A 56346-nucleotide genomic window follows, 5' to 3' on the forward strand; every position below is an offset into this window, starting at 1 on the left:
GCAGAACCTGACCCCGGAACAGCAAGCGCAGCTTGCCACCGGCGGCGACATCGGCGACGGTCGCACCGACACGATCCTGCTGGTGCACATTCCCGGCATCGGATCGGGCACGCGCACAACGATGGTGTCGATTCCACGCGACTCCTACGTGTCGATCCCCGGCTACGGCAGCGACAAGATCAACGCCGCGTTCACCGTCGGTGGCGCCCCACTGCTCGCCCAGACCGTCGAGCAGGCCACCGGGCTGCGGATGGACCACTACGCCGAGATCGGGTTCGACGGATTCGCCACGATGGTCGACGCCGTCGGTGGTGTCACCATGTGTCCGACCGAGCCCATCAGCGACCCGCTGGCCGGCATCGACCTGCCCGCCGGATGCCAGAAACTCGACGGCCGCAGCGCGCTGGGATTCGTTCGCACCAGGGCCACGCCGCGCGCCGACCTGGACCGCATGCTCCACCAGCGCGAGTTCATGTCCGCGCTGCTGCACCGCGCCGCGAGCCCCGCAGTGTTGCTCAACCCGCTGCGCTGGTACCCGATGGCCCGCGCCGCCACCGGGGCCGTCGCGGTCAACGAGGACGACCACATCTGGGACCTCGCGCGGCTCGCATGGTCACTGCGCGGCGATGTGCTGACGACCACGGTGCCGATCGGGGAGTTCTCCGGCGGCGACTCGGGCTCGGTGGTGCTGTGGGACGAGGAGGTCGCGAGCCGGTTGTTCGAGGCGCTGCGAACCGACGCACCGGTACCGCAGGACGTCCTCGACGCCGAGCCGTGACCGCGGTCTAGTCCCGGCCGGCCCCGGCCAGCCCGTTCTGCAGCCAGTCCTTGGTACGGCCCGGGTGGTTGGTCGCGACCCACGCCACGCCGAGCTCGCGGCAGTACTGCACGTCCTCGAAATGGTCGACCGTCCAGCAGTACAGCGCACGGCCCTGCGCGGCCGCCCGGTCCACCAACACGGGATGTTCGCGAAGGGTCGCGATCGAGGGCCCCACCGCGGTGGCGCCCACGGTGGTGGCGGCGCTGCCGCCCAGATAACGCGACGTCTCGCCGAGCAACACCGTCGGAAGCATCGGCGCCGCCCGCCGGATCCGCCAGACCGCGGCCGCCGAGAACGACATCACGACCGCGCGCGAGAGATCCGCCGACGCGGGCGAGGCGATCCCGAACCGGTGCAGCAGCGCCAGCACCTTGCTCTCCACCAACGCGCCGAATCGGACCGGGTGCTTGGTCTCGATGAACAGCTTGACCGGCCGGTTCCAGTCCAACACCAGCGAAACCAGCTCGTCGAGGGTCAGCAAGCCCGTGTCGCCCTCCGTCCCGTCGCCGTGACGGCTGGGATGCCATGCGCCGTAATCGAATTCGCGCAACTGCGCGAGCGTCATGTCGCTGACCAGGCCGGTCCCGTTCGACGTCCGGTCGACTTTGCGGTCGTGCACGCACACCAGATGGCCGTCGCGGGTCAGCCGCACGTCACATTCGACGCCGTCGGCACCCTCCTGCAACGCCAACTCGTACGCCGCGAGCGTGTGCTCTGGACGGTCGGCCGAAGCGCCGCGGTGCGCCACGACGAACGGATGCCCGCCGAGCGTCGGCCCGGGCGTCGCTTCGTCGGCGGCCTTGGCGTCGCCAGTCATGCGATCTATGCTGCCGGGTTCTGCCCGTGGGACTCAACCGGAACGTCACTTTCCGCCTGCGGCTGATCCTCCGGCACGACCACCCAGCGCTTGGTCGGCCGCTCCACCGGTTGCCGCTCGAAACCGAGGACGACCTTCGCGGCGAGCAGCAGGGCCGCCAGCGCCAGCAGGTAAGCCACCGTCGTGGTCATGGTGTTGTCGGCGATGCCCTGCGCATCCTGGGTGAAGCTCGTCGCGATCGACCAGATCGACACCACGTAGCTGGCCAGCCACACCAGCCACCAGGCCACGATCGGTCGACGCAGCCAGCGCAGGCGCTCCTCGACCCCGGCCAACTCGAGGACGAACACGGGCGCCCAGAACAGGTTGACGAAGGGAAGCAGGCACCCGGCCTGCAGGTGCCAGCCCGGCCGGGGGTCTGTCGTGCCCCGGTGGGCGTACGCGGCGGCCCGCCGCGTGACGAGCCAGTTGGTCAGCACGATGAGGCTGGCGACCACCATGAACATGGCGATGACGCTCGCCGCGACGCCGAGCCACGTGGCGCCCGCGGCGATCCAAGGATGCAACAGCACTGACCGGTTGACGATCAGCAGCACGTAGCGCAGCAGGTGCAGCAGGGCCGCGGCGCCCAGGGCCGCCATCGTCGCCAGCAGGGTGCCACGGAGCATCGCGGCCGACGGTCCTGTGCGGGGCGCCTCCTGCTGAGGGTCGACGAGCTGGGCCTGGTCCACCAGACCCCACCGCGGGATCGTCGGGTAGCGCGGCGTCGGGCCGAGGACCCGCCTCGGCCGCCGAGGCGCGGGCGGTGCACCAGGGCGTACCGCGATCCAGCGATAGCCGGGTGGCCGCGGCGGCGGGGTGGCGGACGTCGTGGTGCCGAAGGAGGCGCCCGGCCCGGGACCGGACGGCGGGAGCAGGGGTCCGTTGCAGCGCGGGCACCAGACCCTGCGCCGGTCGCGCACGTTCCACCGGGTTCCACACTGGGAACACACCTGAATCATGTCGCTCCTTGCCTGGCACTCACCACTCGACAGCGTAGCGACGACGTGGCCGGCCGCCGCGCCGATCCCGATATGGCGCGGGCCGTCGGGGAGCCACAGCAATTCCGACCTATCCACAGATTCCACAGGTTCATCCACAGGTCGGCGAGGCCACGAACCGGTCGTGAGCCGCTGAATCCGGGTTTCCTGCACCGATTGCTGTGGACAGACGTCCCCGGATCGGATGCCCTCATCAACAGGCCGCCCGACGGCGAGCGAAATGCCTAGTCAACCTAATGGCGCGCCCCGACGCAGTCGCCGCATGTCCGCCCTGGCCATGTCGGCGGGCCTGCCGATTTTTCCGTTGCGTGGACAGGAGTTATGATCGGCGTCACAGTTCCATGTTGTGACGGATCTCACTTGGGGGAGAGGCGGCAAACGTGCAGGTCAGGAGGGGTTGATGACGTCTTCGATGGGTTCGGGTTCGGCGATGCCGCCGTCGGAGTGGCCGTCGTCGGCACATGACTACACCCGCACTCAGTGGATGGCGTTTCTGCGGGCCAGCGTGATCGCGCTGGTGCTGTTGGGCGTGCTGGCCGTCATCGTGTTGTTCTGACGGGACGCCGCTCGACAAACATGAAAAGAGCCGCCGGTCACTGACTCGGCGGCTCTTTTGACGTACGGACTCGGGTTGCTCAGGCAGGCGGGTAGACACCCATCTGCTTGCCCTTGTCGGTCTGCCAGAAGATGTCGGCGATCTCATCGATCGTCTTGAGCAGCTTCTCGGCGACGGCGACGTCGAGTGACTTCTTTACCTCGCCCGCGCCGTGCACACCGTCCCAGAACAACTGGTGCAGGTTGGGGAATTGCTCGAAGTGGTCCTTCGCGAAGAAGTCGGCCCACAGCACCATCAGGTGATGCTTGACCTCTTCGGCACGCTCTTCCTTGATGATGATGCACCGCTGGCGGAAGTGCTCGTCGTCGGAGTCGTGATACTTCTGGATCGTCTTCAAGCAGGACAGCGCGTCGATCTTGGCCTGCGCGGGGTCGTAGACGCCGCAGTACAGATCGCAATGGGCATGGGCGGGGGTGGCGTTGGTGAACATTCGATGCAGCATGTGTCCTAACTTACCCTTTGCGTGTGCGCCGCAACCAGACACCGCGACGCTGGCCGCTGCGGCTGTTCCGCGTCGTCGACGACTCGATGCGCCCGACGCTCGGCCCCGGTGACGGACTTCTGGCCCTGCGCTGCCGGAGCATTCGTCGCGGGCAGTTACGGGTCTTCCAGGATCCGCGACGTTCGACGCGGTGGCTCGTCAAGCGGGTCGGCGACGTATACGGCACCGGACGCGACGCGATCTTCGAAGCGCGCTCGGACAATCCCTGGGCCCCCGGCGCCGCCGACTCCCATGAGTTCGGCTGGATTTCGGCGGCCGCGTCCTACCGGGTGGTGTGGACCGCACGCGCCGATTCCACGCGTTAGCAGTCGTGTCCCCTTGCGTGCCAGCCGACTCTGCCGCATCCTGAGCGCATCGGCGTGCGAACACCGATGGCGCGGAGGCGATATGGAGAGAGGATCCGGCCGGGCGATCGAGGTCGCCCCGTTCCATTCACGCGGTTCACTCAAGGGGTTCGTGATCTCGGGCCGCTGGCCGGACTCCACCAAGGAGTGGGCCCAGCTGTTGATGGTCGCGGTGCGGGTGGCGTCGCTTCCCGGGTTGCTCTCCACCACAACGATATTCGGTGCACGTGAGGAGTTGCCCGACGAGCCCGAACCCAACACCGTCGGCCTGGTCGTCGCCGAAGGCACCGTCGTCGGCGAATCAGCGGTGCCGCCAGGGCATTTCGCCGAACACCAACCACCGGCCCTGTTGATGCTGCATCCCCCGTCGGAGACCACTCCCTCCCTGCCGGAGTGCACCGGGGCGGCGTCCGGTTGCGTGCTGCTGCCCGGCCTTCCCCACCTTGGCCTTGAACATCGGGCGGCCTGGGTCGAGGCCGAAGCGGACGGCACCGTGACGTCCATGGTGAGCAGAGTCGGCGTCGACCCGATCAGCCATCCCGACACCGCGATCCTCGCGATGCTCCTTGCGGCATAAGGTGTTTCGAAGCACTTGATTCGGGCTGCTGAACAACGGATTCGGACGCCCGAAACCTCGGCGCACGGTGGCGCGCCGGCTTGACCGCGGCTATGGTCGATGAAGTAAGCGAAGGGGAGTAGCCCCCAATCGTCGTGTCGACACACTGGCGCAAGCCCGGCAGGCGAACCGCACCTCGAGAAGGCGCGGTGGGCGAGACCTTCGACCGAAGTCGACGGGCATGAAAATCGATCCGTCGGCGACGCGTCGAAAGGGTCGTCCGAGTGCTCACCGCAATCCTGGTCAGTCTCGCAGTCATTTTCGTCGCCGAACTCGGCGACAAGTCGCAGCTGATCACCATGACCTATTCACTGCGCCACCGGTGGTGGGTGGTGCTGTCCGGCGTCGGCATCGCCGCGATGCTGGTGCACGGGCTGTCGGTGGCGATCGGACATTTTCTCGGGTTGACCCTTCCCGAGCGCCCAATCGCTTTCGTCGCGTCCATCGCGTTCCTGCTGTTCGCGCTGTGGACGTGGCGAGAACGCAGCGACGACGGCGAGGAGGTGCGGATCGCCGAGCCGCGCTTCGTCGTGCCCGCGATCGTCTCCTCATTCGTGCTCGCCGAACTCGGCGACAAGACAATGCTCGCCACGGTCGCCCTGGCCAGTGATCACCACTGGGCCGGCGTCTGGATCGGCGCGACGGCCGGCATGGTGCTCGCCGACGGAGCGGCGATCGCCGCCGGTCGGCTGCTGCACAAGCGGTTACCGGAACGCTTCCTGCACGGTCTGGCCAGCGTGCTGTTCCTGCTGTTCGGTCTGTGGCTTCTGTTCGACAGCGCCCTCGGGCTGCGGTGGGTCGCCGTTACGGTCGTCAGCGCGGTCACCGTTCTCGCGGTCGTGACGTGGCTGGTGCGCAGCCGCACCGCTCACGCGGATCCGAACGCGTTGGAACCGTCGTCGCGGCCGTCCTGACGGCAACCACTCTCGGTTCCTTCCGCGACGTCGGGTTCGATTATCGGCAAACTCCGAATTCTGCTTCGACACTCAAGATCAGCGTTGCCGAGGCCACACAGCGACTATTCGGTCGCAGCGGCGAGCACTCCGTCGGCAAAGCTAGCTCGACACTGTCGTTAATATTTGCTTCGCTACACCTGGAGGTCGCGGCACCGGCACCCTATGAGCAGGTCCCAGCGGCCACCGCAGGCGGCGCCGACCGAACGGGCGAGTTAACTTTTCCCTGGTTTGCACTTGGTTGACACCACTACACTCGCTACGATGATCAGCAAATACGCCGCTTATACACCGCTCGTTTATTCCATGTGGAGGTCATATCGATGAGCACGACGTTCGCCGCTCGCCTGAACCGGCTGTTCGACACGGTCTACCCGCCGGGACGCGGCCCACACACCTCCGCAGAGGTGATCGCGGCGCTCAAGGCCGAGGGCGTCACCATGTCTGCGCCGTACCTCTCTCAGCTGCGCTCGGGCAACCGCACCAACCCCTCGGCGGCCACGATGGCCGCTCTTGCCAACTTCTTCCGGATCAAGCCGGCCTACTTCACCGATGACGAGTACTACGAGAAGCTGGACAAGGAGCTGACCTGGCTCGCGAGCATGCGCGACGAAGGTGTTCGGCGTATTGCCGCACGCACGGTCGGGCTGTCGCCGGAGGCGCAGCAAGACATCGTCCAGAAGGTCGATGAGCTGCGCCGCCGCGAGCATCTCGACGATTAGCCCGACCCGGCGGTGACGGCGGAACCCGGCGAATCCGTCCAGCGGAAACAGCTACGCCGGCTGAGCCGGTGCGCCACCGCGACGGGTCAGCGCGCGGTACTGCTCGGCGATCTCGAGGATCCACTCGCGGTCTGAATAATCGCTGGGTTGGCGCAGCCAGCCGAGCCCTGGAAAGCTCGCCTGGCCGCCCTCCGATGCGGTCTCGCTCCCGGCGTGGATCCACTCCGCGATCGCCTGCGCCTGCTCCTTCGGTGACACCGACGGCGACTCGAGTTCGACCTCCTGCGAGTCGGCGTCGTCGCCGGAGGGCGCGCCGGCCGAATCGACCCGCAGCTTGCGTGTGTGGTCGGCTGCGGTGGCTTCCAGGAACAGCGCGTCGGAGATCAACGACATCCGCTCGGCCACCCGGAACACGAGTGGTCCACGGGGTCGCACCCCGATGCCGATGTCGGGATGGCGGCGCCCGAGTTCGGTGAGGATCGGCTGGATGACCCGCAGTTCGCGGCGGGCGCCGAACCAGTCCTCGACGCTGGGCAGCAGCGCCCCCGCGGCGACGACCAGCATCGCGCAGCCCAACAGCGTCGCCGCGGCTCCCACGCCCACCGGACCACTCCTGCCCGCCGCGCGCAGGAGGAAGAAGCCCGAGGCCGCCACGATCAGCACGATGCCGATGGTGAACACGAACAACGCCCGACCCCGCCGGGTGCGGTTCGAGTGGCGAAGGCCGGCCCACGCCACCAGCGACAGCGCCAGCAGCACATAGAGCAGCGGCAGCAGCCACGGCAGCGGGTAGCCACCGTTGTCCAGGTTGCGCCGCAGGTACTCCTGCGGCGACATCTCGGGTTGACGGCCTGCGGCGAAGAAGCTCACCAGGCTCACCACCGCGATCACCGCGGCCACGCTGTACTGGGCGATCGCGATCTTCCGGATTGCTGCGGGTCTACGTGCCGAGGAGACGGTCGTGATCATCACGCAGCTGCCCGCCGCGCACGCGACAAGGGCCACCTGGGACAGCCCCATGGAGATGTTGGGCCACCGCAGCAACGTGTCGATCAGCAGCGTCAGCGGCTGCCAGTTGAGGGCGGCGATCACGCCGAGACTGCCCAGCGCGAGGATCATCGCGGTGCTCACCAGGCTCTGCTTGTTGACCAGCGCCCAGCCGATGCGTAGGCCGGTGGCCAGTCCGAGCAGACCGGCGATCACCCAGATGATCAACCAAACGCCTCTCCGAGCCGGACCTGGACGATGGATGAGCGGTCCGACGGCAGCCGGCCCAGCCGGTACAGCAGCAGTGCTGCGAAGTCCTCGGCCTCCTGTTCGGCCTCCTCACCGGCGGGCCCCATACAACCCGTCCGCTGGTTGAGCATGTAGCCGATCAGCTCGGAGCTGGCGATCTCCGTGGTCTCTCGCGCCGCTTGGGCGACTGGGATGCCGTCATGACCGAGCACCAGGTGTCCCAGTTCGTGGGCAAGCGTGCGGTCCCACGCCGGCAGCCCCTTCTGAATCAGGAAAACGTCACGGTCGGCGTACTGCCGCCACTGCCCACAAACGCCGGGCGGCAGATCCGCGGTCTTGAGCTCGATGGGCCGATCGCGGTCCGAGCTCACCGCCTCGACGAGCCGGGTCAGCGACACTTCCCCCTGCCGCGGCGCCAGTTCGAGTACGGCACCGACCGCACGGGTGACACGGCGGCTGGCTGGCATGAGGCCCCCCTTTCGACCGCGGCCGGGCTCGGCCTGGTGACAACCGGTCGACGACCCGTCGATTCTCGCACAAGTGCAACTGACCGTTGGCTGCCCAAACAAAGTCGAACGATAGGGTTGGGCTGCACCGACACCCGCACCGCACGACGTCAACAGCCGAGAACACCACCGGGAGGCAGCCGGGATGAGCCCGTTCAAGCGACGCAAAACCCGCGCCACCCGCAAGGCCGAGGCCCGCGCGATCAAGGCGAAGGCGAAGCTGGAGGCCCGCCTGGCCGCCAAGAACGAGGCGCGCCGCATCAAGGCCGCGCACCGCGCCGAGACCAGAGCGCTCAAGGCGCAGCTGAAGGCCCAGCGGGACAGTGACAGGGCCGCACTCAAGGTCGCCGAGACGCAGTTGAAGGCCGCCCGTGAAGGCAAGTTGTTCTCCCCCACCCGGATTCGCCGGATGCTCACCGTGACGCGACTGCTCGCCCCCATCGTGGTTCCGCTCGCGTACCGCGCCGCCATCACCGCACGCGGCTACGTCGACCAACGCCGCGCCGACCGCCTCGGTGTTCCGCTCAGCCAGGTCGGCCAGTTCAATGGCCACGGCGCCCAGTTGTCGGCTCGCATCGCCGGCGCCGAGCAGTCGTTGCGTCTGGTCGCCGAGAAGAAGCCGAAGGACGCCGAGACCAAGCGGTTCGTCGCCGCGATCACCGAGCGCCTCGGTGAGCTGTCGGCCACGGTCGCCGCCGCCGAACACATGCCGACGCCTCGCCGCCGGTCGGCGCACGCTGCAATCGAACGTCAACTCGACGGTATCGACGCAGACCTGATGGCCCGGCTCGGCGTGAGCTGAGGCCGCGATGTCGTCGATGCCGTCGATCACCCGGGCCACCGTTCGCGATAGGGCGATGCCCGCCGCGGCTTGCGTCGTCCTGATGGTCTGGCTGGCGGCAGCTGCGCTGGCGGGGGCCGGCGCCGCGTCGGCGCACGCCACCCGCATCGCCACGGACCCGGCGGAGAACGCCGAACTGACCCAGGGACCGGCGAGGGTGTCCGCGACGTTCAGCGAAGCGCTGCAGGGTCAGTTCGCAGCGATGACCGTCGTCGGCCCGGACGGCAACCTGTGGTCGACCGGCGAACCGCGGGTCGACGGGGCCGTTCTCAGCGTGGGAGTGCGCCCGCTCGGGCCCTCCGGCAGCTACACGGTGAACTACCGCGTGACGTCCGCCGATGGGCACGTGATCAACGGGTCGTGGTCGTTCCGGTTGACCGTGCCGGGGCCAGGGGCGCCGGGCCCGTCGGCGGCCACTCCGGCCGACTCCCCCGACGATGCGATTCCCGTGTGGCCGTTCTATGTGGGCGCCGTCGTCATCGTCGGTGCCGGCGTCGTGTGGGCGGTGCGGCGGCGCACGTGACGCGTCGAAGCGCGGTGGCGGCGGGGACGCTGGTCGCCGTTGCCGCGGCCGTCCTGGCCTGGGCGCTGGCCTATCCGCAGGCGTCGCTGAGCGTGACCGCGGTGCGCGTTCTCGCGGACTGTGCGGGAGTCGTCACGCTGGGTTTGACCGTGCTGCCGATGCTCGACGGCGATCGCCACCGCGGCGAGCTGCTGGCCCGGGCGACGCGGCCGCTCGTCGCCGCCTCGGCGGTGTGGCTACTGGCCGAGCTGACCCGGATGCTCGGCGCGGCCGCGCAGGCCGCCGGCGTCCCGGTCGGCAGGCTCGGGGTGCAGACCACAGTCGACTTCCTGACCGCGACGGCCGCCGGGCGCACGGGCGTGCTGGCCGCTACGGCCGCGGCGGTCGTGTGTGGCGCGGCCCTGGTCGTGCCGCGGTCCGCGTCGACGAACGTCGTGATGACCGGTGTCGCGGCGGTCGGGATCGCCGCACGCCAACTCACCGGACACTTCGCCGAGAGCCCGCTGGGTGGTCTGGCGGTGACCGTTCACACGCTGGCCGCCGCGCTGTGGTGCGGTGCGCTGGCGGCGCTGGTGCTCACCGTCGAGCACCGCGGGCAGTGGGCCCGGATGCTGCCGCGCTTCTCGCAGTTGTCGTTGGTGTGCGTGCTGGTGCTGCTGATCGGCGGGACAACCGGGGCCGCGGTTCGGATGGCCTCTCCGGTCGAGCTGTACGCCACCGGGTACGGACGGCTGTTGTCGGCCAAGATCGCGACGACCGTCGTGCTCGTCGTCCTCGGCTGGCGCAACCGCACGATGTGGCTACCCGCCGCGCGGGCCCATCGAGCCTCCGCGGTGGTGTCACGGACCCGGGCGCGGGTGGAGACCACGCTGATGATCATGGCCCTGGCGCTCGCCGCCGGACTGGCCGTCGCCGGTTAGTGCCACACCCGACCTGGCATGATGGGATCGACCCACTGCCGGTTCCCATGCTCGGCCGGCCTGGCGGAGACAAGACACTGCAAAGGAGCAGCCCGATGGCAGACCAGCAGGGCCGACCCGACGAACAGCCGCAAGGCTCACCACCGGCGGATGAGTCGACCCCGCAGCCCGCTGCCGCGGAGTCGGCGGGCACGTCCGCGGACCCACTCATCCCTCCGGCACCGGCGCAGAAGACGCCTGCCAAGAAGGCACCGGCGAAGAAAGCCGTGAAGAAAGCACCGGCCAAGAAGGCGCCGGCGAAGAAAGCACCCGCGCCCGAGCCGGCCGGCACCGCAACCAACCTGGAATCGGCCGCGAAAGTGACTGCTGCGCAAGCGAAGTCGACGGTGGCCAGTGCCAGTAACCCCGTGTCCGGACCGGCGCCGGTGCCGTTGATCGGCCCCGAACCGTCGCGGCTGCCGGTTGCCGCGGCGATCGCGGCGGGCGTGCTGGCGATCCTGGTGGTGCTGCTGATCCGCCGCGGTGGCGGCGACGACTGACCGAGGACTTGACCCTCACGCGGCGTCAGGGTCGATAGTGGCGCCATGGACGCCAACACCGTCGGCGCGGTAGCCGCCCTCACCGGAGTCTCGGTGCGCACCCTGCACCACTACGACCACATCGGCCTGGTGGTGCCGAGCGTGCGCACGTCGGCGGGCTACCGCGGCTACACCGATGCCGACATCGAACGGCTGCATGTGGTGCTGGTGTACCGATCGGTCGGACTACCCCTCGAGGAGATCCGCGCCCTGCTCGACGGGGACGCGGATGTGCTCGATCACCTCCAGCGACAGCACCGACTGTTACTGGAGCAGGCCGACCGCCTGCAACACACGATCAAGGCAGTGGAGGAACTGATGAGCGCACACCGCAGCGGAATTCAACTGACCGCCGAGGAACAAGTCGAGATCTTCGGTACGACCGCGCACAGCGAGGAGTACGCGGCCGAAGCCGAAGAGCGGTGGGGCGGCACCGACGCTTGGAGGCAGTCGCAGCGGCGGGCGGCGCAGTTCACCAAGCAGGACTGGATCGACATCAAGGCCGAAGGCGACGCGCTGCTGCAGGCGCTGGCCGAGGCCAAGTGCAGCGGCGTGACGCCGGGTACGGCACAGGCCGATGCGCTCGCCGAGCGGCACCGGTTGTCAATCGAACGGTTCTACGACTGCGACCACGAGATGCAGGTCTGCCTGGCGCAGATGTATGTGGCCGACGAACGCTTCACCCGGTATTACGATGACGTCGAACCCGGCCTGGCGCAGTTCCTGCACGACATCATCGTGGCGAAATCCGGTCGCTAGCATCGAGCGGTGAGCATCGACCCCCGCCCCACCGCTGACCTTGTCGACGACATCGGCCCCGACGTCCGCAGCTGCGATCTGCAGCTACGTCAGTTCGGCGGGCGGTCACAATTCGCCGGACCCGTCACCACGGTGAAGTGCTTTCAGGACAACGCGCTGCTGAAATCGGTGTTGTCCGAGCCCGGCAACGGCGGCGTGCTGGTGATCGACGGCGACGGGTCGCTGCACTCGGCGCTCGTCGGCGACGTCATCGCCGGCCTCGGCGTCGACAACGGCTGGGCCGGCATCGTCATCAACGGCGCGGTCCGCGACTCGGCGACCCTACGCACCCTCGACATCGGCATCAAGGCGCTCGGGACGAACCCGCGCAAGAGCAGCAAAACCGGTGCCGGCGAACGGGATCAGCCCCTCGAGTTCGGCGGTGTGGTGTTCGAGCCCGGCCACATCCTCTACAGCGACGACGACGGCATCGTCGTGGTGGAACGCTAGTCGCACTACCACACGGCGCCGACAATTTTGGAGTTCGATCCCCAATGGCAGCTTGATCCACAGCTCGACGTTGTCACCCCGCTGGCTGCGCTTCCGCTCGATACCGTTGCGGTATGGGCGAATTCATCACCGGAGCGGCGGCGCGGAAACAGTTTTCCGCGCTGCTGGACCAGGTCGATGACGCCCAGGCCCGGATGCGTGAACTGTCCTCCGATGAGGTGGGCACCGAGTTTCGGATCGAGATGGCCGAACGCCTCGAGTCGCAGGAGCGCAGCAACCGGGGGTTGATGTATCGGGTGTTCGGTCAGATCGCCGAGCCGCCCGACGAAACCGCGATGGCGCCCACGGTGGTGGATCGTCTGTGGGCGCGGCTGCGCGTCCCACCTAACGAGATCAAGCGCCGGATGAAGGTGGCCGCGCGGTTACGCCCGCGCCGCCAGATCAGTGGCCCGCCGATGCCGGCCGAACTTGCACAGGTGGCCACAGCAGTGTCTGACGGGGCGATCGGCGAAGATCATCTCAAGGCGATCACCAAGGCGATGGACAAGCTGCCCTCATGCGTGTCGGTTGCGGAGCGCGACGAGGTCGAAGCCAGCCTGGTGCGAGAGGCCATCAAGAGTGACGCCGAGATCGTGACGGCGGCGGCCAAGATGATCGATGCGATCTTCAATCCCGATGGCGACTACGACGAGAAGGATCGCGAGCGCCGCCGCGGCGTCACTCTGGGTCCTCAAGGGCGCGACGGCATGTCGCGGCTTCACGGCTGGATCGACCCGGAGACCCGCGGCTATGTGGAAGCCGCAAGCGCCGCGACGCGGCCGGGCCGCCACCTGCCAGACGGCACGACGGCTGACGTCAAGGACGAGCGCAGCATGGCCCAGCGCTGCCACGACGGCATCAAACTGGGCCTCAAGGCCGGAATCGCCTCAGGTGAGCTGGGTCAGCATCGCGGGCACGCGGTGACGGTGATCGCGCGCACCACACTGGCCGAACTCAACCGGGCCGCCCACGCGGTGAGCGACCCCGCCGTCCCGATGCCCGCGCCGGCGCGCACCGGCGGTAACACCGCCTTGCCGATGCGGGACTTGATCCGGATGGCCAGCGATGCCATCCACTATCTGGCGGTGTTCGACGATCACAGCGACCGCCCGCTCTACCTCGGCCGCCAGAAACGCGTGGCCACCGCGGATCAGCGCATCATCTGCTATGCCCGCGACGGCGGCTGCACCCGGCCCAACTGCACCGCACCGGGCTATCACAGCGAAGTGCACCACAGTCCCGACTGGGCCATGGGTGGGCCAACCGACGCCGATCACCTGTTCTTCGCCTGCGGTCCCGACCACAAACTCGCAACCGATGGCCACTACGCGACGGCGATCACCGACACCGGACGGCTGGCGTGGACCAACGGCACCTCACCGCCACAGGTCAACCGTATTCATGATCCGGAGGAACTCCTCCGCAGCGACCCGGACCCGCCGAACTTCGGGTAGCAGGCGGACTACGCCGAAGCCGTCACCGGAGCGAGGTGCTTGCTGAACTTCAGCGCCTCGTCGTCAACCCGGCCGCGCCGGATCAACCGGAGATCCAGCAGGTAGTTCTGCTTCAAGCGCCACGGCGCGACGTGTCCGGCCTTGGGCAGATAGTCCAGTGCACGCAGCACATAGCCCGGGGTGAAGTCCATCAGCGGGCGCTCGTCGACACTGTTACCCGGATGCTGCGGCTCGACGGTGTCAAAGCCCTTGGCGTCCATGTAGTTCAGCACTCGGCAGAAGAACTCGGACACCAGATCGGCCTTCAACGTCCACGACGCGTTGGTGTAGCCGATGGTGAACGTCAAGTTCGGCATGTGGGTGAGCATCATGCCCTTGTAGGCCATCGTGTCGTGCAGATCGATCGGCTCACCGTTGCGCATGATCGTGGCGCCACCGAACAGCTGCAGGTTCAAACCCGTTGCGGTGATGATGATGTCGGCGCTCAGCTCCTCGCCGGAGGCGAGCTTGATACCCGTCTTGGTGAACCGCTCGATGCTGTCGGTGACGACGTCGGCCTTGCCGGACTTGATCGTCTTGAACAGGTCGCCGTTGGGCGCCAGGCACAGCCGCTCGTCCCACGGGTTGTACTTGGGGCCGAAGTGCTTCTGCACGTCGTAGCCTTCGGGCAGCCGTCGCTGCGCCATCGTCATCAGCGTCTTGCGCATGAAGTTCGGGAACCGCCGCGAGATGTTGTACTGCGCCGACTGGAACAGGATGCTCTTCCATCGGTTCAACACATAGGCGGGCTTCTCGGGCAGCGTCTTGTTGGTCCGGACGGTGAACGGGTCCACGTCGGGCAGCGCGCCGATGTAGGTCGGCGAACGCTGCAACATCGTCACATGGCCGGCACCCGAATTCGCCAGCGCGGGGATCAGCGTGACCGCGGTCGCGCCGCTGCCGATCACGACGATCCTCTTGCCCTCGTAGTCGAGGTCCTCGGGCCAGTGCTGCGGGTGGATGATCGTGCCCTCGAAGTCGTCGCGTCCGACGAACTCCGGTGTGTAGCCCTCGTCGTAGTTGTAGTAGCCGCTCGCGGCGAACAGGAACGAAGCGGTGATCTCGGCTTCCTCGCCGTCACGTTCGACGCGCACCGTCCACCGGTTGTCGGCGTCCGACCAGTCCGCGCTGACCACCTTGTGGCCGTATCGGATGTGCTTGTCGATGCCCGACTCGGCGACCGTCTCCTTGAGGTAGGCCATGATCGACGGCCCGTCGGCGATCGCCTTCTCCGACGTCCACGGCTTGAAGCGGAAGCCGAGCGTGAACATGTCGGAGTCCGACCGAATACCGGGGTACTTGAACAGGTCCCAGGTGCCACCGAGGTTCTCGCGGCGCTCCAGGATCGCGTAACTCTTGCCCGGGCAGCGGTCTTGCAGGTGCCAGGCGGCGCTGATGCCGGAGATGCCGGCTCCGACGATGACGACGTCGAGGTGTTCACTCATGGTACGGCAGCGTATCAACGGTGCGTCGAGTCAGTCAACGGTGTGTTGAAAAACTCGACACCGTGTAAAGTAGGCGAACGTGACCACTGTCAGCCAGCCCCGCGGTTCGCGGGCCCGCCGCACCTCACGGCCGTCGGGCGACGACCGTGAACAGGCGATTCTCTCGACGCTCGAGGAACTGCTCGAGGTCCGGTCGCTGGCTGACATCTCGGTCGACGATCTCGCCAAGGGTGCCGGAATCTCACGTCCGACCTTCTACTTCTACTTCCCGTCCAAGGACGCCGTGCTGCTCGCGCTCGTCGAACAGGTGATCAACGAGGCCGACCGCAACGCCGACGCCGCGATGGGCGGTTTGGACACGGCCGTGGACCCGGCCGGCGTGTGGAAGGCCATCAACGCCTTGTTCAGCACTTTCGGCTCCCATCGCGCGGTGACGCTCGCGGGTGCGACGGCGCGGCCGACGAACGCCGAGGTGCGGACGCTGTGGTCGCGTTTCATGCAGAAATGGATCGATCACACCACCGCGTCGATCACAAGCGAGCGTGCCCGCGGCGCAGCGCCGGAGACCATCCCCGCGCATGACCTCGCCACGTCGCTGAACTTGATGAACGAACGCACGATGCTCGCGGCCTTCGCCGCTGAGCAGCCCGCCGTCGACGCGGCACAACTGGTCGACACGCTGGCCCACATCTGGGTCACCAGCATCTACGGCAAGACGCCGCAGTAGTCACACCGCGATGCGAACATATGTTCGTGTCCAAAGGTCGGTTCATGCGGTCCGAAGCGTCGATCCTGCACGCCGACCTGGATTCGTTCTATGCGTCGGTTGAACAGCGCGACGACCCGGCGTTGCGTGGACGCCCGGTGATCGTCGGCGGCGGTGTCGTGCTGGCGGCCAGCTACGAGGCCAAGGCATACGGTGTGCGCACCGCGATGGGCGGGCGGGAAGCGCGTCGCCTCTGCCCCCACGCGATCGTCGTGCCCCCGCGGATGTCGGCGTATTCGGAGGCCAGCCACGCGGTCTTCGAGGTCTTCCACGACACCACGCCCGTCGTCGAACCGTTGTCGGTCGACGAGGCGTTCCTCGACGTGTCCGGGCTGTGGCGGGTGTCGGGCACGCCGGTCGAGATCGGCGCCCGGTTGCGCGCGCAAGTGCGCGACCAGGTGGGCCTGCCCATCACGGTCGGAATCGCGCGCACCAAGTTCCTGGCCAAGGTCGCCAGCCAGGAGGCAAAGCCCGACGGGCTGCTTCTCGTGCCGCCCGACCGCGAACTGGCCTTCCTGCACCCGCTGCCGGTGCGGCGGCTGTGGGGCGTCGGCGCGAAGACGGCCGAGAAACTCCGCGCCCACGGAATCGAGACCGTGGCCGACGTCGCCGAGTTGAGCGAATCCACGCTCGGATCGCTGGTCGGCGGCGCGATGGGCAGCCGGTTGTTCGCCTTGTCGCGCAACATCGACCGGCGCCGGGTCGTCACCGGCGTGCGCCGACGTTCGGTCGGCGCGCAGCGGGCGCTCGGCCGGCGCGGGAACACGATGTCGACCGCGGAGGTCGACGCCGTGGTCGTCAATCTGATCGACCGGATCACCCGCCGGATGCGCAAGGCCGGCCGGACCGGACGCACGGTGGTGTTGCGGTTGCGGTTCGACGACTTCAGCCGCGCCACCCGCTCGCACACGCTGCCCCGCGCGACCGCGTCGACGGAGGTGATTCTGCAGACGGCGCGCAGCCTCGTCACCGCGGCCACGCCGTTGATCACCGCGCGGGGGCTCACGCTGGTCGGTTTCGCGGTGTCCAACATCGACCGGGACGGCGCACAGCAACTCGAGTTGCCGTTCGAGGAGGTCCAGGACACCACCGCCGTCGACGCAGCGGTCGACCAGGTGCGCCGACGGTACGGCAACGCGGCGGTCACACGGGGTGTCTTGCTGGGCCGCGACCCCGGGCTCGAGATGCCTCTGCTACCAGACTGAGCCGGGTCCGGTGGGCGTCACCGTCCTTGAACGGGCACCCGAACGGAGTTCTGAAGTGTGTCGATGAATGCGTCGGAGTTCTTGCTCCCGACGAAGCCGGCGACCGCGTCGTAGAGCGCTTCCTGGAACTCGGAGCTCATCAGCTCACCGTGGGTGATCGACAACAGAATCTTGTCGTGCCACAACGATTCCGACGCCTGCCGTTGGTAGGCCGGCAGCGATGCCACATCGACGTCGTTGCGTATCGGGATCGAGCCCTTCACTTTGTTGAACTCCAACGAGACTTGCGGGTCAGCCACTGTCTCGAGGAACTTCAGCGCATTCACCCCGTCTTTCGCCTGCGCCGACACCACGAACGTGTCGACGATCGCCAGATACGCCCCCGCTGTTCCCGGATACGGCACATACCCGAAGTCCGTGCCTTCGGCCACCTTGGCTGCCACCAACTCCCCGTACACCGAATCATTCATCGACAAGAACCCGCACTGTCCAGCCGCCAGCTTCCGCGCGGCCTCATCCCAGGTCAGCGCGCCGGCGGCCGGATCGGCTCGGGACACGATCTGCCCGAACCGCGTAAGCGCCTGTCGCAGTTGGGGTCCGCGCCAGTCGAACGAATCATCGCCGATGCGCGACCAGCCGTCGATGCCGATGACCGCAAGCAGGGTGTTCTCGAACAGCTCGGTTGCGGCGAACCGATCCTTGCCGCCCAGACACAACGCCGTTGTCCCGTCGGCCGCCACCTTGGCCAGATCGCTGCTGAACACCTCCGGCGCATAGCCGGGGCCAGGAATCGCGACACCGGCATCGCGAAGCACATTGCGGTTGAACCACAACACATTTCCACGATGCGCTCCACTGGGCACGCCCCACGCCTTGACGCGATGGGTCGCCGCATCGAGCAGGGCCGGCGCCATGGTGGCATCCAGGCCGGTGCGCTCGTACACATCGGACACGTCGGCGATGCGACCGGCGTCGGCCCAGGCGCGCATCGAGCGGCCGATGAATGTCTGCCATACGTCGGGAGGGTCGCCGGCGCGAAGCCGCTCGGCCAGCGCTATCTGGACGTTGCTGCCGCCGCCACCGGCGATGGCGCCTCCAACGACCTCGACGTCCGGATTGTCGGCCTTGAAGGCGTTGACCAACACCTCCAGCGCGGGGCGCTCCGATGGCGACACCCACCACGACATGACTTCGAGCCGATCGGTCGGCTCGGTGAAGTTGCCCCCGCTGCCGCCACCGGCGCACGCCGCGAGAAGCACTGCCAGCGACAGGATCCAGAATCGCTTCATGCTGCTCGCCCTCTCACCGGTGCGGTGCTGCTCTGAGATCGAAGACCGCGAAGCTCGCCACCACGGCGAAGCAGACCGCCGGCACCACGAACGAGATCGCCGGGCTGGTCTGATCCAGCAGGTATCCCTGAACCAGCGGCATGATCGCCCCGCCGACGATGGCCATGACCAGTCCGGCGGCGCCGAACTTCGTTGCCGGACCGAGCCCCTGCAAGGCCACCCCGTAGATCGTCGGAAACATCAGCGACAGGCAGAACGACAACGCGACGACGGCGGCAACGCCGGCCACATTCGGCGAGAACATCGCGAAAACGCACAGCAGGACGGCCAATACCGCCAGCACGGAGAGGACTTTCGTCGCGCGGATCCGTCCGATCACCCACGTCATCACGAACCGGGAGATAAGGAACACGATCAGGCTCGCCTGCAGCAGGTAGCCACCCAACTGCAGCGACCCGCTCAACGCCTGTTGCGAATACTGGATGATGTACGTCCATGTGCATACCTGGGCGGCAACATTGAAAAACTGTGCCACCACGCCGAATACGTAGCGCCGATTGGACAGCAGGATGCGCAAGGGCGATTGGCCCGCGAGATCCCCCGATTCGTATTCTTCGACGATCGGTGGGGACTTCTTGATCGCGATCACCAATCCGATGGCGATCAACACGAATCCCAGCCCCAGGTACGGGCCCATCACCGCGCCGAGCTGACCGGCGCGCACGGCGCGTTCTTCGGCAGGGGAAAGGGTGGCCATGTTCACCGGTTCGTCCAGGTGCGGGAGAATGAACACCGCGGCCAGCAGCACACCGATATTGGTGCCCAGCGGATTGAATGCCTGGGCGAAGTTGAGGCGCCGGGTCGCGGTTTCTTCGGGTCCCAGCGACATGACGTACGGATTGGCCGATGTTTCCAGGATCGAACAGCCCGCGGCGATCGCGAACAACGCGATCAAGAACGCTTCGTAGGTCATGATCTTGCTCGCCGGATAGAACGCAATCGATCCGGCCGCGGCCAGCAGCACACCGGTGAGCAGACCGGTCTTGTAGCCGAACCGCCGATTGATCAACGCCGCCGGGATCGCCAGCAGAAAGTACGCGCCGAAGTAGGCCAACTGCACCAGGGAGGCCTGGAAGGTGCTCATATCGAAGATCCGCTTGAAGCCCGCCACCATCGGTGTGGTCAGGTCGGCGGCCACGCCCCATGCGGTGAAACAACAGATGAGTACGCCGAACAGCAACCACATCTTGGGATAGACCAAGGCGGGCTTCGTCGTGGCCGCTGGCGCGTCGGCCGGTTGGTCGGCTTGCTCAGTGGTCGCCATCTCGACACCTCTCGCCAATGAGGATGTCATCCGAACGCTAGCTGGCTCCTGACCTCGACGGGGAGATTTTCGGAGTCCCGTTGTGGCAGGGTCGAATCGCGCTCAGGATTCGGTCCACGCCAACAGATCGTCGGCCGGCCAAGTGTTGACGATCCGTTCGACGGGTATTTCGGCATCGAGCGCACGCTGCGCCCCGTAAGCGAGGAACTCCAGCTGCCCGGGGGCATGCGAATCGGTGTCGATCGAGAACAGGCAGCCGATGTCCAGCGCGAGGTTGAGCAGCCGCGTCGGCGGATCGCGGCGTTCGGGCCGCGAGTTGATCTCGACGGCGGTGCCGTTGTCCCGACAGGCGGTGAACACCTTCTCGGCGTCGAATTTCGACTCGGGCCGCATGCCGCGGCCGCCGGTGACCAGCCGGCCGGTGCAATGGCCCAGCACGTCCGTGTGCGGATTGGCGACCGCCTTGAGCATGCGCCGCGTCATCGACGGAGCGTCCATGGACAACTTCGAGTGCACGCTGGCCACCACGACGTCGAGGCGCTCGAGCAGTTCGTCCTCCTGATCGAGTGAGCCGTCCTCGAGTATGTCGACCTCGATGCCCGTGAGGATCCGCATGGGCGCGACCGTTTCACGCAACTGTTCGATGACGTCGAGTTGCCGGCGCAGCCGCTCGGGTGACAGACCGTTGGCGATCCGCAGGCGTGGCGAATGATCGGTCAGCGCACAGTACTCGTGTCCCAGATCCCTTGCGGCGAGCATCATCTCCTCGATCGGGGCGGACCCGTCGGACCAGTTGGAGTGCACGTGCAGATCGCCACGCAGCGCGGCACGGACATCGCCGCCGCCCAGATCCGCGGCGCTGGAGCGGAGTTCGGTCAACACGTCCGGCTCGCGGCCGGCCCATGCCTGTGCGATGACTTTCGCTGTCTTGGGGCCGATGCCGGGCAGCGACTGCCAACTGTTCGCGGTGCCGTGGCGGTCGCGTTCGGCGTCGGAGAGCGCTTCGACGACGTCGGCGGCGTTGCGGTAGGCCATCACCCGGCGCGGATCTTCGCGCGCGCGGTCCTTGTAGTAGGCGATCTGCCGGAGGGCGACGACGGGATCCATGACTCCAGTGTGCACAGGCCTAGTTGACGCGTTCGATGATCGCCTGGGAGATCTCGGACGCGATTCGTTCGGCGTCGGGTAAGGCCACCACCGATACGTCGACCACGACCGTCGACTTGACGAGGGAGGTGTCTACCTCGCGTGAGAACTTGTCGAGCCCGCTGATCTCCTTTACCTGTTCCAGACTCAGCGGTAGACGCTCGACAATGGCCTCACCATCGGGTTCTGTGTGACTTTGGCACGCGAGACCGGACAGCATGACAAGGCATCCCAGGACGAGCACTCTTGGAATCAAGCCGGCATAGCCTTCCCGATAGTGGCTTTGGCGGAAATAAGCCCACTCGGAACGGCCGTCCCCTGAGGAACCTGCGCCGGGTCGTCCGCCGTCGGTGGAGGTGTAACCGTGGGCTCGGGAATCCCGAGCTGTACTGCGGTCCTCTGTTACGCCGCGGGGGTGACGTTGTCGTCCGCCGTCGCACCTCAGGACGGTTGCACCCATCGCGGGTCGCGTCCCGTCAGCGCGACGATACGGTCGAGAACCGGCGCATCGTCGGCGACGGGCACCGCCGGAGCGAACAGGCCCTCCACCGGGTCATCGGCGGCGATCTGTGTGACGTGCGGCAGCACGGCGGCGGCGGTCGCCTCATCGACGTCATACGGTTGCCCGCTGGCCCGCGCCACATCCCAGCCGTGGATCACCACTTCGGTCAGTGCGACGATGCCGGCCGCCTCACCGGGAAAGTCGAAGCCGCCCGCGCGCGTCATACCCTCCCAGGCCGCCGGCTCTGAAAATGCCCGCGCGAGTTCGGCGAGCCGATCCGGATAAGACGCACGCCAGTCGCCATCCAACGGCTGCGCGGCTTCGGTCGGGGACGTGTCCGTCAACGGCCCGAACTCCTTGCGGGCCGCCGCGGTGAACGCCAGCGAAAGCCCACCAACGTGGGCGATCAGCGCGGCCAGCCGCATCTTCTGGCAGGGCGTGGGAGCCGTCAGTTGGTCGTCGGCCACGTTTCGAAGGACGTCGGCTGTGCGTCGACACGCTGCGGTCAGGTCAATCATGCCCATACCGACCCGCGCGGCCGCCGCAACTCATCGCTCGGTCATCGGATGGATCGCTCCGTGCACGAGGCCCCGGACTTCGCCGTGTGCGGACCCGCCCGTCAGGAACAGCATTTCGTCACCTGCCTCCAGCACGTCGTCGGGTTGGGGCAACACGATCCCGCTGTCACGGATGATGATCGCCAGCGCGGTGTTCTCCAGCAACGGCAGGTCGCGCATCCGCCGGCCGACCAGCGAATCGCCCTCGGGGAGCGTCAGTTTGGCCAAACTCACCTGGCCGTGTCGCAGCTGCATCAAGCGCACGACGTGGCCGATGTCGATGGCGCCCTCGATCGCAGCGACCAGCGCGCTCGGCGCGGAGACCGCGACGTCGACGCCCCACGCCTCGGTGAACAGCCACTCGTTGCGCAGGTCGTTGACCCTGGCCACCACCCGGGCGACGCCGAACTCCGTCTTGGCCAACAGCGACGCCGCGAGGTTCACCTTGTCGTCGCCGGTGGCGGCGATCACCACGTCACAGATCTGCAGTCCGGACTCCTCGAGCGAGGTCAACTCGCAGGCGTCGGCCAGTAGCCACTCGGCGTCGGGAACCGTCTGCGGTTCGTAATGGCGTACGTCGTGCTCGATGAGCAGAACCTTGTGGCCGTAGTCGAGCAGTTCCTGGGCGACGGAGCGGCCGACGGCGCCGGCGCCGGCGATGCCGACGCGCATCATCGGCCTCTGTTCGGCACGACTCGAAGCGCCGGGCGATCGCCTGCGAAGCCGCAACATGACCCCATATTGACCCATGAGGTGGGCTTTCCGCGCAGCTACCGGGCAGGACCGCCGCACCTCCGACCGTGGTAGGTGTTTTACTGCACCCACCACCCACGACCAGCCACGCCTGTCCCGGACGGGGATGAAATGACGTTGGAGCAGCTGTATCTGATGCTGCTGCTCGCTGGGGTGGTGCTGCTGGCGAGCATCGTCGCCACCCGAGCGGCCACCCGGGTCGGCCTGCCCAGCCTGCTGCTGTTCCTCGGCGTCGGCGTCATCGTCGGCGAGGACGGGTTGGGCCTGGACTTCGACAACTATCTGCTCGCCGACCACCTCGGCACGGTGGCCCTGGCCGTCATCCTCGTCGAGGGCGGTCTGACGACACGCTTCTCCGACGTCCGGCGGGTGCTGGCGCCTGCCGGGATGCTCGCCACCGTCGGCGTCGCGGTCAGCATGCTGGTGACCGCCGCCGGCGCTCACCTGCTACTGGGCATCGACTGGCAGTTGGCGCTGCTGCTCGGAGCCGTCGTCTCCGTCACCGACGCGGCTGCCGTGTTCTCGGTGCTGCGCGTGGTGCCCCTGCCGCGCCGGGTGGCGGGTCTGCTCGAAGCCGAGTCGGGTTTCAACGATGCCCCCGCCGTCATTCTCGTGCTGATGTTCAGCGTGGCGCCGCTGGAGTTGTCGCCCGTGCACGCGCTCGTCGAACTGGTTTACGAGTTGGTCGTCGGCGCGGCCATCGGGTTAGGCGTCGGATATCTGGGTTCGATCGCGCTGCGCCGCATCGCGCTTCCGGCCTCCGGCCTGTATCCGCTTGCCACCTTCGGGCTCGGCATGGTCGCGTTCGCTGCCGGAGGCTCCGCGCACGCCAGCGGATTCCTCGCCGCCTATCTGTCCGCCGTTGTGCTCGCCAATTCCGGTCTGCCGCACCGCTCGGCGACCCGGTCGTTCGCCGAAGGTCTCGGCTGGCTCGCTCAGATCGGCCTGTTCGTGCTGCTCGGACTGCTCGTCGACCCCAGCGACCTGACGGTGGAGGTGATACCCGGCATCGTGACCGGCTTGGTGTTGCTGCTCGTCGCCAGGCCGCTGTCGGTCGTCGTCTCGCTGATCTGGTTCCGCATCCCTTGGCGTGAACAGATTTTCGTCTCCTGGGCCGGATTGCGCGGCGCAGTCCCGATCGTGCTGGCGACATTCCCGATCGTGGGCGGCGTGCCCGACAGCGTGCGCGTGCTCAACATCGTGTTCATCCTCGTGGTCGTGTTCACCTTGGTGCAGGGCCCGAGTCTGCGCCCGCTGGCAAGCAGATTGGGCCTGATCCCGAAGGAGGCGACCCGCGAGATTCAGGTGGAGTCGGCTCCCCTCGACGTCCTGGACGCCGAACTGCTGACCATGACGGTTCAGGCGCCGTCGCGGCTGCACAACGTCACCGTGCTGGAACTGCGACTGCCCGACCCGAGCGTCATCACCCTGATCATCCGCAACGGGCGCACCTTCGTCCCGCAGCCCGACACCCGCATCGCGATCGGTGACGAACTGCTCATCGTCACCACCACCAAGACCCGCGCGGTGGCAGAACGCCGGCTGCGCGCAGTGAGTCGGCGAGGCAAGCTCGCGTTCTGGTTCGACGAGTACGGCGAAGCGGACTGAGCCGCTCGGCATTAGGCTCGGCTCGGTGAGATTCGCTTTCAAGACGTCCCCGCAGAACACCACCTGGGCCGACATGTTGGCCGTCTGGCGGACGGCCGACGACATCGAGGTTTTCGAGTCCGGCTGGACGTTCGACCACTTCTATCCGATTTTCTCCGACTCCACCGGTCCGTGCCTGGAGGGTTGGATCACGCTGACCGCGCTGGCGCAGGCAACCGAGCGGCTCCGAGTGGGCGTGCTGGTCACCGGCATTCACTACCGCCATCCGGCAGTGCTCGCGAACATGGCTTCGGCGTTGGACATTGTGTCCGACGGCCGCCTCGAGCTCGGCATCGGCGCGGGCTGGAACGAGGAGGAGTCGGGCGCATACGGCATCGAGCTGGGGCCGATCAAGGAACGGTTCGACCGCTTCGAGGAGGCCTGCGAAATCCTCACGAACCTGCTCAGTCGGGAGACGACGTCGTTCGACGGCAAGTTCTACCAACTCAAGGACGCCCGCAACGAGCCGAAGGGCCCGCAGCGTCCGCATCCGCCGATCTGCATCGGTGGCAGCGGCGAGAAGCGCACCCTGCGGATCACCGCCAAGTACGCCCAGCACTGGAACTTCGTCGGCGGACCGCCCGAGGAGTTCGCCCGTAAACGCGATGTACTGGCCTCCCACTGCGCCGACATCGGTCGAGATCCCGACGAGATCATGCTGTCGGCGCATGTCCGGCTGGACGCCGACCGCAACTACGGCAAGGTCCTCGAGGAGGCCGCGGCTCTGGGTCAGGAAGGACTGGACCTGGCGATCATCTATCTGCCGCCGCCGTATGACCCCGCCGTGCTGGAACCGCTCGCCGACGCGATCACCGCATCGGGTCTACGCGGATAGCACACGTTCCTTACGGTCACGGAAATATAACGATTTGGCAAACGCGGAGTACGGGCCGTACCCGGCGCGGGGGAGTCGGGCGGATGCGTTCGCTAGACGCCGTAGAGACGAAGTTCGTCAGCGGTGATCAGGCGCTCTGCCTTGGCCGGGAATTCGCGGCTCTTCAGGGGATGACGTAGCAGTGACCAGGCGATTCGGCTCACCCGTGACCGGGATAGCGGGTTGACATACACGGAACTGACTCCTGTGTCGAAACCGATAGCTGACCGGGGGCTCACATTACCGCAGTGCCCTCATGAAGTCATTAGACGCCCAAGTACCGGCAAACTATGCAAGGCGCGCCGACAAATAATCGGATGTTTTTAGAGTGACAGAAGTGAATGTAGAGGTCCGGCCTTCGGAGGACTCGGGCCCGTTTGTGCGGATTCCGACGCGACACGCCGGCAAAGCGTCGCCAGGTTCACAATCGCACCTGCTGGGCGCTCCACGGGTTCACGGCTTGAGGAACACGTCGTCCAGCGTGACCGTGCGTAGCCGTCGGGCGCGGATGATCCCGACCAGGCGGCCGTACACCTCGGTGACGGGCGCGTGGTTGAGGTGGCCGATCACGATCGCCTGCGCGGTGAAATGCCTGTCGGCCATCTTGACGACTTCGTCGGCGGGGATCCACACGTGGTCCTCCAACGAGCCGGACCACAACGTGTCGACGGTGTAGCCGAGTTCGGCCGACACCTTGTCGACATGCGGGTTGTGTGCTCCATAGGGCGGCCGGAAGTACGGCCGCGCGTCGACTCCGTATGTCTTCCAGAGGAACTCGTGGTTGCGTCGGAACTGTTCCGCCACGTCGACCAGCGGCAGCTTGGTGAGGTCCGGGTGTGACCAGGTGTGGTTGGCCAACTGGATCCGGCCATCGTCGACCATCGGCCGCAGCAGATCGACGTGATCGGTCCAGGACCGATAGACGCCGTTGACGAAGTACGTCAGCCGGACGCCGGTGTCCTTGGCGAACTGGGTGTAGGCCCGGACGACGCCGCTGTCGACACCGTCATCGACGGTCAGCGCCAACAGATCCCCGTCTCCGGGCAGGCTGCTCAGCACTCCGCCGCCCGGCAGCGCGATCCGCGACGACTTCGGTGGCGGCGGCAACAGGCCGGTCGACGGTGGCTGCGACGCGGCCGCACCCGCCACGCGCGGTGGTTCGCCGGTGGCACAGCGGCTCAGACCGATGGCGCCGACCGTGGCGATGGACAACGCCGCGATGAAGTTGCGCCGATTGAGCTGCAACCCGGCGCGGGCGGATCCGTAGCGGCCGATCACCGCCCCTACTGTCCCGCGAGCACACCGAAAAGCCGGTCATTGTTCCGCGTGTCGCGGGCAGGAGCTAACGCTGCGGGGCGGCGGTCGGCGTGATCGGCGCGGGAAGCGCGGAGTGCCCCATCAGATAGCGGTCGGCACCGGCAGCGGCGGCGCGGCCCTCGGCGATCGCCCACACGATCAGCGACTGACCCCGACCCATGTCGCCGGCCACGAACACGCCGGGCACCGACGAGCAGAAGTCGGCATCGCGCGCGACGTTGCCCCGCTCGTTGATCTCCACATTCAGGTCGGTGAGCAGACCTTCGCGTTCGGGTCCGGTGAATCCCATCGCGAGCAGCACGAGGTCGGCTTCCATCTCGAACTCGGTGCCCTCGACCTTCTCGAACTTGCCGGCGTTCATCTTGACCTCGTGACCGCGCAGGCCGGTCACCCGGCCGTCCTTGCCCACGAACTCCTCGGTGTTGACCGAGTAGACCCGCTCCCCGCCTTCCTCGTGAGCAGACGACACCCGGAACATCAGCGGGTAGACGGGCCACGGCGTCGAGTCGGCGCGCGTCTCGGGCGGGCGCGGCATGATCTCGAACTGATGCACGCTGGCCGCGCCCTGTCGGTGCGCCGTGCCGAGGCAGTCGGCGCCGGTGTCGCCGCCGCCGATGATGATGACTTTCTTGCCCTTGGCGTGGATGGGCGGCAGACCGTTCTCATCGGTCACCGGGTCGCCGAGCTGCACGCGGTTGGACCACGGCAGGTACTCCATCGCCTGGTGGATGCCGTCGAGTTCACGCCCGGGTATCGGCAGGTCGCGACGCGCCGTCGCGCCACCGGCGAGCACCACCGCGTCGAAGTCCTTGCGCAGCTGCTGCGCTGATATATCGATACCGACGTTGACGCCGGTGCGAAACTCGGTGCCCTCGGCCGCCATCTGCTCGAGACGACGGTCGATGTGGCGCTTCTCCATCTTGAACTCAGGGATGCCGTAGCGCAGCAGGCCGCCGATCCGGTCGTCGCGCTCGAACAGCGTGACGCTGTGTCCGGCGCGGGTGAGCTGCTGGGCGGCAGCCAATCCCGCAGGGCCGGAGCCGACGACGGCGACCTTCTTGCCCGTCTTGACCTCCGGCGGCAGAGGCGTCACCCACCCCTCGTCGAACGCCTTGTCGATGATCTCGACCTCGATCTGCTTGATCGTGACGGGATCCTGGTTGATGCCGAGCACGCACGAGCCCTCACACGGGGCGGGGCAGAGCCGGCCGGTGAACTCGGGGAAGTTGTTCGTCGCGTGCAGCCGCTCGATCGCGTCGCGCCAGCGGTCGTTGCGGACCAGGTCGTTCCACTCGGGGATCAGGTTACCGAGGGGACAGCCGTTGTGGCAGAACGGGATACCGCAGTCCATGCAACGGGTCGCCTGCTCGCGCAGCGTGTCGTGGGAGAAGTCCTCGTAGACCTCTTTCCAGTCGCGCAGGCGAATCGGCACGGGCCGCCGCTGCGGGGTCTCGCGCTGGGTGTACTTGAGGAAGCCGCGTGGGTCAGCCACTGGCGGCCGCCATGATCGCTTCGTCGACATTGCCGCCGTTGCGTTCCGCTTCGGCGATCGCCTCGAGCACCCGCTTGAAGTCGCGGGGCATCACCTTGGTGAAGTGCTTCACGTTGTTGTTCCAGTCGTTCAGAATGCGTGCTCCGACAGCGGAATCGGTGGCGTCCACGTGGGCCTGGATCATCGCCCCCAGCCACTCGAGATCCTCGTCGTCGAGCTCCTCGAGTTCCACCATCTCGGCGTTGAGATTGCCCGGCAGCGTGCCGTCGGGGTCGTAGACGTAGGCGACACCACCCGACATGCCCGCGGCGAAGTTGCGGCCCGTCGGTCCGAGGATCGCGATCTTGCCGCCGGTCATGTACTCGCAACCGTGGTCGCCCACGCCTTCGACGACGGCGTGCGCGCCGGAGTTGCGTACCGCGAACCGCTCACCGACCTGGCCGCGGATGAACGCCTGTCCGCTGGTGGCGCCGAACAGGATCACGTTGCCGGCGATGATGTTGTCCTCGGCGACGTAGTCGATCGGCGCATTGTCCGACGGGCGCACGACGATCCGACCGCCCGACAGACCCTTGCCGACGTAGTCGTTGGCGTCGCCGTAGACCCGCAGGGTGATGCCCTTCGGCACGAAGGCGCCGAAGCTGTTACCCGCCGAGCCGTCGAACGTGATGTCGATGGTGCCGTCCGGCAGTCCCTGGCCGCCATAAGCTTTCGTCACTTCGTGGCCGAGCATGGTGCCGACCGTGCGGTTGACGTTGGCGATGGTGGTCGAGAATCGCACCGGCGAGCCGGAATCCAGCGCTTCGCGACACATCACGATCAGCTGCTGGTCGAGCGCCTTGTCGAGGCCGTGGTCCTGGCGCGAACTGCAGTACAGATCCTGGTTCATGAACGCCGACTCGGGCTCGTGCAACACAGGCGCCAGGTCGAGCTTGTAGGCCTTCCAGTGCTCGGCGGCCTTCGTGGTGTCCAGCGCGCCGACCTGCCCGACCATCTCGTTGACCGTGCGGAAGCCCAACTGCGCCATCATTTCACGCACTTCTTCGGCGATGAACATGAAGAAGTTCTCGACGAACTCCGGCTTGCCGGTGAACCGCTCGCGCAGCACCGGGTTCTGGGTCGCCACGCCGACGGGGCAGGTGTCGAGGTGGCAGACGCGCATCATGATGCAGCCCGACACCACCAGCGGCGCGGTGGCGAAGCCGAACTCCTCGGCGCCCAGCAGCGCGGCGACCACGACATCGCGGCCGGTCTTGAGCTGCCCGTCGACCTGCACGACGATGCGGTCCCGAAGACCGTTGAGCAGCAACGTCTGCTGGGTCTCGGCCAAGCCGAGCTCCCACGGCGCGCCGGCGTGCTTCATCGACGTCAGCGGCGTCGCGCCGGTGCCGCCGTCGTGCCCGGAGATCAGCACGACATCCGCATGTGCTTTCGAGACACCTGCGGCCACCGTTCCCACTCCATTCTCGGAGACCAGCTTGACGTGTACCCGCGCCTGCGGATTGGCGTTCTTGAGGTCGTGGATCAGCTGCGCCAGGTCCTCGATCGAGTAGATGTCGTGGTGCGGTGGGGGTGAGATCAGCCCGACGCCGGGCGTCGAGTGCCGCACCTCGGCCACCCACGGGTACACCTTGCCGCCCGGAAGCTGCCCGCCCTCACCGGGTTTCGCGCCCTGCGCCATCTTGATCTGGATGTCGGTGCAGTTGCTCAGATAATGGCTCGTCACGCCGAACCGGCCGGACGCCACCTGCTTGATGGCGCTGCGGCGCCAGTCGCCGTTCTCGTCCCGGTCGAAGCGTTTGACGTCTTCGCCACCCTCACCCGAGTTCGACCGTCCGCCAAGGCGGTTCATCGCGATCGCCAGTGTCTCGTGTGCTTCGGCGGAGATCGAACCGTAGCTCATCGCCCCGGTGGAGAACCGCTTGACGATCTCGCTGGCGGGTTCCACCTCGTCGAGCGGAACCGGCGAACGGACACCCTCGCGAAACTTGAGAAGCCCACGCAGCGAGGCCATCCGCTCGCTCTGGTCGTCGACCAGCTTGGTGTATTCCTTGAAGATGTCGTACTGGCCGGTGCGCGTCGAGTGCTGCAGCTTGAAGACGGTGTCCGGGTTGAACAGGTGGTACTCGCCCTCGCGGCGCCACTGGTATTCGCCGCCGACCTCGAGCTCGCGGTGCGCCCATTCGTCGGGCCGATCCAGGTAGGCCAGCGCGTGCCGGGACGCGACGTCGTCGGCGATGTCGTCGAGCTCGATGCCGCCGACCGGGCACGTCAGCCCCGTGAAGTACTCGTCGAGCACCTGCTGGCTGATTCCGATGGCCTGGAACAGCTGCGCGCCGGTGTAGGAGGCCAGCGTCGAGATGCCCATCTTCGACATCACCTTCAGCACGCCCTTGCCGGCCGCCTTGACGTAGTTGGTCTTGGCTTGGTCGCTGGTGATGCCGGTGATCACGCCGCGGTCGACCATGTCCTCGATCGACTCGAACGCCATGTACGGGTTGATCGCGGCGGCGCCGAAGCCGACGAGGCACGCCATGTGGTGCACCTCGCGGGCATCGCCGGCCTCGACGACCAGGCCCACCTTCGTGCGGGTGCGTTCCCGCACCAGGTGGTGGTGGACGGCCGAGACGGACAACAGCGACGGGATCGGCGCCATCTGCTCGTTGGATTCGCGGTCGGAGAGCACGATGATGCGCGCACCTTCGCGGATCGCGGTCGACACCTTGGCTCGCACGTTGTCCAGTGCCTCTTTGAGGCCCTGCCCGCCGCGGTTGACCGGATACAGACACCGGATCACAGCCGCGCGCATACCGTGCTTGTGGCCGCGGATCTCGTGGTCGGGGTCGACGCAGATCAGCTTCGACAGTTCGGCGTTGCGCAGGATCGGCTGCGGCAGCACGATCTGGCGGCAGGACTCGGCGTTCGGGTTGAGCAGATCACCCTCGGGACCGAGCGTGCCCTGCAGACTGGTCACCACCTCTTCGCGGATGGCGTCCAGCGGCGGGTTGGTCACCTGAGCGAACAGCTGCTGGAAGTAGTCGTAGAGCATCCGCGGCCGCGTCGAGAGCACCGCGATCGGGGTGTCGGTGCCCATCGAACCGATCGGCTCGGCGCCGGTGCGCGCCATCGGCGCCACCAACAGGTTGAGCTCCTCGTAGGTGTAGCCGAAGATCTGCTGGCGCAACACCACTCGGTGATGCGGCATGCGCACATAGTCACCCGGCGGCAGCTCGTCGAGGTGGAACAGGCCGGCGTCGAGCCACTCCCGATACGGCTGCTCGGCGGCCAGTTCGGCCTTGATCTCCTCGTCGTCGACGATGCGGCCTTTGGAGGTGTCGACCAGGAACATGCGGCCGGGCTGCAGGCGCATCTTCTTCACGACGGTCGACGGGTCGAGGTCGAGCACGCCGGCCTCGGAGGCCATCACGACCAGACCGTCGCGGGTGACCCAGATGCGCGACGGCCGAAGACCGTTACGGTCCAGGACGGCGCCGATCACCGTGCCGTCGGTGAACGTCATCGACGCCGGGCCGTCCCACGGCTCCATCAGCGACGCGTGATACCGGTAGAAGGCCCGCCGGGCGGGATCCATCGTCTCGTGCCGCTCCCAGGCCTCCGGGATCATCATCAGCACGGCGTGCGGCAGGCTGCGGCCCCCGAGGTGCAGCAACTCCAGCACCTCGTCGAACCGCGCGGTGTCCGACGCTCCGGGGGTACACACGGGGGTGATCTTGTCGAGATCCTGATTCGGGCCGAACACGTCCGTCTTGATCAGCGCCTCGCGCGCCCGCATCCAGTTCTCGTTGCCGGTGACGGTGTTGATCTCGCCGTTGTGGGCGATGCGCCGGAACGGATGCGCCAGCGGCCACGACGGGAACGTGTTGGTCGAGAAGCGCGAGTGCACGATGCCCAGCGCACTGGTGAGCCGGTCGTCCTGCAGGTCGAGGTAGAACGCCTTGAGCTGCGGGGTGGTCAGCATGCCCTTGTAGACGAAGGTCTGGCCGGAAAGGCTTGGGAAGTAGACGGTTTCGCGTCCCGGCCCGTCCTGGCCCGGCCCCTTGGTACCGAGCTCGTGTTCGGCCCGCTTGCGCACCACGTAGGCGCGGCGTTCCAGTTCCATGCCCGAGGCGCCCGACAGGAACAGCTGCCGGAACGTCGGCATCGCGTCGCGGGCCAACGCGCCCAGCGGTGAATCGTCGATGGGCACCTCGCGCCAGCCCAGCACCTCGAGCCCCTCGGCCTCGGCGATCTTCTCGACGGCCTCGCACGCGGTCGCCGCATCCTTCGACGACTGCGGGAGGAACGCGATACCGGTGGCGTAACTGCCCGGTTCGGGCAGGTCGAAGTCGACCACCGCGCGCAGGAACTCGTCCGGGACCTGCAGCATGATGCCCGCGCCGTCGCCGGTGTTCGGTTCGGCGCCCTGGGCACCACGGTGCTCCAGGTTCACCAGAGCGGTGATGGCCTTGTCGACGATGTCGCGGCTGCGACGCCCGTGCATGTCGGCGACCATGGCCACGCCGCATGCGTCATGCTCGAACGCGGGGTCGTACAGCCCCTGGCTGTTGGGCGCCATTCCCACCTACCCTTTTTCCGCAGGTCTCACGAAGCTTCTGCCTGGCAGCCGTAGACCATGGCGTTTCGCCGGCCCCGGCTATGGAGTGCCTTCGTGCAGCATCGAACGCCGGCCTTTTCCCACTTGCCTCAAGTGAAGAAAACGATATGACAAACACCGGGTGACATGCCAACTTAGCGGCACCTAACCACGGCTGACCGACCGAGCAGACGGCGTTTGGTCACCAGCCCGCTGAGCAGCGAAATCCCCTGTCCGGATGGCGTTTTCGTCGGATGCCGGTGAGCACTGGCCGGATGCGGTATACATCACACCAGGGCTCCGGCAAGCCGTGCGGTTTGCTGACATAGACTAGACACCATTCTGGCCTGGTGAAATTGTCCCATAGCGCTTTGCCAAAAGCCTAGTCAGATTCTTAAGAAACGGCTTTCAGGCTGGCTTCGGGGTCGAGGTCGAGCCGACGCAGAAGTTGCGCGTTCAGCGCCACCACCACCGTCGACGCCGACATCAGGATCGCACCGACCGACATCGGCAGCACGAAGCCGACCGGCGCCAGCACGCCCGCGGCAAGCGGTACCGACACAATGTTGTAACCGGCTGCCCACCAAAGGTTTTGCTTCATCTTTTGATACGACGCCCGCGACAACAGGATCACCGACAACACCGAGCGCGGATCCGAGCCGGCCAGTATCACCCCGGCCGAGGCGATCGCCACGTCGGTACCCGCACCGATCGCGATGCCGACGTCGGCCTGCGCGAGGGCCGGGGCGTCGTTGACGCCGTCTCCGACCATCGCCACCTTTCGGCCCTCGTCCTGCAGCTCGGCGACCTTCGCCGCCTTGTCCTCGGGGCGGACGCCGGCAAACACCCGCTCGATGCCGAGGTCGGCGGCCACCGCCCGCGCGACCGGCTCCGCGTCGCCGGTGATCATCACCACTTCGACACCCAGTTTGCGCAGCGCCGCGACCGCCTGCCGGGACTCCGGCCGCACCTCGTCGGCGAGCTTCACCGCGCCGACGACCTCGCCGTCGGCGACGACGTGCAGGACGATCGCGCCCTCGTCGCGCCACTGCGCAGTTTCGGGCAGTTCGGCCTGACCCGCCTCCGCCAGCATTCGCGGGCCACCGACCTGCACGGTTCGGCCGTCGACCGTGGCCGTGACGCCGACCGCGGGTGAGGAGCTGAACTCCGTCGATGGCGGCAGCGTCAGATTGCGGTGACGTGCGGCCGCGACTATCGCGCGCGCCAGCGGATGTTCGGAGTCCGCTTCGGCGGCCGCGGCCAGCGCCAGCACATCGTCAGCGGCATCGGCGTGCGCCGTGGCGACCGCGGTGACCGTCGGTTCTCCCCTGGTCAGCGTGCCGGTCTTGTCGAAGAGCACGGCGTCGACGGTCCGCATGCTCTCCAGCGCGAGCCGGTCCTTGACGAGCACGCCCCCGCGCGCGGCGCGTTCGGTCGCGATGGACACCACCAGCGGTATCGCCAGGCCAAGGGCGTGCGGGCAGGCGATCACGAGCACGGTGATGGTCCGCACGACCGCTTCGTCGGGCATTCCGAGGAACGACCACACCACCGCGGTGACGACCGCCGCCGACAGCGCGAACCAGAACAGCCAGCCGGCCGCCTTGTCGGCCAGCCGCTGCGCCCGTGACGACGAGTTCTGCGCCTCGGTGACCAACCGCTGGATACCGGCGAGCGTGGTGTCGTCGCCGACTGCGCTGACCTTCACCCGCAACGCCGAATCGGTGGCGACGGTGCCGGCTACGACATGGTCGCCGACGGCCCGCCGGACCGGGCGCGATTCACCGGTGACCATCGATTCGTCGACGTCCGCGGCGCCGTCGACGATGTCGCCGTCGGCCGGCACGTTGCCACCGGGCCGGACCAGCACGACGTCGCCGAGTTTCAGCTCGGCCGGCGAGACCGTCTCCGTGCCGCCGTCGACGATCCGTTCGGCCTCGTCGGGCAGCAGCGCGGCCAGGGAATCGAGCGCCGAGGTGGTCTGCGCGAGCGAGCGCATCTCGATCCAGTGACCGAGCAGCATGATCACGATCAGCAGCGCCAGCTCCCACCAGAAATCAAGCTGGTGGTGCAGCACGCCGAGGCTGGCGCCCCACGACGACAGGAAGGCCACGGTGATCGCCAAACCGATCAGCAGCATCATCCCCGGTGCGCGGGAACGGATCTCACTGATCGCGCCGGACAGGAAGGGCCGTCCTCCCCAGAGGTACATCACGGTGCCCAGCACCGGCGACACCCACTTGATTCCGGGGATGTCGGGGATGGAGTAGCCGAGGATCATCGCGAACATGCCGGACAGCGCGACGGTCGGAACCGCGAGTACGAGCATGCTCCAGAACAATCGCCGGAACTCTGCGACGTGGTCGGCGTGCCCGGCGTGGCCGGCGTGGCCGTGTTCGGTATGCCCGGCCGTCGCAGTATCTGGGTGGTGTTGGCCGTGCTCGACGTGCGTCATGCCGCCATCGTATACCCCCTAGGGGTATAGCGCCACCGCCGATCGGCGACGCTGGATCCGATGTCACACCCTCTGAACACTCCCTTGGGCCGGTTCGGCATCGTGACGTCGCGCGATGCGGCCCACGAGTGTGTGGCCTCCATTCCGGTCGGCGCGATGGTGAACCCACTGACCGGCGCCCCGACCGTCGCACCGCTGGCGATGCTGGTCGACCACGCCTGCGGCCTCGTCAACCACCGGCGACGCGCCGCCGACGAGTGGACGGTATCCAGTGAGCTGTCGCTCGAAGCCGACCCCGACGCCGTTGACATCGTCGCGGCCGCACCGGAAGTTCCGGTGGTGGCGACGGCGCAGCCGTTCGGGAGGAAGCGCAACGTGGTGTTGGCGACATGCGAGCTTGCCCACCGCGACACCGTGTTGGCCACCGCCACCGTCCGTTCGTTCTACATCCGCTCGCCCGACAACCTGGCACCGTTTCCCGACGGCCCGACCGGACCTCTGCCAGCGGGCACACTCGCCGACCGGATGGCGGTGCGGGTCGCCGAGAGCGGCGGTGCGGGTCCGATTCTGCTGCAGGACGACGACCCCGTGCTGAACAACTCCATCGGCATCGTGCACGGCGGCGTGTCGGCCATGGCGCTGGAACTGGTGGCGTCGGCGGCACTCAACGCCGACCGCCCCGACCGGCCGCTACGGACGTCCTCCCTGCACGTCAACTTCTTGCGGCCGTTCCATAGCGGTGCCGAATCCCATTATGCCGGAACGGCTTTGCGTATCGGACGCAGTACGGGCGTGAGTGAGGCGAAAGCCGTCGGCCCCGGTGGAGAAGCGGCGATCATCGCGAGACTGACCGCATACCGCTGACGATCGCACTAGCATCTGGAGACCATGCCCGAGACCCGCGAAACCGGCGGCGGTCTGGGCGGATTCATTCGTCGCTCCGGATACATCCGGAAGTGGCTGATCCTCGGGATCGCGATCGGCGTCATCGCCGGACTCGGCGCGGTGGTGTTCTATCTGGCGCTCGACTACGCGGGCCGCTTGCTGCTCGGTGAACTCGCCGGCTATCGCATTCCCGAACCGGTCGGCGACGGCGGTGATCCCGGCTCGGCCGGCTTCGACCGACCGTGGGCGATCCCGCTGGTGGCGTGTGGCGGCGCGCTCGTATCGGCATGGCTGGTCGCGAAATTCGCGCCGGAGGCCGAGGGCCACGGCACCGACAGCGCGATCGAAGCGGTGCACACCGATCCCCGCGCGATCCGCGGTCAGGCCATCGTGGTCAAGACGATCGCCAGCGCCTTGACCATCGGTTCGGGCGGCTCGGGCGGTCGCGAGGGCCCCGCGGCGCAGATCTCGGCGGGCTTCGGGTCCATGCTCACGCGGTGGCTGGACCTCTCCGATGAGGACGGGCGTATTGCGGTATCGCTCGGCATCGGCTCGGGTATCGGGGCCATTTTCGGGGCGCCGCTGGGCGGCGCGGTCTTGGCCGCCTCGATCGTGTACCGGCGGGACTTCGACTACAAGGCGCTCATCCCCGGTTTCATCACCTCGGCCACCGCCTACGCCGTGCTCGGATCGATCCTGGGGTTCGACCCGCTGTTCGGGTTCGTCGCCGCCGACTACCGGTTCGACCACCCGCTGGACCTGAGCTGGTTCGTCGTGCTCGGCATCGTCGCCGCCGGCGTCGGATACCTCTACGCCCGCATCTTCTACGGCACCGTCGCACTGACCAAGCGCCTGCCCGGCAACACGGTGCTCAAGCCCGCGCTGGGCGGGTTGGCCGTCGGACTGCTGGCGCTCGTCATCCCGCAGATCCTTGCCAGCGGCTACGGCTGGGCCCAAAAGGCCACCGCCACCGACACTTTGATGGCCATCCCGCTGTGGATCGTTCTGGTGCTGCCGCTGGCCAAGATCGTCGCGACATCGCTGTCGATCGGCACGGGCGGGTCCGGCGGCATCTTCGGACCGGGTGTCGTGATCGGCGCGTTCGTCGGTGCCGCGGTGTGGCGCCTCGGCGACCTCGTGCAGGCACCAGGCATTCCCGACACTCCAGCCGTCTTCGTCGTCGTCGGCATGATGGCCTGCTTCGGCAGCGTCGCCCATGCGCCACTGGCCGTGATGATCATGGTGGCGGAGATGACCGGGTCCTTCTCGGTGATCCCGTGCGCGATGGTGGCGGTCGGAATCGCCTATCTGCTGATATCGCGCACCGACGTGTCGATCTACCAGGCGCAGCGCCTCGACCGCGAAACCGAGCAGGCGCAGCAACGCGCCGACTGACACCGGTCACGGCAGGGTCGCGATCGGATGGTGACCGTCTCTGTCGCGCCACGATTCGGCCACGAACGTTCGCAACGGTTGCCACACATGTGACCCTCACCGTATGGACGCCCCCACGATGCTGCACCGATTGGCAGCGGAATTCATCGGAACGTTCTGGTTGGTTCTCGGCGGTTGCGGCAGCGCGGTGTTCGCCGCGAAGTTCGTCGACGCTGACGGAACATCGCTGGGCATCGGATTCCTCGGTGTCGCATTGGCATTCGGCCTCACGGTGCTCACCGGTGTGTACGCGTTCGGCACCATCTCCGGCGGCCACTTCAATCCCGCCGTCACCCTCGGCGCGGCACTGGCCCGGCGCGTCGAGTGGAAGGCGCTGGCGCCCTACTGGATCACCCAGGTGATCGGCGGCGTCGCTGCGGGCTTGATCATCTATGTGATCGCCAAGGGCCAGCCAGGTTGGACCGCAACGGGAAACATGGCGGCCAACGGCTACGGCGACCACTCGCCCGGCGGTTATTCGTTGTGGGCGGTGCTGATCACCGAGGTGGTGCTGACCGGTCTGTTCATGTTGGTGATCCTCGGCTCGACCGACGACCGCGCGCCGAAGGGCTTCGCCGGCTTGTCGATCGGCTTGACCCTGACGCTGATTCACCTCATCTCGATCCCGATCTCCAACACGTCGGTCAACCCGGCGCGCTCGACCGGGGTGGCGTTCTTCAACGGCGACGGCGCACCCGCGCAGTTGTGGGCGTTCTGGCTCGCACCGTTGGTCGGTGCGGCGCTCGCGGGCCTCGCCTACCCCCACCTGTTCGGCCGTCGAGAGGAGTTGGCCGACCGGCCGGTGCGAGACGATGCCCTCGGGGATGCCTTCGGGGACTCGCCGGCTACTTGACCGGAGACTTCTTCTTGGCCTGACTGGCGGCGCCCTTCTCCGTCGAAGCGCCCTTGTTGGCCAGCTGACCGCCGGAGTTCTCCAGATGCGCTCGCACGAACCACTGGAACTTCTCCAGCTCGGCGGCGTGGCCGATCAGCATGTCCTGGGTGACCGGGTCCGGATCCTCGGTTTCCTCGATGTTTCGGCGGGTGTCCTCGATGACGCCGTCGTAGACCAGATCGAGCGCCGCGAGGTGTGCCTGCACGGTGTCGCGCTCGATGGAGTAGTCGTCCCAGGACCGGTCCTCGATGATCGCGCCCGGTGTGCCCTTCGGCGCGAAGCCGAGGGTCGCGATGCGCTCGGCGACCTCGTCGGCGTAACCGCGCACCAGCTCCACCTGCGGGTCGATCATCTCGTGCACGCCGATGAAGTTCGGTCCCACGACATTCCAGTGAATGTGCTTGAGGGTCAGGTGCAGGTCGTTGTATCGGCTCAACTGCTTCTGCAGGAGTTCGGCGACCTGGGTGGCCTGCTTGTCGGTCATGCCGGGGACGGTGTACTCAGACATCAAAAACTCCTTCGCACGCATACGGTGTCGACCGTCGGACTACCCGCTGCCGCTGGGCGGTAATCACGCCGCCGCGCACGTCACAAATCGACGAGGTTCGGGATCGCCATGCGTGGTCCGAACCGCGGCAGCACCGCCAGCCCGCTGACTTCCAACAGCCGCACCGCGCGGTGGCGGTGCGGTCGAAGCGGCTCGAGCAGCTCGACCATTTCGGCGTCGTCGATGGGGTGGCCCAGCAGGCTCCAGCCGACCATCTTCGCCAGGTGGTAGTCGCCGACCGACAGCGCATCGGCGTCACCGAACGCGCGCTGCGCCGTCTCGGCCGCGGTCCACTCGCCGACCCCGGGCAGCGACGCCATCGCGGCTCGGGCCCGCGCGGGTGAGCGGGCGCCGAGTCGTTCCAGCGAGTCCGCGCGCTGCGCGCATCCGACGACCGTGCGGGCGCGGCGCGGGTCGACGTTGGCCCGGTGGAACTCCCACGACGGGATCCGCCGCCAGATCTCGCCGGGCGGCGGAACGCGCATGTGTGCGGGGGCCGGGCCGGGCGCCGGCGCGCCGTATTTCGTCACCAGAAGGCGCCACGCGCGGCGCGCGTCTTTGCCGTAGACCCGCTGTTCGAGCACGGCGGGAATGAGCGCTTCGAGCACCCGGTCGGTCCGGCCCAGCCGCAGGTGGCGCACTCGACGCTGCGCCGCGGCGATCGTCGGGTCGGCGGGTAGGAAGCCGAGGCTGTCGTCGTATGCGCCGAGTTGAGCCGGCAGTGCCTCGACGAACTCGGCTGCGCCGGCGCCCCAGGCTTCGCAGTCGACAGTGCCTGGCGCCGATTTCGTGATGCGCGCTGTCACCGGGCCGCTGCGCATGAGGCTGGTCCGCCAGATCGCGCCGTCGGGTGCGTCGAAGTAGCAGGGGTCCTTACGACCGCGACGCAGCGGCGCCAGGGTCAAACCGGGGCTGGCCGGTCCGTCGAAGACGACGCTGGCCGAGGTGTGCACCGACCAAGGCTATGTGACGATGACGTCGGCCTTGTCCGGATAGAACGCGACGTGGCCGGCGATCGGAGCGACGGCGGGATAGGGCTTCTCGTAGGTCCACACGGCGTCTTCGACGGTCGTGCCGCCTTCGGTGACGACGTGGTAGTAGCCGGCGTCGCCCTTGAAGGGACAGTAGGTTTCGGTGTCGCTGGGCCGGAGCCGGTCGACGACGACGTCGTCGCGCGGAATGTAGTAGACCGCCGGGTAAGTGGACTCCTGCAGCGTCACGGCGCGATCGCTTTCGGCGACGACCTCGCCGGCCACCCGCACGGTGACGTGCCTGCCGGTCGGCTCGACGGTGATCGGATGCGTGGGACTGGGCTTGAGGACAGGTCTCATGTGATTGCCAACGCGCGAACCACCGCTGAGGATTCCTGCCTAGGATTTGCACATGAGCGAATCCGGTCCGGCCACCGCACAGGCAGAAGTCACCATCGACGCCGAACCCGACACGGTGTACCGGTTGATCACCGACCTACCGACGCTGGCGTCGCTGGCCGAGGAGGCGCATGCGATGGAGTGGCGCAAGGGCGATGCGGCACGGCCCGGCGCGGTGTTTCGGGGCCATAACCGCAACGGGTCACGCACCTGGACCACCACCTGCACCGTTACCGCCGCCGAACCCGGCAGGGCCTTCGCGTTCGATGTGCGAAGTGCGGTGATTCCGGTCGCACACTGGCGCTATGACATCACCGCGACCGACGGCGGATGCACGGTGACCGAGCGGACGTGGGATCGGCGGCCCGGCTGGTTTCGTGCGCCGGCCGGTTGGGCCACCGGCGTGAAAGACCGCAAGGCCGCCAACGCCGAGCACATCCGCCGGACGCTGCAGCGGTTGAAGGAAAAAGCCGAGGGATTGCGCTAGCCGATGGCCGATCTGCAGCCCGGAGCCGCCTCGGCGGCGACATTGGACAAACGCGGCGCGGTATTCGTGCTGACCCTCGGCGCCGACGAGAACCGCTTCCACCCGGACAGGTTGGCGGCGATCAATTCGGCTCTCGACGAGGTGGAGGCCACCGACGGGCCGAAGGCCGTGGTCACGACGGGCGAGGGCAAGTTCTACTCCAACGGGCTCGACCTGGACTTCATGGCCGCCAATCCGGATGCCGCAGAAGCGAACCTGGCCGACGTGCATGCCCTGTTCGCCCGCGTGCTGGCCTTCCCGGCACCGATCGTCGCCGCGGTGCAGGGGCACGCGTTCGCCGCGGGCGCGATGCTGGCGCTGGCTCACGACCTGATCGTCATGCGCGCCGACCGCGGCTACTTCTGCCTACCGGAGGTCGATCTCGGCATCCCGTTCACCGCGGGGATGAACGCGCTCATCCGCTCCCGGCTGCCGATCGCCACCGCACACGAGGCGATGACGACGGCGCGACGCTACGGCGGTGATGACGCGCTCGCGGCGGGGATCGTCGCGCAGACCGCGGGCGAGGCGGACGTGGTCGACGCGGCGGTCCACCGGGCGGAGGCATTGGCCGCGAAGGCCGGCGCAGTCTTCGGCACGATCAAGGCGCGGCTGTACGCCGAGGTGATCGCCGAACTCAACGTTCGCTAGCCGCCGAGACTGAGCTTGTGCTCGCCGATCCGAGGGCGGTTTCTCGTGCAGACCTTCAGTTTCGAGCGCAACGCTCAGAACGCGTAGCGGTGATACTGCGCCATGTAGCGCAGCGACGGCAGCACCGACATCGCCCGACCCAACGCCCGGTAGTACCACGCGACCGCACGGAACGACGGCGAGTCGAACGGGGACATCCAGGCCAGTAGCCGGACGCCGGGCACCGCGTCGATGATGTCGTCGGGGCCGTCGATACCCCAGTACAGCGTCGCGCCTGCACGCCGCACCACCGCGTTCATCCACTGCGACCGGATGCCGAGTCGGTTGAACGCGTCGAAATGCAGTTCGCCGGACGGGAAACCGTCGACTATGCGCCGCAGCAGTGCAACCCCGTCCGCCTCGGTCAGGTACATGGTCAGGCCCTCGCCGATCATCAAAGCCGGTCGGTCGGAGGGTATTTCGGTCAGCCACGCCGGATCGGTTACCGATGCGGCGATGACGCGGTAGTGCTCCCGCTCTGGGTAGAGCTGCTTACGCAGATCGGCGACATCGGGATAGTCGATGTCGAACCAGTCGACGCCCGGTCCCGGATCAACCCGGAACGCCCGCGCGTCCAGCCCACACCCCAGATGAAGGACGACGGCTTCGGGGTGCACCGCCAGGAATTGGCGCGCCCACGTGTCGAAGTGGGCGCTGCGTGTGGTCACCGACGCTGAATTGGCCGCGGTGATCGATGTCTTCGACCAGTCGTAGTCGATCCGGTCCACGATGTCCTTGGCAAACCGGTCGCCGAGGATGGGCACGGGTAGATCGGCATCGAGCGCCTTGGCGTAGAAGGTCGCCAGCATGGTCTGCGGCGCCCCGGACAGGTCGACGTGCAGTTTGTCGGGCACCTCTGCGACGCTAGTCGCGATCGAATCGACAACGCCAGCAGTTGAACACGCGTCGGCGCGCCGTTCAGCCGGCCTTGCTCTTGCGTCGCGCGTCCCGCAAGGTGGCCCAGAACCGTGCCGCCTCGCGGATCGACTCTTCGACCGGCCTTGGCTCCCAGCCAAGTTCGCGTCTGGCCTTGCTGCAGTCCACCGGCGCTTCCGCGCGCATCAGCCGCAGCGACTCCAGCGACAGTTTCTCGTCGGTGCCGGTCAGCCGCGCCTTCACGCTGCCCATCGTGGCCATCGCGTATGAGACCGGCAGCGGGATCGACTTGGTCGGCGCCGGCATCCCCGCCGCCTCGGCGGCGATGCGGACGACCTCGGCATTGGTGATCATCTTCTCCGAGATCAGGTAACGCTCGCCGACGCGACCCCGGTCGGCGGCCAGGATCATGGCGCGCGCGGCGTCGTCGACACCGACGGCCTCGAGCTCGATGCCGTCCATCACGAACGGCAGCTTGCCGAACGCGGCTCCGGCGATGATCGCGCCGTGCGGGGTGCGGCCCCAGTCGCCGCTGCCGTAGGTGGTCGATACGCACATCGCCACCGCGGGCAGGCCGTGTTCGCGCGCGTACTGCAGCACCAGCGTCTCGGCCTGCACGCGGGACCGCACGTACGGTGTCAGCCCCTTGTCGACGATCGTGTCGTCCTCGGTGGCCACATGCCCGCGCCGGCGTCCGACCGTCACGTAGCTGCTCGTGTAGACGAACCGGTGCAGGTTCATGTCCTTGGCGATCTCGAGCACATTGCGGGTGCCGTCGACATTGGTGTGAAACAGCGGGGCGGGATCCTTGAGCCAGCCGCGGGTGTCGACGACGCAGTAGTACACGTCGTCGACTCCGGTCATGGCGGCGCGCAACGTGTCGTCGTCCCAGATGTCGCCGTGGAACCGTTGCACGGACAGATCGTCGATGCCCGTCGTGTTCGCGTTCGGCCGGACCATGACGCGGACGTCGTGCCCGTCGCCGATCAATTGCCTGGTGACGTGCGAGCCGAGGAAACCGTTGGCCCCGATGACCAGCTTGCTCACCGGCCGCCTCCATACTGGCGCATCCAACTCGCCGCCTCGTCGGGCAGCGTGCCCAGTTCGGCGGCTTTGCGACACCATTTGACCGTCGCCTTGACGAACCGCAGGGGGTTGTAGACGTCCTCCTGCCGACGCCACAGCCCGTCGCCTGCGTAGGTGAGGATCGACATGTTGGTCGCGCTGATGATCGTGCCGTCGCCGGGATCGCGCATCGGGTTGTCGAGCTCGCAGATGACTCGGCCGGTCGGCTCGTCGAAGACCGCCCACAGTGACGGGAACGACGTCATGTAGCTGCCGGGGAACGTCTCCATGGTCTTCCAGATCCAGGCCCGAACCTCTTCCCGGCCGCGCATGGTGCCGGCCGCGTGCTCGACGTAGACGACGTCGGGGGTGTACTGCTCAACCCAGGGATCCCAGTCCCTCGTCTGGGCGGCCCGGTCGACCGTCGCCTCGAACTTCTCGAACGCCGCGGCAAGTTCGTCACGGCTGAAGGTGCTGCTCGTCACAACCAGAACTAGAACACGTTCTACTGACGTTTGTCGAGTGTCAGAACGCGGTCAGCACCTGCCGAGCGCCCAGCGGATTCTCGAGCGCGACGTCGAGGGTTCCCGACACGGCGATCATGATGCACGCGCGGCCGACGGCTTCGGGAAGCGTGCCGCCGCGCAGCGCGACGGTCACGACGTCGGGAGTCTCCTGGACCGTGGCGTGCACGCCATAACACTGCGGCGTGCCCGTGGTGAAATGCACCCCGATTGCACGGTCATCGGCGGATCGGCTGAACGACTCGGCGCGCATGGGATGGGCGTCGACGATCGCCGGGTTGTCGGTGAACACGACACCCTGGTAGCCGGGACGTTCGGCGAGCACCGCGGTCTCCGCCGATGCCGCCGGTGCGGCCCAGCCGGCCAGCACCGCGACCCCGATGACGGCCACGACTGTGCGCATCACACAACCGTAATCGTCGACAGGCACTATGGGTTGTATACAGAGTTTGTATCGACAGTGTTCGACAGTGAGGAGCGGCATGAGCACCACCAAGACGGCCATCCTGGCCGGCGGTTGCTTCTGGGGCATGCAGGATCTGATCCGCAAGCAGCCCGGTGTGGTGTCGACGCGCGTCGGCTACACCGGCGGCGAGAACGCCAACGCCACCTACCGCAACCACCCCGGCCATGCCGAGGCGATCGAGATCGTCTACGACCCGGCGCAGACCGACTACCGCGCGCTGCTGGAGTTCTTCTTCCAGATCCACGATCCGACCACGAGGAACCGGCAGGGCAACGACGTCGGCACCAGCTACCGGTCGGCGATCTTCTACCTCGACGACGAGCAGAAGCGCATCGCGCTCGACACCATCGCCGACGTCGACGCCTCCGGCCTGTGGCCCGGCAAGGTCGTCACCGAGGTGACACCGGCGAGCGACTTCTGGGAGGCCGAGCCCGAACACCAGGACTACCTCGAGCGCTATCCGAGCGGCTACACCTGCCACTTCCCGCGTCCGGGCTGGAAGCTGCCCAAGCGCGAGACGGCCAGCCAGTAACCCGCCGAGCAGACGCAAAGTGCCCCCGACACGCCGAGGTTTCGGAGCACTTTACGACTTCTCGCGCTGATTCCGGTGTCGCACCACGACCCGGCCGCCGTCCTTCGGCGTGAACGCGATCCCGCGGAAATGCACCTTCTCGTCGGGCGCGTCATCGGTCTCGATCACGAAGTGTCGCAGCACCGTTCGTAGCACCACGTCCATTTCGACGTTGGCGAAGGCCGCCCCGATGCACCGGCGGGTCCCGCCACCGAAGGGCACCCACGCCGTCGGCGGTCGCTTACCCAGGAAGCGGTCCGGGTCGAAGCGCTCGGGGTCGGGAAAGACCTCCGCGTTGGCGTGGATGTTCGCCAGCGCCACCATCACGGTGTAGCCGTGCGGAATTCGCCACTCGCCGAGATCGAAATGCGGAGCGAGTACGTGCCGGCCGGAGAAGTCGATGACGGTCCGGTTGCGTTGCAGTTCGTTGATGAAGGCCTGGCGGTACTCGTTGCCGCCCTCGTCGTTCTCCCTGACCAGCTCGGCGAGCACCTCGGGATGACGGCGCAGCCGCTCGAAGGCCCAGCCGAGCGTCGATGCGGTCGTTTCGTGGCCCGCCCCCAACAGCGTGAGCAGTTCGTCGGAGACGTCCTGGCGTGACATCGGCGTGCCGTCCTCGTAGGTGCTGCGCAGCAACAGCGCCAGGATGTCGGTGCGCTCATCGCGCGCGGGATCGGCTTCGGCCTTGTCGATCAGCGCGAAAACGGTGCGGTCGAAGTGGCGGCGGAAGGTCGCCAGCCGCCCCCACGGGCTGAACCGTCCGGTGCTGAACGGCGGTTCGGGCAAGGTGGCCATGCGGGACCCCAGCTTGGCCCACGGCGGGATGATCTCTCGCAGAAAGTCGAGTTCGGCTCCGTCGGCCCCGAACACCGTGCGCAGGATGACGTTCAGCGTGATCCTGTTCATCGGCTCGAGGGTGGGGAATTCGACACCTTCCGGCCAGGTCGCCGTCTCGCGGAGCGTCTCCTCCTCGATGATCTTCTCGTAGTTCTTGATGCTCTGACCGTGGAATGGCGGGGCGAGCAGCTTGCGGCGCTTGCGGTGCTCGACACCGTCGAGGGCGAAAACCGAACCGGGACCGAAGATCCGGCTGAGGTTCGGCTGCACGTTGATCAAGTCGTCGGTGCTGGCGAGGTAGACCTGCCGCAGCAGCGCGGGATCGGCGACCACCACGCTGCGACCGAAGAACGGCACATTGATCGCGAACACCTGCCCATACCGCTTGATGGCCTTGGCCAGATACCAGCGGCGGAACCCCGCCATGAGCACCAGCTGAACGGGCTTGGGTAACGGCACCGCCGGAGGCGTCCTGCCGGGTGCGACCGCGGCGTCCTGCTTGGCTACGGCGGCGTTCGTCATCGATTCCTCCTAGGCGAGCGGCGTCTCTCGGCGGTGCACCACGATGCGGCCGCCGTCCTTCGGGGTGTAGGCCACACCGCGGGAGTGCACCTTCTCCGCGGGAGCCGTGGTGTTGTCGATCACGAAGTGGCGCAGCACTGTTCGCAGCACCACGTCCATCTCGACGTTGGCGAACACGGCGCCGACGCACCGCCTGGTGCCCCCGCCGAACGGGATGAACGCAAACGTCGGGGGCCGCTCACCGAGGAAGCGCTGCGGATCGAAGTGGTCGGGCCCGGGAAACTCCTCGGTGCGGTCGTGCATCAGCGAGATGCTGGCCAGGATCGAATAGCCCTGTGGTACAGCCCAATCGCCGAGTTCGAATGTCGGTGAGTAGACGTGCCTGCCGGCGAAGTCGATGACCGTCCTGGCGCGCTGCACCTCCAGAATGGTGGCCTGCCGGTACTCGTTGTCGTCGGTGCCGGCTTCGTCGACCAGTTTCGCCAGCACCTCCGGATGTCGGGTGATCCGCTCGAAGGCCCATGCCAGGGTTGACGCGGTGGTCTCGTGCCCCGCAGCGAGCAGGGTCAGTAACTCGTCGCCGATATCGTTGCGCGACATCGCCGTACCGTCTTCGTACGTGCTGCGCAGCAGCAGCGCCAGCACATCGTCGCGGTTCTCGAAATTCGGATCGGCGGTGACCCAGTCGATCAGCTTGTCGATGACGGCGTCGTACTGCCTGCGATATTCGGCCAGCCGGCCCCACGGGCTGAACCGGCCGTAGGTTCGCGACGGAGTCGGCAGCGTGGACACCCGGGAACCGAGCGTCACCCAGGGCGGGATGATGCGGCGCAGTTCGTCGAGCTGCTCACCGTCAGCGCCGAACACGGCCCGCAGAATCGCGTTGAGCGTGATCCGCATCATCGGCTCGAGGCTCGGAAATGCCTGCCCCGTCGGCCAGTTCGCCGATTCGCGCAGCGTCTCCTCCTCGAAGATGCGCTCGTAGTTCCTGATGCTCTTGCCGTGGAACGGCGGGGTCAGCAGCCGGCGGCGACGACGGTGCTCGGCTCCGTCGAGCGCGAACACCGAGCCGGGTCCGAGCACCCGGGACAGGTTCGGCTGGATGTTGCCGACGTCGTCGGTGTTGGCCATGAACAGCTGCTTGGCCAGTTGCGGGTCGCCGATGACGACCGTGCGCCCGAACACCGGAAGGTTCAGCGTGAACACGGGCCCGTAGCGGCGGGCGATCTGCGCGACGGTCCACCGCCGTGAGATGGCGAATGCGGCGCCCAGGACGGGCTTGGGGATCGGGGCCTGCGGCGGCAGTTTGACCGCGCGGGACGGCTTGGCTTCGGCGGGCGTTTCCGTGCCCTTGAGGACCGTGACTTCGCTCATGACGCTCCCAGCCATATCTCGGTACTACGATGTACCGCGGTTGTGTGATGTACGGTACCGGTTGGTACCAGTTGTCGCAAGGGTCTGGAGGCGAGATGAGGTCAGCGCTCGACAATGGCGCTACCGCCGTCGACGACCCGTTCCGCGATCGCGTTCTCGACGGCCTGGCCGCCTCCATCAACGAGCGCGGCTACCGCGACACCACGGTGGCCGACATCGTGCGGCACGCCCGCACCTCCAAGCGGACCTTCTACGAGCAGTTCCCGAGCAAGGCCGAATGCCTGATCGAGCTGCTGCGCCGCAACAACGAGGACCTGATCGCGAGCATCCGGGCGGCGACCCGGCCGGAAGACGACTGGCACGACCAGATTCGGCAGGCGGTGACCGCGTACGTCGACCACATCGCGGCGCGTCCGGCGATCACGCTGACCTGGATTCGCGAGGCGCCCGCGTTGGGCATCGCCGCCCAGCCGTTGCATCGGCTGGCCATGGAGCACCTGACCGACATGCTCGTCGATCTCAGCGGCAGCCCCGGATTTCGGCGTGCACGACTGCCCGCGATCTCGCGGCCGCTGGCGCTGATCCTGCTGGGCGGCCTGCGCGAGCTGACCGCGTTGTTCGTCGAGGACGGCCGCGATCTGCGGGGCATCGTCGAGCCCGCGATCACCGCGTCCGAGGCGATTCTCGGCTCCCGCTGACCGGTCAGCCCAGGATCAACCGCGCGGATTTCTCCAGCCGCTCGGCGATCTCGGTGTACGACGCGTAGCCCATGCCTGCGCGGACCAGCGCGCCGGAGTACAGCATCTCGAGCGAGTCGATGACGTCGGCATCGACGTCGGAGCCCAGCGCCGCGGCCAGTCGGGCGCGGATCTCGCGGCCGATGCGCAGCCGCAGCACCTCGACGTCGGGGTCGCGGCCCAACAGCGCTGTCGTCACCGCTCCGGCGAACTCGGGCTCATCGGCGACCAGCAGCGAGATGTGCCGCAGCACCTCGATGACGCGGGTGGCGGGATCGTCCGACTCGTGCGCGGCCGGTGGCGACGCCGAGAGCCGTCGCCAGAACACCTCCGCGACGAGGTGCTCCTTGGAGGAGAAGTAGGTGTAGGCGGTGGCCGCCCCGACGCCCGCGTCGGCGGCCACCCGGCGCACGGTGAGACCGGCGAAGCCCTCGCGGCCGAGGAGATCGACCGCGGCCCGGCCGAGGCGGTCCACGGTATCCGCCTGCTTGGCGGTCAGACGGCGCCGGGTCGACTCCAGGGCCGTGTCGGACACATGTCCGGACGCTACTACAACGAACCGGCACCAGCAATGAATCGTCGCGCCGGCGCCGGATAGATTGACGACGATGCGTACCACCGATGAACTCTTCGCCCTGGCCGACCAGGTGACCGGTTTCATGCCCCCCGACGAGGGCCGCGCCCTGTTCGATGCGGCCGTGAAATACCTCGGTGACGGCATCGGCGTCGAGATCGGGACGTACTGCGGCAAGTCGACCGTGCTACTCGGCGCGGCCGCGCAGCAGACCGGCGGCGTGCTCTACACCGTCGACCACCACCACGGTTCGGAGGAGCACCAGCCCGGTTGGGAGTACCACGACGCGTCGATGGTCGATGCGGTCACCGGCCTGTTCGACACGTTGCCGACGGCGCGGCACACGCTGGACGCCGCGGGCCTGGACGAGCACGTCGTCGCGGTGGTCGGCAGGTCACCGGTCGTCGCACGCGGTTGGCGAACCCCGTTGCGCCTGTTGTTCATCGACGGCGGCCACACCGAGGAGGCCGCGCAGCGCGACTTCGACGGCTGGGCGAAGTGGGTGGAGGTCGGCGGCGCGCTGGTCATCCACGACGTCTTCCCCGACCCCGAAGAAGGCGGACAGGCGCCGTTCCACATCTACCGTCGGGCCTTGGACAGCAACAACTTCCGCGAAGTGTCGGCAACCGGGTCCATGCGGGTGCTGGAGCGGACACAAGGCGGGGTCGGCGAGCCGCTGTAGTCAGCGGTCGCTCGTCGCGCACTCGCAGTCGTATTCGCCTTCGAGGCCGCGGGGTAGGTCGTCGCCGCGGAAAAGGCCGCTGGCCGCCGTCGTGCGGGACAGCGCATCGGCGGCGAGGATCATCGCAGCACCGGTCCACGTCGTGCGTTCCTCCGGCCAGCGCTTGCCGTCGGCGAACACTAGGCCCGTCCAGTAGGAACCGTCGTCCTCCCGCAGATGGTGCATTGCGGCGAACTGCTCGCGAGCGCGGACCGTGTCCCCCATCGCATCCAAAGCCAGGACCAGCTCACAGGTTTCGGCACCGGTCACCCACGGCCGGTCGTCGACACAGCGGATGCCGAGGCCGGGTACGACGAAGTCGTGCCACCGCTCGTCGATGCGCGCCGTCGCCGCCGCACCGCGCACCGCGCCGCCGAGCACCGGGTAGTACCACTCCATCGACCAGCGGTCCTTCACCGTGAACGCCTCGGGGTGGTGGGCGATCGCGTGGCCGAGCCGGCCGACGGCCACCTCCCACTCGGGCTGCGGGTCGTCGAAGTAGTCCGCGAGCGCCAACGCGCACCGGATGCTGTGGTAGATGCTCGCGCATCCGGTCAGCAACGCGTCTGGTTCGATCGCCGAAGGACTTCTCGCCCAGGCGATCTCACCACCTTCGAGCTGCATGCCGAGTACGAAGTCGATGGCCTTGGCGACCACCGGCCACATCGTCTCGGCGAATCGGCGGTCGCCGGTGATCAGCACGTGGTGCCAGACGCCTGTCGCGATGTAGGCGCAGAAGTTGCTGTCGCTGTTGGCATCTTCGATGACGCCGTTGCGCAACTGGATGGGCCAGGATCCGTCGGGACGCTGGGTCGTGCGCGACCACTCGAACGCCGCGCGCGCCGGTTCCAGCAGACCGGCGGCGGTCAGCGCCATCGCGTTCTCGACATGGTCCCAGGGATCGGTGTGGCCGCCGTCGAACCACGGGAGCGCGCCGGACGATTCCTGTGTCGCCGCAATCGACTTCGCGGTCTGGCGGCATTGTTCGGGCGTCAGGGCACCCGGGACGCCGGGGACGCCGTCGAGTTCAGGTATCAGCACCGACGACCGCCGGTTTGTCGAAGTACAACGCGACACTCTTGCCGATCAGCGGGTTCAGCAGCGACTCGGCCGTCCGGGTCAGCCACGGCCGGCTCATCATGTCCCACACCAGCATGCGGTGGTACGCCTTGACCGCGAGGTGATCCGAATTCTCAGTTCCCACCGCGCATTTCAGCCACCAGTACGGGGCGTGCAGGGCGTGCGCGTGGTGGGTGTGCTCGAGTCGCAGGCCATGGGCGAGCACCTTGTCGCGCAAGCGGTCGGCATGATAGATGCGCACATGACCACCCTCGTTGGCGTGGTATTCGTCGGAGAGCACCCAGCAGAGCTTCTCCGGAAGCCAGCGGGGCACCGTGATCGCCAGCGTTCCGCCCGGCCTGAGCACCCGGACCAGTTCGGCGATCACCTTCTCGTCCTCGGGCACGTGCTCGAGGATCTCCGAGGCGATCACACAGTCGAAAGTGCCGTCGGCATAGGGCAGATCGAGTGCATCGCCCTTGACCGCCTCGGCCTTCGCCGTCGGCGGCGCCTCGCCCTGCTCACGCATTGCGGTCAGGATCTCGTCGACGTCGTTGAGGTCGGCCGCGTTCTGGTCGAAGGCCACGACGTCCGCGCCGCGCCGGTACGCCTCGAAGCTGTGCCGGCCGGCGCCGCAGCCCACGTCGATCACCTTCGTGCCCGCGCCCACCTCGAGCCGGTCGAAGTCCACCGTCAGCATGCGCCGACCCGGTTCCGAGCCTGCTCGTACACCGCAACTGTCTGCGCCGCAACGGATTGCCAACTGAACACCTCGAGCGCACGCTTGCGTCCGTTGGCGCCGAGGCGGGCCAGCTCGCGCGGGGAGTCGAGCAGGTCGCCGAGCACCGCGGTCAGCTCGTCGACGTCGGCGGGCCGCACCAGCCGGGCGCATTCACCGTCGACGCCGACCACCTCGGGCAACGCACCGGCACGGCTGGCGACGATCGGTGTACCGCTGGCCATCGCCTCCACGGCAGGTAGCGAGAAGCCTTCGTAAAGCGAAGGGATGCAGGCCACTTCGGCCGAGGCGAGCAGGTCGGCCAGCTCCCGGTCGGACAGCCCGCTCGAGCTGTGCACGATGTCGGAGATGCCGAGTTCGGCGATGAGCTTCTCGGTTGGGCCGTTCGGTTCGAGCTTGGCGACCAGCTGCAGTTCGAGGTCGCGCTCGACGCGTAGCCGCGCGACCGCGTGCAGCAGGTGCCGCACACCCTTGAGCGGCACATCGGCACTGGCGATCGCGATGATGCGGTTGCGCACGCGCTGTTCGGCCGGTTTGAACATCGCCGTGTCGACTCCGAGCGGCACGACGTGCAACTGATCTGGCGCAACACCGAAGTCCTCGGAGATGTCGGCCGCCGAGGTCGAGGACACCGTGAGCAGTTCGGGGATCTCACAGGCGACCTGCTTCTGCATCTCGGCGAAGCCGTACCACCGCCGCACCAGCGGCTTGCGCCACCACTTGGCGGCGGCGACGTCGACGACCTTGTCGCGGGTGATCGGATGATGCACCGTGGCCACCACCGGAAGCCCGAGGGCGGCGATCCTGCGCAAGCCGGTGCCGAGGCACTGGTTGTCGTGCACCACGTCGAACTCGTCGCGGCGCTCGGCCAGCACGCGAGCGGCGCGCAGGCTGAACGTGCGCGGCTCCGGAAACCCCGCCGTCCAGGTTGTCAACAGCTCGAGCAGGTCGATCGAGGTCTTGATCTCGGTCGGCCACGGAATGCGGAACGGATCGGGTTCGCGGTACAGATCCAGGCTCGGCACCTCGGTCAACCGGACCCGGGGGTCGAGGTCTTCCGGATAGGGCTGACCGGAGAACACCTCGACGTCGTGGCCCAGGTCGGCGAGACCGCGGCTGAGATAACGGACGTACACGCCTTGCCCACCACAGTGGGTCTTGCTCCGGTACGACAACAGGGCGATGCGCATCTTCAACTCACGCCGATGCGCTAAAGCGGATATATCCAGGGCCGGTGAGCTGGACGAATCGTGTCACGCAACAACTCCGAACCTTCTGGACATGTGTCCAGACTATAGTTTGACCTGCTACCGGACGCAACGCGACCGTGATGCCTTGACTATCACAGTGGCTGGCGGCCCCGCCTCTCGGCCTCTCGGTTCACCCGGCCCGCCGATCGGGTATCCGCCCCCCATGAGCAGACATATCGAGGCGACCTTCGAGATCGGCAGCTGGGATGAGACGCCGTTCGAGGACGGCGACGACGCCACCAAACTGACCGAGGCCCTGGTCGCCAAACGCTACAACGGCGACATCAAGGGCACGTCGACGACGAAGTGGCTGTTGGCCTACGCGCCGGACAAGAGCGCGCTGTTCGTGGGCATCGAGCACATCACCGGCACCATCGGCGGCAACCCCGGCAGCCTCGTGTTGTTGCATGACGGCTCCTATAGCGACGGTGTCGCCAGCGCCGACGTGCGGATTGCGTCCGGCACCGGCGGGTTGGCCAACGCGGCCGGCAGCGGAAAGTTCCGCGCCGATCCGGCCGGCGCGATCACCCTCGACATCGACGGGTTGGACACCGCCGTTCCCTGACGAGCGCTGCAGCAAGCACCCGAAGCGTTGCTCGACACCGCGGCGACAGCGCCGGCGCCCGGGCGAGCTCCTGAGGCCCCGGATGGTCGTCGAACAGCGCGGCTCCACATCCCGGGCGAGTGAAATCTGCGTCGACGGCGAAGGTCGCCGCCTTGTTCGATCCCGGGGTCGGCACGCCGAGCGCGCTTCGATGACCGCGGTGTGTCGTCGGCCGACGAAGTCTGTGGCCGGGTCGGCCGGCATGGCTGGTCGACGGTCGCGGCGACGACAGGTTGCATCGGCGCCGGCGCCGGCCGCCCACCGGGGACAGATAGCGCAATGACCCACCCCGACCGCCCCTTAAGATTGGCTGCGTGCAATCGGCCGATTGGCTTGACGTGAGAGTTTGCGCCGCTCAGAGGGCGGTGCGTAGTTTGCTCCGAAACTTCCAGCACACTGCCCGACGGTCCTCGTACCAGGGGGGTGCGTAGCGCGTGCAGCGCATCTTTCAGCGCGTCGTCGCGCTGCTGGCGGCGCTGCTGCTGGCCTTGTTCACCGCCCCCGCCGCCACGGCGATCGAACCACCGGCGATCGATCCCGCGGCCGTACCACCCGATCAGACCGGACCCGACCAACCGATGGAACAGCGTCGCGTCTGCTCGGCACCGACGACGTTCCCCAACTCGAATTTCGCCGACCGACCGTGGGCAAATGACTATCTGCGGCTGTCGGAGGCGCGGAAGTTCGCGACCGGCGCGGGCGTCACCGTCGCGGTGATCGACACCGGTGTCATCGGCTCACCGCGGGTGCCTGCCGAACCCGGCGGAGACTTCGTCGACCAGGCCGGCAACGGGATGTCGGACTGCGACGCGCACGGCACGCTGACCGCGTCGATCATCGCGGGACGGGCCGGGCCGACGGACGGATTCGTCGGCGTCGCACCCGATGCCCGCATCCTGTCGCTGAGGCAGACCTCCGAGGCGTTCCAACCGGTCGGCTCGCGCCAGGACCCCAACGACCCGAACACCACGCAGACCGCCGGGTCGCTGCGCAGCCTGGCCCGGGCGGTCGTGCACGCGGCAAACCTCGGCGCGCAGGTCATCAACATCAGCGAAGCCGCGTGCTACAAGGTGACCCGCCCGATCAACGAGACCGGCCTCGGCGCCGCGATCAACTACGCGGTCAACGTCAAAGGTGCGGTCGTCATCGTCGCCGCGGGCAACACCGGTCAGGACTGCGCGCAGAACCCGCCGCCGGATCCGGCGGTGCCGGCGGATCCGCGCGGCTGGAAGCAGGTGCAGACGATCGTCAGCCCGGCGTGGTATTCGCCGCTGGTGCTGACCGTCGGCGGCATCGGCCCGACCGGCCAGCCGAGCTCGTTCTCGATGTCGGGTCCCTGGGTGGGGGCCGCCGCCCCGGCCGAGAATTTGATCGCGCTCGGCTATGACGGCAATCCGGTCAACGCGTTGCACGGCCAGGACGGCCCGATCCCCATCAGCGGGACGTCGTTCGCGGCGGCTTACGTCTCCGGATTGGCGGCGCTGCTCAAACAGCGCTTCCCGGCGCTGACGCCGGCCCAGATCATCAACCGCATCACCGCCACGGCGCGGCACCCCGGCGGGGGCGCCGACAACTACGTCGGCGCCGGGCCCATCGACCCGGTCGCGGCACTGACGTGGGACGTGCCCGCGGGCCCGGAACATGCGCCGTACAAGGTCAAGGAGATCCCGCCGCCGGTGTTCACCCCTCCGCCGGATCGCGGCCCGATCACCGCGGTCGTCGTCGCGGGGGCGGTGCTCGCGGCGGTCCTGGGACTCGGCGCGCTGGCTCGTCGGGCACTGAGGCGCCGATGAACAAGATCCTCGGCATTTTCGGGCTGCGGTTCACGACGGGCCACGCGATCTGGGCGGCGGCGTTGATCCCGGCCGGCATTCTCGTGTTGGCAAGCCTGGACCTGCTGTGGCTCGGGATCACGCTCGCGGTGCTGATCGCGCTCGGTTCCGTGGTGACGATCCGCGGTCGCCGGGTCACCGGATGGGTCGCGGCGGTGTTCGCCTGGCGCCGGCGGCACCGCAATGTGCCGGCGCGGCCGTCGGAGCCCGCCGTGGGCGCCACGGTGATGCCGGGCGACCACGTCGCGGTGCGGTGGCAGGACGAATACCTGGTGTCGGCCATCGAGTTGGTGCCCCGGCCGTTCACCCCGACGGTGATCGTCAACGGCGCGGCGTTCACCGACGACGTCCTCGACACCCGGCTCGTCGAGCAACTCGTCGCCGCGCACTGCCCGGATCTCGACGCCGACGTGGTGTCCTCTGGCTACCGGGTCGGCAAAACAGCTCCGGCGACACTGGTTTCGCTGTACGAGCAGGTGGTCGGCCCCTATCCGGCACCGGCCAATCGGCGGACGTGGATCGTGCTGCGGGCCGACCCGGAGACCACCCGCAAGTCGTCGCAGCGCCGTGAGTCCGGCGTCGCAGGGCTGGCCCGCTACCTGGTTGCTTCCGCAACGCGGATCGCAGATCAACTGGCCGGCAACGGAGTCGACGCGCGCCCGGCGCGCAGCTTCGACGACCTCGACCGGGCAACCGAGATCAGCTTCGAGCGTGAGATGTGGTCGGCGATCAAGGGGCGCAGCACGTTCACCGCCGCCTACAGCGCTCCCGGTGGTCCAGATGTGTGGTGGTCGGCGCGCGCCGACCACACGATCACCAGGGTCCGGATCCGGCCCGGGGAAGCGCCCACATCGACGGTGCTGTTGACGACGTTGGCCAATCCCACGACGCCGCGCGGCTTTTCGTGCCTGTTCGGTGGTCAGCGGGCGGCGCTGTACGGGATCAGCCCGGTCAATGACCGGCACTACGAACTCCCGATCGGGTCGGCCGGGGTGCTGGTCGGCGAAACCGCCGACCGCTATCCGGTCTACATGCCGTTCGACGACGTCGACGTGAGCATCAACCTCG

At 67.6% G+C, this 56346-nt stretch carries 57 protein-coding genes (1 of these 57 only partly in view); 28 read left to right on the forward strand and 29 right to left on the reverse strand.

What is annotated here, in order from left to right; all coding sequences use genetic code 11:
* Window positions 1-778, forward strand: a 778-nt coding sequence (locus AU188_RS20295; RefSeq protein ID WP_059165294.1) for an LCP family protein, incomplete at its 5' end; no start/stop codon positions are given.
* 7 nt (window positions 779-785) lie between these two features.
* On the opposite strand, the gene AU188_RS20300 is transcribed toward AU188_RS20295, so the two are convergent.
* Together AU188_RS20300 and AU188_RS20305 are read right to left on the reverse strand one after the other, a co-directional pair.
* Complete coding sequence (locus AU188_RS20300; RefSeq protein ID WP_059165295.1) at window positions 786-1637, reverse strand: glycerophosphodiester phosphodiesterase; 852 nt, start codon at window positions 1635-1637, stop codon at window positions 786-788.
* Between the two features lie 5 nt (window positions 1638-1642).
* The gene (locus tag AU188_RS20305) at window positions 1643-2638 is read right to left on the reverse strand and encodes a DUF4328 domain-containing protein (protein ID WP_059165296.1); all 996 of its coding nucleotides are present in this window, start codon (window positions 2636-2638) and stop codon (window positions 1643-1645) included.
* Between the two features lie 439 nt (window positions 2639-3077).
* Between AU188_RS20305 and AU188_RS25360 the strand changes: the two genes are divergently transcribed.
* The gene (locus tag AU188_RS25360) at window positions 3078-3233 is read left to right on the forward strand and encodes a hypothetical protein (protein WP_156425361.1); all 156 of its coding nucleotides are present in this window, start codon (window positions 3078-3080) and stop codon (window positions 3231-3233) included.
* 79 nt (window positions 3234-3312) lie between these two features.
* Here AU188_RS25360 and sodN read toward each other — a convergent pair whose 3' ends face one another.
* Window positions 3313-3735 (reverse strand): superoxide dismutase, Ni, encoded by a 423-nt coding sequence (gene sodN / locus AU188_RS20310; RefSeq protein ID WP_059165297.1) that lies wholly within the window; start codon window positions 3733-3735, stop codon window positions 3313-3315.
* A gap of 86 nt (window positions 3736-3821) precedes the next feature.
* On the opposite strand from sodN, the gene AU188_RS20315 reads away from it, so the two are divergent.
* The 4 genes from AU188_RS20315 to AU188_RS20330 all read left to right on the forward strand — a co-directional run bounded on the left by AU188_RS20315 (window position 3822) and on the right by AU188_RS20330 (window position 6430).
* Window positions 3822-4100: a S26 family signal peptidase gene (locus AU188_RS20315; RefSeq protein WP_286137609.1), complete on the forward strand. Its 279-nt coding sequence runs from the start codon at window positions 3822-3824 to the stop codon at window positions 4098-4100.
* A gap of 82 nt (window positions 4101-4182) precedes the next feature.
* Window positions 4183-4716, forward strand: a complete 534-nt coding sequence (locus AU188_RS20320) for a hypothetical protein (protein ID WP_059100683.1) — start codon at window positions 4183-4185, stop codon at window positions 4714-4716.
* Between the two features lie 263 nt (window positions 4717-4979).
* Window positions 4980-5669: a TMEM165/GDT1 family protein gene (locus tag AU188_RS20325; RefSeq protein WP_059165298.1), complete on the forward strand. Its 690-nt coding sequence runs from the start codon at window positions 4980-4982 to the stop codon at window positions 5667-5669.
* A 362-nt stretch (window positions 5670-6031) separates the two neighbouring features.
* The gene (locus AU188_RS20330) at window positions 6032-6430 is read left to right on the forward strand and encodes a helix-turn-helix domain-containing protein (RefSeq protein ID WP_059165500.1); all 399 of its coding nucleotides are present in this window, start codon (window positions 6032-6034) and stop codon (window positions 6428-6430) included.
* Window positions 6431-6481: 51 nt separating this feature from the next.
* On the opposite strand, the gene AU188_RS20335 is transcribed toward AU188_RS20330, so the two are convergent.
* On the reverse strand, window positions 6482-7645 hold the full coding sequence (locus AU188_RS20335; RefSeq protein WP_059165299.1) for a hypothetical protein: 1164 nt from the start codon (window positions 7643-7645) through the stop codon (window positions 6482-6484).
* Window positions 7642-8133: a hypothetical protein gene (locus tag AU188_RS20340; RefSeq protein WP_059165300.1), complete on the reverse strand. Its 492-nt coding sequence runs from the start codon at window positions 8131-8133 to the stop codon at window positions 7642-7644. The genes AU188_RS20335 and AU188_RS20340 overlap by 4 nt, the downstream gene beginning before the upstream one ends.
* A gap of 184 nt (window positions 8134-8317) precedes the next feature.
* Here AU188_RS20340 and AU188_RS20345 point away from each other — a divergent pair, with 184 nt between their 5' ends.
* The 7 genes from AU188_RS20345 to AU188_RS20375 all read left to right on the forward strand — a co-directional run bounded on the left by AU188_RS20345 (window position 8318) and on the right by AU188_RS20375 (window position 13775).
* Window positions 8318-8974: a DUF6474 family protein gene (locus AU188_RS20345; RefSeq protein WP_059165301.1), complete on the forward strand. Its 657-nt coding sequence runs from the start codon at window positions 8318-8320 to the stop codon at window positions 8972-8974.
* Window positions 8975-9029: 55 nt separating this feature from the next.
* On the forward strand, window positions 9030-9536 hold the full coding sequence (locus AU188_RS20350; RefSeq protein WP_156426768.1) for a copper resistance CopC family protein: 507 nt from the start codon (window positions 9030-9032) through the stop codon (window positions 9534-9536).
* Window positions 9533-10456: a CopD family protein gene (locus AU188_RS20355; RefSeq protein WP_286137593.1), complete on the forward strand. Its 924-nt coding sequence runs from the start codon at window positions 9533-9535 to the stop codon at window positions 10454-10456. The genes AU188_RS20350 and AU188_RS20355 overlap by 4 nt, the downstream gene beginning before the upstream one ends.
* 95 nt (window positions 10457-10551) lie before the next feature.
* Entirely contained in the window at window positions 10552-10995 is a 444-nt protein-coding gene (locus tag AU188_RS20360) for a hypothetical protein (protein WP_059165501.1), read from the forward strand.
* Between the two features lie 45 nt (window positions 10996-11040).
* Window positions 11041-11793 carry a MerR family transcriptional regulator gene (locus AU188_RS20365; protein WP_059165304.1) on the forward strand — a complete coding sequence of 251 codons (753 nt, stop codon included), beginning with the start codon at window positions 11041-11043 and terminating at the stop codon, window positions 11791-11793.
* Between the two features lie 9 nt (window positions 11794-11802).
* On the forward strand, window positions 11803-12282 hold the full coding sequence (gene rraA / locus AU188_RS20370) for a ribonuclease E activity regulator RraA (protein WP_059165305.1): 480 nt from the start codon (window positions 11803-11805) through the stop codon (window positions 12280-12282).
* Between the two features lie 113 nt (window positions 12283-12395).
* Window positions 12396-13775, forward strand: a complete 1380-nt coding sequence (locus tag AU188_RS20375; RefSeq protein ID WP_059165306.1) for a 13E12 repeat family protein — start codon at window positions 12396-12398, stop codon at window positions 13773-13775.
* 8 nt (window positions 13776-13783) lie between these two features.
* On the opposite strand, the gene AU188_RS20380 is transcribed toward AU188_RS20375, so the two are convergent.
* A complete protein-coding gene (locus AU188_RS20380; protein ID WP_059165307.1) occupies window positions 13784-15259 on the reverse strand; it encodes a flavin-containing monooxygenase in 1476 nt (491 codons plus the stop codon).
* 79 nt (window positions 15260-15338) lie between these two features.
* On the opposite strand from AU188_RS20380, the gene AU188_RS20385 reads away from it, so the two are divergent.
* Window positions 15339-15986 carry a TetR/AcrR family transcriptional regulator gene (locus tag AU188_RS20385; RefSeq protein ID WP_059165308.1) on the forward strand — a complete coding sequence of 216 codons (648 nt, stop codon included), beginning with the start codon at window positions 15339-15341 and terminating at the stop codon, window positions 15984-15986.
* A gap of 20 nt (window positions 15987-16006) precedes the next feature.
* On the forward strand, window positions 16007-17230 hold the full coding sequence (gene dinB, locus AU188_RS20390) for a DNA polymerase IV (protein ID WP_059165309.1): 1224 nt from the start codon (window positions 16007-16009) through the stop codon (window positions 17228-17230).
* Between the two features lie 17 nt (window positions 17231-17247).
* On the opposite strand, the gene AU188_RS20395 is transcribed toward dinB, so the two are convergent.
* From AU188_RS20395 to AU188_RS20420, 6 genes are all read right to left on the reverse strand, one after another.
* Window positions 17248-18519, reverse strand: coding sequence for an ABC transporter substrate-binding protein (locus AU188_RS20395; RefSeq protein ID WP_059165310.1), 1272 nt, complete (start codon window positions 18517-18519; stop codon window positions 17248-17250).
* A gap of 13 nt (window positions 18520-18532) precedes the next feature.
* Window positions 18533-19843, reverse strand: coding sequence for an L-fucose:H+ symporter permease (gene fucP, locus AU188_RS20400; protein ID WP_059165311.1), 1311 nt, complete (start codon window positions 19841-19843; stop codon window positions 18533-18535).
* Between the two features lie 102 nt (window positions 19844-19945).
* On the reverse strand, window positions 19946-20950 hold the full coding sequence (locus AU188_RS20405; protein ID WP_059165312.1) for a PHP domain-containing protein: 1005 nt from the start codon (window positions 20948-20950) through the stop codon (window positions 19946-19948).
* A gap of 19 nt (window positions 20951-20969) precedes the next feature.
* Complete coding sequence (locus tag AU188_RS20410; protein WP_059165313.1) at window positions 20970-21209, reverse strand: hypothetical protein; 240 nt, start codon at window positions 21207-21209, stop codon at window positions 20970-20972.
* A 221-nt stretch (window positions 21210-21430) separates the two neighbouring features.
* Window positions 21431-22009 carry a TIGR03086 family metal-binding protein gene (locus tag AU188_RS20415; RefSeq protein WP_059165502.1) on the reverse strand — a complete coding sequence of 193 codons (579 nt, stop codon included), beginning with the start codon at window positions 22007-22009 and terminating at the stop codon, window positions 21431-21433.
* Window positions 22010-22039: 30 nt separating this feature from the next.
* Complete coding sequence (locus AU188_RS20420) at window positions 22040-22720, reverse strand: potassium channel family protein (RefSeq protein WP_059165503.1); 681 nt, start codon at window positions 22718-22720, stop codon at window positions 22040-22042.
* Between the two features lie 192 nt (window positions 22721-22912).
* On the opposite strand from AU188_RS20420, the gene AU188_RS20425 reads away from it, so the two are divergent.
* Together AU188_RS20425 and AU188_RS20430 are read left to right on the forward strand one after the other, a co-directional pair.
* Window positions 22913-24409, forward strand: coding sequence for a potassium/proton antiporter (locus AU188_RS20425; protein WP_059165314.1), 1497 nt, complete (start codon window positions 22913-22915; stop codon window positions 24407-24409).
* A 25-nt stretch (window positions 24410-24434) separates the two neighbouring features.
* Entirely contained in the window at window positions 24435-25283 is an 849-nt protein-coding gene (locus AU188_RS20430) for an LLM class F420-dependent oxidoreductase (protein ID WP_059165315.1), read from the forward strand.
* Between the two features lie 492 nt (window positions 25284-25775).
* On the opposite strand, the gene AU188_RS20435 is transcribed toward AU188_RS20430, so the two are convergent.
* The 4 genes from AU188_RS20435 to AU188_RS20450 form a co-directional block, all read right to left on the reverse strand.
* On the reverse strand, window positions 25776-26600 hold the full coding sequence (locus AU188_RS20435; protein WP_082686721.1) for a polysaccharide deacetylase family protein: 825 nt from the start codon (window positions 26598-26600) through the stop codon (window positions 25776-25778).
* 64 nt (window positions 26601-26664) lie between these two features.
* Window positions 26665-28131 (reverse strand): glutamate synthase subunit beta, encoded by a 1467-nt coding sequence (locus AU188_RS20440; RefSeq protein WP_059165316.1) that lies wholly within the window; start codon window positions 28129-28131, stop codon window positions 26665-26667.
* Window positions 28124-32707, reverse strand: coding sequence for a glutamate synthase large subunit (gene gltB, locus AU188_RS20445; protein ID WP_059165317.1), 4584 nt, complete (start codon window positions 32705-32707; stop codon window positions 28124-28126). The genes AU188_RS20440 and gltB overlap by 8 nt, the downstream gene beginning before the upstream one ends.
* Window positions 32708-33119: 412 nt before the next feature.
* Window positions 33120-35180, reverse strand: coding sequence for a heavy metal translocating P-type ATPase (locus AU188_RS20450; protein WP_059165318.1), 2061 nt, complete (start codon window positions 35178-35180; stop codon window positions 33120-33122).
* Between the two features lie 60 nt (window positions 35181-35240).
* Between AU188_RS20450 and AU188_RS20455 the strand changes: the two genes are divergently transcribed.
* The 3 genes from AU188_RS20455 (at window position 35241) to aqpZ (ending at window position 38352) form a co-directional block, all read left to right on the forward strand.
* Window positions 35241-36044, forward strand: coding sequence for a PaaI family thioesterase (locus AU188_RS20455; protein ID WP_059165319.1), 804 nt, complete (start codon window positions 35241-35243; stop codon window positions 36042-36044).
* A 24-nt stretch (window positions 36045-36068) separates the two neighbouring features.
* A complete protein-coding gene (locus AU188_RS20460; RefSeq protein ID WP_059165320.1) occupies window positions 36069-37460 on the forward strand; it encodes a chloride channel protein in 1392 nt (463 codons plus the stop codon).
* A gap of 103 nt (window positions 37461-37563) precedes the next feature.
* Window positions 37564-38352 carry an aquaporin Z gene (aqpZ, locus tag AU188_RS20465; RefSeq protein ID WP_059165321.1) on the forward strand — a complete coding sequence of 263 codons (789 nt, stop codon included), beginning with the start codon at window positions 37564-37566 and terminating at the stop codon, window positions 38350-38352.
* Here aqpZ and AU188_RS20470 read toward each other — a convergent pair.
* The 3 genes from AU188_RS20470 to AU188_RS20480 form a co-directional block, all read right to left on the reverse strand.
* A complete protein-coding gene (locus tag AU188_RS20470; RefSeq protein WP_059165505.1) occupies window positions 38345-38902 on the reverse strand; it encodes a Dps family protein in 558 nt (185 codons plus the stop codon). The two genes, aqpZ and AU188_RS20470, sit on opposite strands and share 8 nt — an antisense overlap.
* A gap of 80 nt (window positions 38903-38982) precedes the next feature.
* Entirely contained in the window at window positions 38983-39894 is a 912-nt protein-coding gene (locus tag AU188_RS20475) for a DNA-3-methyladenine glycosylase family protein (RefSeq protein WP_059165322.1), read from the reverse strand.
* Window positions 39895-39903: 9 nt separating this feature from the next.
* Window positions 39904-40272: a DUF427 domain-containing protein gene (locus AU188_RS20480; protein ID WP_059165323.1), complete on the reverse strand. Its 369-nt coding sequence runs from the start codon at window positions 40270-40272 to the stop codon at window positions 39904-39906.
* Window positions 40273-40324: 52 nt separating this feature from the next.
* On the opposite strand from AU188_RS20480, the gene AU188_RS20485 reads away from it, so the two are divergent.
* Both AU188_RS20485 and AU188_RS20490 read left to right on the forward strand, forming a co-directional pair.
* The gene (locus AU188_RS20485) at window positions 40325-40798 is read left to right on the forward strand and encodes an SRPBCC family protein (protein ID WP_059165324.1); all 474 of its coding nucleotides are present in this window, start codon (window positions 40325-40327) and stop codon (window positions 40796-40798) included.
* Window positions 40799-40801: 3 nt separating this feature from the next.
* A complete protein-coding gene (locus AU188_RS20490; protein ID WP_059165325.1) occupies window positions 40802-41488 on the forward strand; it encodes an enoyl-CoA hydratase-related protein in 687 nt (228 codons plus the stop codon).
* A gap of 74 nt (window positions 41489-41562) precedes the next feature.
* On the opposite strand, the gene AU188_RS20495 is transcribed toward AU188_RS20490, so the two are convergent.
* The 4 genes from AU188_RS20495 to AU188_RS20510 form a co-directional block, all read right to left on the reverse strand.
* A complete protein-coding gene (locus AU188_RS20495; protein WP_172799560.1) occupies window positions 41563-42336 on the reverse strand; it encodes a class I SAM-dependent methyltransferase in 774 nt (257 codons plus the stop codon).
* A 109-nt stretch (window positions 42337-42445) separates the two neighbouring features.
* A complete protein-coding gene (locus AU188_RS20500; RefSeq protein ID WP_059165327.1) occupies window positions 42446-43450 on the reverse strand; it encodes an NAD-dependent epimerase/dehydratase family protein in 1005 nt (334 codons plus the stop codon).
* Entirely contained in the window at window positions 43447-43953 is a 507-nt protein-coding gene (locus AU188_RS20505; protein ID WP_059165328.1) for a nuclear transport factor 2 family protein, read from the reverse strand. Before AU188_RS20505 ends, AU188_RS20500 begins: the two co-directional genes overlap by 4 nt.
* Before the next feature lie 40 nt (window positions 43954-43993).
* Entirely contained in the window at window positions 43994-44395 is a 402-nt protein-coding gene (locus AU188_RS20510) for a hypothetical protein (protein ID WP_059165506.1), read from the reverse strand.
* Window positions 44396-44474: 79 nt separating this feature from the next.
* Between AU188_RS20510 and msrA the strand changes: the two genes are divergently transcribed.
* The gene (msrA, locus tag AU188_RS20515; RefSeq protein ID WP_059165329.1) at window positions 44475-44990 is read left to right on the forward strand and encodes a peptide-methionine (S)-S-oxide reductase MsrA; all 516 of its coding nucleotides are present in this window, start codon (window positions 44475-44477) and stop codon (window positions 44988-44990) included.
* A 51-nt stretch (window positions 44991-45041) separates the two neighbouring features.
* On the opposite strand, the gene AU188_RS20520 is transcribed toward msrA, so the two are convergent.
* Both AU188_RS20520 and AU188_RS20525 read right to left on the reverse strand, forming a co-directional pair.
* Window positions 45042-46388 carry a cytochrome P450 gene (locus AU188_RS20520; RefSeq protein ID WP_059165330.1) on the reverse strand — a complete coding sequence of 449 codons (1347 nt, stop codon included), beginning with the start codon at window positions 46386-46388 and terminating at the stop codon, window positions 45042-45044.
* 9 nt (window positions 46389-46397) lie between these two features.
* Window positions 46398-47777 carry a cytochrome P450 gene (locus AU188_RS20525; RefSeq protein WP_502687625.1) on the reverse strand — a complete coding sequence of 460 codons (1380 nt, stop codon included), beginning with the start codon at window positions 47775-47777 and terminating at the stop codon, window positions 46398-46400.
* Between the two features lie 80 nt (window positions 47778-47857).
* On the opposite strand from AU188_RS20525, the gene AU188_RS20530 reads away from it, so the two are divergent.
* Window positions 47858-48460: a TetR/AcrR family transcriptional regulator gene (locus AU188_RS20530; protein ID WP_059165507.1), complete on the forward strand. Its 603-nt coding sequence runs from the start codon at window positions 47858-47860 to the stop codon at window positions 48458-48460.
* A 4-nt stretch (window positions 48461-48464) separates the two neighbouring features.
* Here the strand turns inward: AU188_RS20530 and AU188_RS20535 are convergent, their stop codons facing one another.
* Entirely contained in the window at window positions 48465-49034 is a 570-nt protein-coding gene (locus AU188_RS20535; RefSeq protein WP_059165332.1) for a TetR/AcrR family transcriptional regulator, read from the reverse strand.
* Between the two features lie 73 nt (window positions 49035-49107).
* On the opposite strand from AU188_RS20535, the gene AU188_RS20540 reads away from it, so the two are divergent.
* Window positions 49108-49755: a class I SAM-dependent methyltransferase gene (locus AU188_RS20540; protein WP_082686722.1), complete on the forward strand. Its 648-nt coding sequence runs from the start codon at window positions 49108-49110 to the stop codon at window positions 49753-49755.
* Here AU188_RS20540 and mmpH read toward each other — a convergent pair whose 3' ends face one another.
* The 3 genes from mmpH to manT are packed head-to-tail and all read right to left on the reverse strand — an operon-like array spanning window position 49756 to window position 52782.
* Window positions 49756-50835, reverse strand: coding sequence for an MMP endo-(1,4)-3-O-methyl-alpha-D-mannosidase (mmpH, locus tag AU188_RS20545; protein ID WP_082686723.1), 1080 nt, complete (start codon window positions 50833-50835; stop codon window positions 49756-49758).
* Window positions 50822-51553, reverse strand: a complete 732-nt coding sequence (locus AU188_RS20550; protein WP_059165334.1) for a class I SAM-dependent methyltransferase — start codon at window positions 51551-51553, stop codon at window positions 50822-50824. Before AU188_RS20550 ends, mmpH begins: the two co-directional genes overlap by 14 nt.
* Window positions 51547-52782, reverse strand: a complete 1236-nt coding sequence (manT, locus tag AU188_RS20555; RefSeq protein WP_059165335.1) for an MMP alpha-(1->4)-mannosyltransferase — start codon at window positions 52780-52782, stop codon at window positions 51547-51549. Before manT ends, AU188_RS20550 begins: the two co-directional genes overlap by 7 nt.
* Before the next feature lie 223 nt (window positions 52783-53005).
* Between manT and AU188_RS20560 the strand changes: the two genes are divergently transcribed.
* From AU188_RS20560 to eccE, 3 genes are all read left to right on the forward strand, one after another.
* Window positions 53006-53407 (forward strand): DUF3224 domain-containing protein, encoded by a 402-nt coding sequence (locus tag AU188_RS20560; RefSeq protein ID WP_059100646.1) that lies wholly within the window; start codon window positions 53006-53008, stop codon window positions 53405-53407.
* Between the two features lie 503 nt (window positions 53408-53910).
* Window positions 53911-55239, forward strand: a complete 1329-nt coding sequence (mycP, locus tag AU188_RS20565; protein ID WP_172799561.1) for a type VII secretion-associated serine protease mycosin — start codon at window positions 53911-53913, stop codon at window positions 55237-55239.
* A protein-coding gene (eccE, locus tag AU188_RS20570) for a type VII secretion protein EccE (protein ID WP_059165336.1) crosses the window boundary here: on the forward strand, window positions 55236-56346 show its 5' portion. The gene runs 287 nt beyond the window's last position; the window shows 1111 of its 1398 coding nt (coding positions 1-1111); the start codon lies at window positions 55236-55238; its stop codon lies off the right edge, out of view. Before mycP ends, eccE begins: the two co-directional genes overlap by 4 nt.

The organism is Mycobacterium sp. IS-3022 (assembly GCF_001500065.1).
Lineage (GTDB): Bacteria > Actinomycetota > Actinomycetes > Mycobacteriales > Mycobacteriaceae > Mycobacterium.

Excerpts from the sequence above, each read along its gene's own strand:
- AU188_RS20450 (WP_059165318.1), bottom strand. The coding sequence starts at position 35,180 with ATGACGCACGTCGAGCACGGCCAACACCACCCAGATACTGCGACGGCC.
- AU188_RS20510 (WP_059165506.1), bottom strand. The coding sequence starts at position 44,395 with ATGCGCACAGTCGTGGCCGTCATCGGGGTCGCGGTGCTGGCCGGCTGG.
- AU188_RS20330 (WP_059165500.1), top strand. The coding sequence starts at position 6,032 with ATGAGCACGACGTTCGCCGCTCGCCTGAACCGGCTGTTCGACACGGTC.
- aqpZ (WP_059165321.1), top strand. The coding sequence starts at position 37,564 with ATGGACGCCCCCACGATGCTGCACCGATTGGCAGCGGAATTCATCGGA.
- AU188_RS20380 (WP_059165307.1), bottom strand. The coding sequence starts at position 15,259 with ATGAGTGAACACCTCGACGTCGTCATCGTCGGAGCCGGCATCTCCGGC.
- AU188_RS20420 (WP_059165503.1), bottom strand. The coding sequence starts at position 22,720 with ATGCGCGTCGGCATCGCCGGCGCCGGCGCCGTCGGCCGCTCCGTCGCC.
- AU188_RS20490 (WP_059165325.1), top strand. The coding sequence starts at position 40,802 with ATGGCCGATCTGCAGCCCGGAGCCGCCTCGGCGGCGACATTGGACAAA.
- AU188_RS20340 (WP_059165300.1), bottom strand. The coding sequence starts at position 8,133 with ATGCCAGCCAGCCGCCGTGTCACCCGTGCGGTCGGTGCCGTACTCGAA.
- dinB (WP_059165309.1), top strand. The coding sequence starts at position 16,007 with ATGTTCGTGTCCAAAGGTCGGTTCATGCGGTCCGAAGCGTCGATCCTG.
- AU188_RS20460 (WP_059165320.1), top strand. The coding sequence starts at position 36,069 with ATGCCCGAGACCCGCGAAACCGGCGGCGGTCTGGGCGGATTCATTCGT.
- manT (WP_059165335.1), bottom strand. The coding sequence starts at position 52,782 with ATGCGCATCGCCCTGTTGTCGTACCGGAGCAAGACCCACTGTGGTGGG.
- AU188_RS25360 (WP_156425361.1), top strand. The coding sequence starts at position 3,078 with ATGACGTCTTCGATGGGTTCGGGTTCGGCGATGCCGCCGTCGGAGTGG.
- AU188_RS20520 (WP_059165330.1), bottom strand. The coding sequence starts at position 46,388 with ATGACGAACGCCGCCGTAGCCAAGCAGGACGCCGCGGTCGCACCCGGC.
- AU188_RS20550 (WP_059165334.1), bottom strand. The coding sequence starts at position 51,553 with ATGCTGACGGTGGACTTCGACCGGCTCGAGGTGGGCGCGGGCACGAAG.
- AU188_RS20540 (WP_082686722.1), top strand. The coding sequence starts at position 49,108 with ATGCGTACCACCGATGAACTCTTCGCCCTGGCCGACCAGGTGACCGGT.
- AU188_RS20320 (WP_059100683.1), top strand. The coding sequence starts at position 4,183 with ATGGAGAGAGGATCCGGCCGGGCGATCGAGGTCGCCCCGTTCCATTCA.
- AU188_RS20470 (WP_059165505.1), bottom strand. The coding sequence starts at position 38,902 with ATGTCTGAGTACACCGTCCCCGGCATGACCGACAAGCAGGCCACCCAG.
- AU188_RS20365 (WP_059165304.1), top strand. The coding sequence starts at position 11,041 with ATGGACGCCAACACCGTCGGCGCGGTAGCCGCCCTCACCGGAGTCTCG.
- AU188_RS20315 (WP_286137609.1), top strand. The coding sequence starts at position 3,822 with ATGCGCCCGACGCTCGGCCCCGGTGACGGACTTCTGGCCCTGCGCTGC.
- AU188_RS20345 (WP_059165301.1), top strand. The coding sequence starts at position 8,318 with ATGAGCCCGTTCAAGCGACGCAAAACCCGCGCCACCCGCAAGGCCGAG.
- AU188_RS20485 (WP_059165324.1), top strand. The coding sequence starts at position 40,325 with ATGAGCGAATCCGGTCCGGCCACCGCACAGGCAGAAGTCACCATCGAC.
- AU188_RS20405 (WP_059165312.1), bottom strand. The coding sequence starts at position 20,950 with ATGGATCCCGTCGTCGCCCTCCGGCAGATCGCCTACTACAAGGACCGC.
- msrA (WP_059165329.1), top strand. The coding sequence starts at position 44,475 with ATGAGCACCACCAAGACGGCCATCCTGGCCGGCGGTTGCTTCTGGGGC.
- gltB (WP_059165317.1), bottom strand. The coding sequence starts at position 32,707 with ATGGCGCCCAACAGCCAGGGGCTGTACGACCCCGCGTTCGAGCATGAC.
- AU188_RS20525 (WP_502687625.1), bottom strand. The coding sequence starts at position 47,777 with ATGGCTGGGAGCGTCATGAGCGAAGTCACGGTCCTCAAGGGCACGGAA.
- AU188_RS20360 (WP_059165501.1), top strand. The coding sequence starts at position 10,552 with ATGGCAGACCAGCAGGGCCGACCCGACGAACAGCCGCAAGGCTCACCA.
- AU188_RS20305 (WP_059165296.1), bottom strand. The coding sequence starts at position 2,638 with ATGATTCAGGTGTGTTCCCAGTGTGGAACCCGGTGGAACGTGCGCGAC.
- AU188_RS20455 (WP_059165319.1), top strand. The coding sequence starts at position 35,241 with ATGTCACACCCTCTGAACACTCCCTTGGGCCGGTTCGGCATCGTGACG.
- sodN (WP_059165297.1), bottom strand. The coding sequence starts at position 3,735 with ATGCTGCATCGAATGTTCACCAACGCCACCCCCGCCCATGCCCATTGC.
- AU188_RS20530 (WP_059165507.1), top strand. The coding sequence starts at position 47,858 with ATGAGGTCAGCGCTCGACAATGGCGCTACCGCCGTCGACGACCCGTTC.
- AU188_RS20560 (WP_059100646.1), top strand. The coding sequence starts at position 53,006 with ATGAGCAGACATATCGAGGCGACCTTCGAGATCGGCAGCTGGGATGAG.
- AU188_RS20410 (WP_059165313.1), bottom strand. The coding sequence starts at position 21,209 with ATGCTGTCCGGTCTCGCGTGCCAAAGTCACACAGAACCCGATGGTGAG.
- fucP (WP_059165311.1), bottom strand. The coding sequence starts at position 19,843 with ATGGCGACCACTGAGCAAGCCGACCAACCGGCCGACGCGCCAGCGGCC.
- AU188_RS20300 (WP_059165295.1), bottom strand. The coding sequence starts at position 1,637 with ATGACTGGCGACGCCAAGGCCGCCGACGAAGCGACGCCCGGGCCGACG.
- AU188_RS20480 (WP_059165323.1), bottom strand. The coding sequence starts at position 40,272 with ATGAGACCTGTCCTCAAGCCCAGTCCCACGCATCCGATCACCGTCGAG.
- AU188_RS20350 (WP_156426768.1), top strand. The coding sequence starts at position 9,030 with ATGCCCGCCGCGGCTTGCGTCGTCCTGATGGTCTGGCTGGCGGCAGCT.
- AU188_RS20395 (WP_059165310.1), bottom strand. The coding sequence starts at position 18,519 with ATGAAGCGATTCTGGATCCTGTCGCTGGCAGTGCTTCTCGCGGCGTGC.
- AU188_RS20495 (WP_172799560.1), bottom strand. The coding sequence starts at position 42,336 with ATGCTGGCGACCTTCTACGCCAAGGCGCTCGATGCCGATCTACCCGTG.
- AU188_RS20415 (WP_059165502.1), bottom strand. The coding sequence starts at position 22,009 with ATGATTGACCTGACCGCAGCGTGTCGACGCACAGCCGACGTCCTTCGA.
- AU188_RS20425 (WP_059165314.1), top strand. The coding sequence starts at position 22,913 with ATGACGTTGGAGCAGCTGTATCTGATGCTGCTGCTCGCTGGGGTGGTG.
- AU188_RS20375 (WP_059165306.1), top strand. The coding sequence starts at position 12,396 with ATGGGCGAATTCATCACCGGAGCGGCGGCGCGGAAACAGTTTTCCGCG.